The 56,223-nt window shown below is 72.7% G+C and carries 49 protein-coding genes and 4 tRNA genes (1 of these 53 cut by a window edge); 22 read left to right on the top strand and 31 right to left on the bottom strand.

Going from position 1 to position 56,223, the window contains the following annotated elements:
- Window positions 1-120 precede the first annotated feature (120 nt).
- The 3 genes from ACN9MM_RS14660 (at window position 121) to ACN9MM_RS14650 (ending at window position 2,248) form a co-directional block, all read left to right on the top strand.
- Window positions 121-900: an HAD-IIA family hydrolase gene (locus ACN9MM_RS14660; RefSeq protein WP_426364034.1), complete on the top strand. Its 780-nt coding sequence runs from the start codon at window positions 121-123 to the stop codon at window positions 898-900.
- Window positions 901-974: 74 nt separating this feature from the next.
- Complete coding sequence (locus ACN9MM_RS14655; protein WP_426364033.1) at window positions 975-1,580, top strand: hypothetical protein; 606 nt, start codon at window positions 975-977, stop codon at window positions 1,578-1,580.
- On the top strand, window positions 1,577-2,248 hold the full coding sequence (locus tag ACN9MM_RS14650) for a class F sortase (protein WP_426364032.1): 672 nt from the start codon (window positions 1,577-1,579) through the stop codon (window positions 2,246-2,248). The genes ACN9MM_RS14655 and ACN9MM_RS14650 overlap by 4 nt, the downstream gene beginning before the upstream one ends.
- A gap of 313 nt (window positions 2,249-2,561) precedes the next feature.
- Here ACN9MM_RS14650 and ACN9MM_RS14645 read toward each other — a convergent pair.
- Window positions 2,562-2,635, bottom strand: a tRNA-Lys gene (locus tag ACN9MM_RS14645).
- Window positions 2,636-2,819: 184 nt separating this feature from the next.
- Between ACN9MM_RS14645 and ACN9MM_RS14640 the strand changes: the two genes are divergently transcribed.
- From ACN9MM_RS14640 to ACN9MM_RS14615, 6 genes are all read left to right on the top strand, one after another.
- Window positions 2,820-4,175, top strand: a complete 1,356-nt coding sequence (locus ACN9MM_RS14640; RefSeq protein ID WP_426364031.1) for a peptidoglycan-binding protein — start codon at window positions 2,820-2,822, stop codon at window positions 4,173-4,175.
- A gap of 454 nt (window positions 4,176-4,629) precedes the next feature.
- The gene (locus ACN9MM_RS14635) at window positions 4,630-6,195 is read left to right on the top strand and encodes an SPFH domain-containing protein (RefSeq protein ID WP_426364030.1); all 1,566 of its coding nucleotides are present in this window, start codon (window positions 4,630-4,632) and stop codon (window positions 6,193-6,195) included.
- Window positions 6,196-6,323: 128 nt separating this feature from the next.
- Window positions 6,324-6,917, top strand: a complete 594-nt coding sequence (locus ACN9MM_RS14630; RefSeq protein ID WP_426364029.1) for a lytic polysaccharide monooxygenase auxiliary activity family 9 protein — start codon at window positions 6,324-6,326, stop codon at window positions 6,915-6,917.
- A 39-nt stretch (window positions 6,918-6,956) separates the two neighbouring features.
- Window positions 6,957-8,618, top strand: a complete 1,662-nt coding sequence (locus ACN9MM_RS14625; RefSeq protein ID WP_426364028.1) for an AMP-binding protein — start codon at window positions 6,957-6,959, stop codon at window positions 8,616-8,618.
- 158 nt (window positions 8,619-8,776) lie between these two features.
- Window positions 8,777-10,102, top strand: coding sequence for a sensor domain-containing protein (locus ACN9MM_RS14620; RefSeq protein ID WP_426364027.1), 1,326 nt, complete (start codon window positions 8,777-8,779; stop codon window positions 10,100-10,102).
- Window positions 10,033-10,695 carry a response regulator gene (locus tag ACN9MM_RS14615; protein WP_426364026.1) on the top strand — a complete coding sequence of 221 codons (663 nt, stop codon included), beginning with the start codon at window positions 10,033-10,035 and terminating at the stop codon, window positions 10,693-10,695. Before ACN9MM_RS14620 ends, ACN9MM_RS14615 begins: the two co-directional genes overlap by 70 nt.
- Window positions 10,696-10,738: 43 nt before the next feature.
- Here ACN9MM_RS14615 and ACN9MM_RS14610 read toward each other — a convergent pair.
- A tRNA-Lys gene (locus ACN9MM_RS14610) sits at window positions 10,739-10,812 on the bottom strand.
- Between the two features lie 76 nt (window positions 10,813-10,888).
- On the bottom strand, window positions 10,889-11,647 hold the full coding sequence (locus ACN9MM_RS14605) for an IclR family transcriptional regulator (protein ID WP_426364025.1): 759 nt from the start codon (window positions 11,645-11,647) through the stop codon (window positions 10,889-10,891).
- A 328-nt stretch (window positions 11,648-11,975) separates the two neighbouring features.
- Here ACN9MM_RS14605 and ACN9MM_RS14600 point away from each other — a divergent pair, with 328 nt between their 5' ends.
- The gene (locus tag ACN9MM_RS14600) at window positions 11,976-13,061 is read left to right on the top strand and encodes an LLM class flavin-dependent oxidoreductase (protein WP_426364024.1); all 1,086 of its coding nucleotides are present in this window, start codon (window positions 11,976-11,978) and stop codon (window positions 13,059-13,061) included.
- Between the two features lie 246 nt (window positions 13,062-13,307).
- Window positions 13,308-15,008 (top strand): glycosyl hydrolase family 18 protein, encoded by a 1,701-nt coding sequence (locus ACN9MM_RS14595; RefSeq protein ID WP_426364023.1) that lies wholly within the window; start codon window positions 13,308-13,310, stop codon window positions 15,006-15,008.
- A 204-nt stretch (window positions 15,009-15,212) separates the two neighbouring features.
- On the opposite strand, the gene ACN9MM_RS14590 is transcribed toward ACN9MM_RS14595, so the two are convergent.
- Window positions 15,213-17,099, bottom strand: coding sequence for a putative bifunctional diguanylate cyclase/phosphodiesterase (locus ACN9MM_RS14590; RefSeq protein WP_426364022.1), 1,887 nt, complete (start codon window positions 17,097-17,099; stop codon window positions 15,213-15,215).
- A 288-nt stretch (window positions 17,100-17,387) separates the two neighbouring features.
- Here ACN9MM_RS14590 and ACN9MM_RS14585 point away from each other — a divergent pair, with 288 nt between their 5' ends.
- Window positions 17,388-18,704: a M6 family metalloprotease domain-containing protein gene (locus ACN9MM_RS14585; RefSeq protein ID WP_426364021.1), complete on the top strand. Its 1,317-nt coding sequence runs from the start codon at window positions 17,388-17,390 to the stop codon at window positions 18,702-18,704.
- 53 nt (window positions 18,705-18,757) lie between these two features.
- Here ACN9MM_RS14585 and ACN9MM_RS14580 read toward each other — a convergent pair.
- The 4 genes from ACN9MM_RS14580 to ACN9MM_RS14565 form a co-directional block, all read right to left on the bottom strand.
- Window positions 18,758-18,831: transfer RNA gene (locus ACN9MM_RS14580), tRNA-Lys, on the bottom strand.
- Window positions 18,822-19,451: a hypothetical protein gene (locus ACN9MM_RS14575; protein WP_426364020.1), complete on the bottom strand. Its 630-nt coding sequence runs from the start codon at window positions 19,449-19,451 to the stop codon at window positions 18,822-18,824. Before ACN9MM_RS14575 ends, ACN9MM_RS14580 begins: the two co-directional genes overlap by 10 nt.
- Window positions 19,452-19,632: 181 nt before the next feature.
- Window positions 19,633-19,989, bottom strand: coding sequence for a hypothetical protein (locus ACN9MM_RS14570; RefSeq protein ID WP_382855500.1), 357 nt, complete (start codon window positions 19,987-19,989; stop codon window positions 19,633-19,635).
- 140 nt (window positions 19,990-20,129) lie between these two features.
- Entirely contained in the window at window positions 20,130-20,744 is a 615-nt protein-coding gene (locus ACN9MM_RS14565; protein ID WP_426364019.1) for a TetR/AcrR family transcriptional regulator, read from the bottom strand.
- Window positions 20,745-20,817: 73 nt separating this feature from the next.
- On the opposite strand from ACN9MM_RS14565, the gene ACN9MM_RS14560 reads away from it, so the two are divergent.
- Window positions 20,818-21,411: a peroxiredoxin-like family protein gene (locus ACN9MM_RS14560; RefSeq protein WP_426364018.1), complete on the top strand. Its 594-nt coding sequence runs from the start codon at window positions 20,818-20,820 to the stop codon at window positions 21,409-21,411.
- Here the strand turns inward: ACN9MM_RS14560 and ACN9MM_RS14555 are convergent.
- Genes ACN9MM_RS14555 through ACN9MM_RS14540 form a run of 4 tightly spaced genes read right to left on the bottom strand, consistent with a single transcriptional unit; the run spans window position 21,395 to window position 26,217 of the window.
- Window positions 21,395-22,744 (bottom strand): AAA domain-containing protein, encoded by a 1,350-nt coding sequence (locus ACN9MM_RS14555; protein WP_426364017.1) that lies wholly within the window; start codon window positions 22,742-22,744, stop codon window positions 21,395-21,397. The two genes, ACN9MM_RS14560 and ACN9MM_RS14555, sit on opposite strands and share 17 nt — an antisense overlap.
- Complete coding sequence (locus ACN9MM_RS14550; protein WP_426364016.1) at window positions 22,741-24,330, bottom strand: hypothetical protein; 1,590 nt, start codon at window positions 24,328-24,330, stop codon at window positions 22,741-22,743. The genes ACN9MM_RS14555 and ACN9MM_RS14550 overlap by 4 nt, the downstream gene beginning before the upstream one ends.
- Window positions 24,321-25,445 carry a hypothetical protein gene (locus ACN9MM_RS14545; RefSeq protein WP_426364015.1) on the bottom strand — a complete coding sequence of 375 codons (1,125 nt, stop codon included), beginning with the start codon at window positions 25,443-25,445 and terminating at the stop codon, window positions 24,321-24,323. The genes ACN9MM_RS14550 and ACN9MM_RS14545 overlap by 10 nt, the downstream gene beginning before the upstream one ends.
- Entirely contained in the window at window positions 25,378-26,217 is an 840-nt protein-coding gene (locus tag ACN9MM_RS14540) for a phosphatase PAP2 family protein (protein WP_426364014.1), read from the bottom strand. The genes ACN9MM_RS14545 and ACN9MM_RS14540 overlap by 68 nt, the downstream gene beginning before the upstream one ends.
- A 141-nt stretch (window positions 26,218-26,358) precedes the next feature.
- Here ACN9MM_RS14540 and ACN9MM_RS14535 point away from each other — a divergent pair, with 141 nt between their 5' ends.
- Entirely contained in the window at window positions 26,359-26,955 is a 597-nt protein-coding gene (locus ACN9MM_RS14535; RefSeq protein ID WP_426364013.1) for a histidine phosphatase family protein, read from the top strand.
- A gap of 24 nt (window positions 26,956-26,979) precedes the next feature.
- Here ACN9MM_RS14535 and ACN9MM_RS14530 read toward each other — a convergent pair whose 3' ends face one another.
- Complete coding sequence (locus ACN9MM_RS14530; RefSeq protein ID WP_426364012.1) at window positions 26,980-28,269, bottom strand: tetratricopeptide repeat protein; 1,290 nt, start codon at window positions 28,267-28,269, stop codon at window positions 26,980-26,982.
- A 224-nt stretch (window positions 28,270-28,493) separates the two neighbouring features.
- Between ACN9MM_RS14530 and ACN9MM_RS14525 the strand changes: the two genes are divergently transcribed.
- A complete protein-coding gene (locus tag ACN9MM_RS14525; RefSeq protein ID WP_426364011.1) occupies window positions 28,494-28,964 on the top strand; it encodes a hypothetical protein in 471 nt (156 codons plus the stop codon).
- A 33-nt stretch (window positions 28,965-28,997) separates the two neighbouring features.
- Window positions 28,998-29,864, top strand: coding sequence for a spermidine synthase (locus ACN9MM_RS14520; RefSeq protein WP_426364010.1), 867 nt, complete (start codon window positions 28,998-29,000; stop codon window positions 29,862-29,864).
- Between the two features lie 7 nt (window positions 29,865-29,871).
- Here ACN9MM_RS14520 and ACN9MM_RS14515 read toward each other — a convergent pair whose 3' ends face one another.
- Entirely contained in the window at window positions 29,872-30,447 is a 576-nt protein-coding gene (locus ACN9MM_RS14515) for a hypothetical protein (RefSeq protein ID WP_426364009.1), read from the bottom strand.
- Window positions 30,448-30,534: 87 nt separating this feature from the next.
- On the opposite strand from ACN9MM_RS14515, the gene ACN9MM_RS14510 reads away from it, so the two are divergent.
- From ACN9MM_RS14510 to ACN9MM_RS14500, 3 genes are all read left to right on the top strand, one after another.
- The gene (locus tag ACN9MM_RS14510) at window positions 30,535-31,236 is read left to right on the top strand and encodes a response regulator transcription factor (RefSeq protein WP_382855531.1); all 702 of its coding nucleotides are present in this window, start codon (window positions 30,535-30,537) and stop codon (window positions 31,234-31,236) included.
- Complete coding sequence (locus ACN9MM_RS14505) at window positions 31,233-32,606, top strand: ATP-binding protein (protein ID WP_426364008.1); 1,374 nt, start codon at window positions 31,233-31,235, stop codon at window positions 32,604-32,606. Before ACN9MM_RS14510 ends, ACN9MM_RS14505 begins: the two co-directional genes overlap by 4 nt.
- Before the next feature lie 282 nt (window positions 32,607-32,888).
- Window positions 32,889-34,412, top strand: coding sequence for a cellulose binding domain-containing protein (locus tag ACN9MM_RS14500; protein WP_426364007.1), 1,524 nt, complete (start codon window positions 32,889-32,891; stop codon window positions 34,410-34,412).
- Between the two features lie 226 nt (window positions 34,413-34,638).
- On the opposite strand, the gene ACN9MM_RS14495 is transcribed toward ACN9MM_RS14500, so the two are convergent.
- From ACN9MM_RS14495 to ACN9MM_RS14470, 6 genes are all read right to left on the bottom strand, one after another.
- Window positions 34,639-34,711, bottom strand: a tRNA-His gene (locus ACN9MM_RS14495).
- Between the two features lie 116 nt (window positions 34,712-34,827).
- Window positions 34,828-35,430, bottom strand: a complete 603-nt coding sequence (orn, locus tag ACN9MM_RS14490; RefSeq protein ID WP_382855538.1) for an oligoribonuclease — start codon at window positions 35,428-35,430, stop codon at window positions 34,828-34,830.
- A 66-nt stretch (window positions 35,431-35,496) separates the two neighbouring features.
- Window positions 35,497-36,432 carry a hypothetical protein gene (locus tag ACN9MM_RS14485; RefSeq protein WP_426364006.1) on the bottom strand — a complete coding sequence of 312 codons (936 nt, stop codon included), beginning with the start codon at window positions 36,430-36,432 and terminating at the stop codon, window positions 35,497-35,499.
- A gap of 108 nt (window positions 36,433-36,540) precedes the next feature.
- On the bottom strand, window positions 36,541-36,960 hold the full coding sequence (locus ACN9MM_RS14480; RefSeq protein WP_426364005.1) for a peptidase inhibitor family I36 protein: 420 nt from the start codon (window positions 36,958-36,960) through the stop codon (window positions 36,541-36,543).
- Window positions 36,961-37,216: 256 nt separating this feature from the next.
- Window positions 37,217-38,380: a helix-turn-helix domain-containing protein gene (locus ACN9MM_RS14475; RefSeq protein WP_426364004.1), complete on the bottom strand. Its 1,164-nt coding sequence runs from the start codon at window positions 38,378-38,380 to the stop codon at window positions 37,217-37,219.
- A 421-nt stretch (window positions 38,381-38,801) separates the two neighbouring features.
- Window positions 38,802-39,155, bottom strand: a complete 354-nt coding sequence (locus ACN9MM_RS14470; protein WP_426364003.1) for a hypothetical protein — start codon at window positions 39,153-39,155, stop codon at window positions 38,802-38,804.
- A gap of 342 nt (window positions 39,156-39,497) precedes the next feature.
- Between ACN9MM_RS14470 and ACN9MM_RS14465 the strand changes: the two genes are divergently transcribed.
- Complete coding sequence (locus ACN9MM_RS14465) at window positions 39,498-40,019, top strand: universal stress protein (protein WP_329850960.1); 522 nt, start codon at window positions 39,498-39,500, stop codon at window positions 40,017-40,019.
- Between the two features lie 176 nt (window positions 40,020-40,195).
- The gene (locus ACN9MM_RS14460; RefSeq protein WP_383665718.1) at window positions 40,196-40,762 is read left to right on the top strand and encodes a GPR1/FUN34/YaaH family transporter; all 567 of its coding nucleotides are present in this window, start codon (window positions 40,196-40,198) and stop codon (window positions 40,760-40,762) included.
- A 170-nt stretch (window positions 40,763-40,932) separates the two neighbouring features.
- Here ACN9MM_RS14460 and glmS read toward each other — a convergent pair whose 3' ends face one another.
- Both glmS and ACN9MM_RS14450 read right to left on the bottom strand, forming a co-directional pair.
- Complete coding sequence (glmS, locus tag ACN9MM_RS14455; RefSeq protein WP_426364002.1) at window positions 40,933-42,750, bottom strand: glutamine--fructose-6-phosphate transaminase (isomerizing); 1,818 nt, start codon at window positions 42,748-42,750, stop codon at window positions 40,933-40,935.
- A 37-nt stretch (window positions 42,751-42,787) separates the two neighbouring features.
- Entirely contained in the window at window positions 42,788-43,063 is a 276-nt protein-coding gene (locus ACN9MM_RS14450; protein WP_030210307.1) for a hypothetical protein, read from the bottom strand.
- A gap of 193 nt (window positions 43,064-43,256) precedes the next feature.
- Between ACN9MM_RS14450 and ACN9MM_RS14445 the strand changes: the two genes are divergently transcribed.
- A complete protein-coding gene (locus ACN9MM_RS14445) occupies window positions 43,257-44,897 on the top strand; it encodes a beta-N-acetylhexosaminidase (protein WP_426364001.1) in 1,641 nt (546 codons plus the stop codon).
- A gap of 64 nt (window positions 44,898-44,961) precedes the next feature.
- On the opposite strand, the gene ACN9MM_RS14440 is transcribed toward ACN9MM_RS14445, so the two are convergent.
- From ACN9MM_RS14440 to ACN9MM_RS14400, 9 genes are all read right to left on the bottom strand, one after another.
- The gene (locus ACN9MM_RS14440) at window positions 44,962-46,731 is read right to left on the bottom strand and encodes an IucA/IucC family protein (protein ID WP_426364000.1); all 1,770 of its coding nucleotides are present in this window, start codon (window positions 46,729-46,731) and stop codon (window positions 44,962-44,964) included.
- Window positions 46,728-47,267, bottom strand: coding sequence for a GNAT family N-acetyltransferase (locus ACN9MM_RS14435; RefSeq protein WP_426363999.1), 540 nt, complete (start codon window positions 47,265-47,267; stop codon window positions 46,728-46,730). Before ACN9MM_RS14435 ends, ACN9MM_RS14440 begins: the two co-directional genes overlap by 4 nt.
- Window positions 47,264-48,538, bottom strand: coding sequence for a lysine N(6)-hydroxylase/L-ornithine N(5)-oxygenase family protein (locus ACN9MM_RS14430; protein ID WP_426363998.1), 1,275 nt, complete (start codon window positions 48,536-48,538; stop codon window positions 47,264-47,266). Before ACN9MM_RS14430 ends, ACN9MM_RS14435 begins: the two co-directional genes overlap by 4 nt.
- On the bottom strand, window positions 48,525-50,003 hold the full coding sequence (locus ACN9MM_RS14425) for a pyridoxal phosphate-dependent decarboxylase family protein (protein WP_426363997.1): 1,479 nt from the start codon (window positions 50,001-50,003) through the stop codon (window positions 48,525-48,527). The genes ACN9MM_RS14430 and ACN9MM_RS14425 overlap by 14 nt, the downstream gene beginning before the upstream one ends.
- Before the next feature lie 130 nt (window positions 50,004-50,133).
- Window positions 50,134-50,994 carry a siderophore-interacting protein gene (locus tag ACN9MM_RS14420; RefSeq protein WP_426363996.1) on the bottom strand — a complete coding sequence of 287 codons (861 nt, stop codon included), beginning with the start codon at window positions 50,992-50,994 and terminating at the stop codon, window positions 50,134-50,136.
- Window positions 50,995-51,093: 99 nt separating this feature from the next.
- Window positions 51,094-52,254, bottom strand: a complete 1,161-nt coding sequence (locus ACN9MM_RS14415; RefSeq protein ID WP_426363995.1) for an acyl-CoA dehydrogenase family protein — start codon at window positions 52,252-52,254, stop codon at window positions 51,094-51,096.
- Between the two features lie 8 nt (window positions 52,255-52,262).
- Window positions 52,263-53,198, bottom strand: coding sequence for a hydroxymethylglutaryl-CoA lyase (locus ACN9MM_RS14410; protein WP_426363994.1), 936 nt, complete (start codon window positions 53,196-53,198; stop codon window positions 52,263-52,265).
- Window positions 53,195-55,129 (bottom strand): acetyl/propionyl/methylcrotonyl-CoA carboxylase subunit alpha, encoded by a 1,935-nt coding sequence (locus ACN9MM_RS14405; RefSeq protein WP_426363993.1) that lies wholly within the window; start codon window positions 55,127-55,129, stop codon window positions 53,195-53,197. The genes ACN9MM_RS14410 and ACN9MM_RS14405 overlap by 4 nt, the downstream gene beginning before the upstream one ends.
- A 14-nt stretch (window positions 55,130-55,143) precedes the next feature.
- A protein-coding gene (locus ACN9MM_RS14400; RefSeq protein ID WP_426363992.1) for a carboxyl transferase domain-containing protein crosses the window boundary here: on the bottom strand, window positions 55,144-56,223 show its 3' portion. Its footprint extends 528 nt past the window's final position; only the last 1,080 of its 1,608 coding nucleotides appear in the window; its start codon lies beyond the right edge, outside the window; the stop codon is at window positions 55,144-55,146.

Here is a 56,223-nt window from a genome sequence, read left to right as displayed (position 1 = left end):
TACTGGACGATCGACGGGGTCAGGATCACCACATCCTGACTACGCTGGGGGCGTCGCCACAGCGCTGTCGCGGCGCCCCCCAGCACACCGCATGTTATGTACGGCAGGAGTCCCGCACCCATGGCAGAGCGCAAGCCGATCGAATCCTGGCTGACCGACATGGACGGCGTCCTCATCCACGAGGGCGTGCCGATCCCCGGCGCCGACGCGTTCATCAAGAAGCTGCGGGAGACCGGGAAGCCGTTCCTGGTCCTCACCAACAACTCGATCTACACGGCCCGCGACCTGCACGCCCGCCTCGCCCGCATGGGCCTGCAGGTCCCCGTCGAGAACATCTGGACCTCGGCCCTCGCCACCGCCAAGTTCCTCGACGACCAGCGCCCGGGCGGCACCGCGTACGTCATCGGCGAGGCAGGCCTCACCACCGCCCTCCACGACATCGGCTACGTCCTCACCGACCACGACCCGGACTACGTGGTGCTCGGCGAGACCCGTACGTACTCCTTCGAGGCGATGACCAAGGCCGTCCGCCTCATCAACGCCGGCGCCCGCTTCATCTGCACCAACCCCGACGAGACCGGCCCCTCCCTGGAGGGCCCGCTCCCGGCCACCGGCTCCGTCGCCGCCCTCATCACGAAGGCCACCGGCAAGGAGCCGTACTTCGCGGGCAAGCCGAACCCGCTCATGATGCGCACCGGCCTCAACGCGATCGGGGCCCACTCCGAGTCCAGCGCGATGATCGGCGACCGGATGGACACCGACATCCTGGCCGGCCTGGAGGCGGGCATGCAGACCTTCCTGGTCCTGACCGGGCTGACCACGCAGGCGGAGATCGACCGCTTCCCGTTCCGCCCGTCGAAGATCGTCCCGTCGATCGCGGACATCGTCGACCGCGTCTGACGGACCCGCGCGCCGTCCCCTGCGGATGCGGGAAACGCGGATCCGGGTGACCCTGCCAGTATCAGGAGGTCACGATGCGTTCAGGTCTCATTGCTCTCCGTGCCGCAGGGGCGGCCCTGGTGCTCGTACTGGCACCGGCGGCCGGCGGCGCGTACGCCCACGACGGGGTGAAGGCCACCGTCACCCCGTCCACCGCCTCGCCGGGCGCCGACATCGACGTCCGCGTCCAGGGCTGCAAGGGCACGACCGGCGCCGCCACGTCCAAGGCCTTCGTCGCCGACGCGGAGCTGACCGGCCGGGACGGCGGGGGCGGCCCGCTGTTCGGCGACACCATGATCCGGTCCGGCCTCGAAGAGGGGACCTACCGGGTCAGCGTGGTCTGCGACGGCCACGACCACCGCGACGTCGGCACCGTGCAGGTCCGGCACCGCCAGGAGCCCACCCACCGGCCGACGCACCCGCCGACCCCGATCGCCCCGGTCCGCGCAGGCGGCGGCGGCACCGCCGCCTTCGCCGCGCCCGCCGCCCCCGGCGTCGCCCAGACCACCTCCGAGAGCGGCCTCGGCACCCCGTACACCCTGCTCGGGCTCGGCATGGCCGCCGTCGCCGCCGTCGCGGTCGCCTTCCGCAGCTCCCGCCGCCGCACCGCCGAGCCCGGTACCGGTACCGGCGAGGAGTGACCGTGGCGTCCGGCACCCGCCCGGCGGGCACCGGGCGGCTCGTCACCGGCGTGACCTGGGCGCTCCTGCTCTCCGGGCTCTGGCTCTGGGGCCGCGAGGCCACCGACGGGCCCGGCGGCAGCTCCGCGCCGACCACCGGCGACATCGCCGCGGTCGGCCGCCCGCCCGGCGTCGAGCTGCCCCCGGCCCGCGCCCCCCTGCCGTCCCTCGAACCCCGGCGGGTCGACATCCCCTCCCTCGGCATCAGCGCGCCCGTCGTGGCGCGCGGCCTGGACGACACGGGCGCCGTCGACCCGCCGCCCTACGCGATGCCGCACACGGTGGGCTGGTTCGGTTCCGGTGTCCGGCCGGGCGCGGCCGGCGCGGCCCTCCTCGTCGGCCACGTCGACACCGAGACCCGCCCCGCCGTCTTCTACGGCCTGAGCGCGGCCCGCCCCGGGGCGAAGGTCCGCGTCACCCGGACGGACGGATCGGTCGCCGAGTTCACCGTCGACGACGTCCAGGTCTTCCCGCGCGACGGCTTCGACGCCGCCAAGGTCTACGGGGCCCGCGACCCCCACCGCGCCGAGCTGCGCCTGATCACCTGCGGTGGCACGTTCGACCGGGCGGCGGGGACGTACACGGCGAACGTGGTGGTCTCGGCGTACCTGACGGGGACGGGCGCCTGAGGCACGTGGGGGAGGGGCCCGGACCGGGGGGTCGGGCGCGGACCGGGGGGGTCGGGCGCGGACCGGGCCCCGGCCGGCGGGGCGCGTCCCGGCCGCCGCCGGCCGGGCCGGTCCTCGACCGCGGGGCTCACGGGCCGCGGGAGGAGCCCGGTGCCGCCGCGGGAGGTCGGGGTTCCGCACACTGTAGGGGCCCGGCCCCCGCCGGGCCCAGGGGGTGGACCGTAACCGGCCCGCGACACACGGTGGTTGGCGCGGAAAGCCCGGAGAAAGACCAAGACCCCCTCACCATCGGTGAGGGGGTCTTGACTCTGCGTGCGCCGCCAGGGACTCGAACCCCGGACCCGCTGATTAAGAGTCAGCTGCTCTAACCAACTGAGCTAGCGGCGCCTGCTGACAGAGAGAACTCTACCTGACCGGAAGGCGTGCTCCTGACCAATACCGGTCCCCTCCGGCCTGTCGGATGGTCGTATCAGGCCTTCGATCCGTCAAAATGCGATTTGTCCAGACAGTTGAGACACTGACGCCCGAAACAAGGGTCCAAAAGATCTTGACGAGTGTGGAGGGGAATCGCATGAGCGTGCCGGTCTTCGAGGAGTTCGAACCCGCGGCCGACTGCGGCTGCCCGGGGTGCGCCCGGCAGCGGCGCGACCTCGCCCTGGGTCTGCCCGTCCGGGCGGGCGGCCACCCGGCGGCGCACGGAGCCCGCCGCGCGCTGGTCCTGGTGACGGCGGCGGGCGTGGTCCTCGGTGGGGGCGGGACCGGAGTGGCGGCGTCGGTGGACACGGCGGACTTCACGGATTCCGCGGGCTCGGCCGGCCCGGTGGACACCCCCTGGCCCGGGCCCGAGACCCCGCAGGGCGGACGGGGGCCGCTGCACGGCGCCCCGGGCCCCGGCGCGGACCCGGCCCCGGACACCGTCCCGACGACCAGTCAGATCGCGACCGGGACGCTGCGGGAGACCACCCGCGCGGAGATCATCAACCGGGCCAAGCAGTGGGTCTCCGCCCAGGTCCCGTACTCGATGGAGAAGTACTGGTCGGACGGCTACCGCCAGGACTGCTCCGGCTACATCTCCATGGCCTGGAACCTGCGCAGCAACGAGTGGACCGGCAGCCTCGACCGCTTCGCCGAACGGATCGACCGCACCGAGCTCCAGCCCGGCGACATCCTGCTCTTCCACAACCCGGCCAACCCGACCCGCGGCTCGCACGTCACGATCTTCGGCGGCTGGACCGACTACACGCACACCTCCTACACCGCCTACGAGCAGACGAAGCCGCGCACGCGGAAGCAGGCGACGCCCATGGCGTACTGGGAGAACTCCGACCGGTACGTGGCCTACCGCTACAAGGGCGTGGTGAGCGGCGGCACCGGCGGCGGGGCGCAGCCCACGGAGACGGCGCCGTACCCCGGGGCGGGGAAGTTCGGCCCGGGGGCGAACAACGCGGACGTCACCCGGCTCGGGCAGCTCCTCGTCGAGCGCGGCGGCAAGAAGTTCTACAGCAAGGGCCCCGGCCCGAGGTGGGGCGAGGCGGACCGCAGGGCGACCCAGGCGTTCCAGCTCGCGCAGGGCTGGAAGGGCAAGGAGGCGGACGGCCTGCCCGGACCGCAGACGTGGAAGCTCCTCGTGACCGGCGGGGGCAAGGACATCGGCGGTTCGAGTGGTTCCGGCGGTCCGAGCACGAATGCGACGGGGTTTCCCGGGCGTGGCTCCTTCCGTCCGGGCCAATCCAACGCATATGTGGAGAAGCTGGGCAAACAACTGGTGAAGCGGGGCTTCGGCAAGCACTACCTGTCGGGACCCGGTCCGCGCTGGACGGAGGCGGACCGCCGCAACGTCGAGGCGTTCCAGCGGGCACAGGGCTGGCGCGGCGCAGCGGCCGACGGCTACCCGGGCCCGGAGACCTGGCGGCGTTTGTTCCGATGACCCCGAGAGCATGAGGTGGACCCGAATGACGGCATCGACCCCGAACCCCGCGGACTCCGGCGCGGCGGCTTCGCGTGACGCGGCCCGCACGGCCAGACGTCTGACGGACGGCACCCTCCCGCGCACGTCCCCACCGGACCCGGACCAGCTCCGTGAGCGGACACCGGCCCCGGCACCGGACCCGGGCCCGCCGACACCCACGCCCACGCCTACGGCGCCGGACGCGCCGGACGCGCCCGAGGGGCCGGGGTCGGGGTCGGTGCCGGGCGCGCCGGGGGCGGCCCAGGCGGCACCGGCGCGCCCGGCGGGGATCGGGGCGGGCGCGGTGCGGACGGCGCCGGTGTCCGGCGGGCCGGGGCTCGTGGCGGCGGGTTCCGTGTGCGCTGCGGCGCCGGTGAGCCCGGCGGGGCCCGTGAGCCCGGCCGGGCTGGCGGGCGGTGGGACGGAGGCGGGGGTGCCGGAGGCGCCCCCGGTGCGAGCCGCGGCCGCGGTGCCGGAGCCCGCTCCGGCCCCGGACGGTGACGGCCCCGCAGGAAAGGCCGCCGACATGACGGCCGACGTGACCGTCGGCGAGACGGCCGACGTGACCTCCGGCGTGACCTCCGGCGAGACCGCCGGCAAGAAGGGCGACGAGGGCGCCGACAAGACCCTTGCCGACAAGACCCCTCCCGACGAGACCGCCACCCCCACCCCCACCCCCCACGCCCTCGACTTCGGGCGGATCAAGGGCGCGGGGGTCGGGACCGTCGCCCTTCCCGTGGCCGCCGTGGTGCGGGTCGCGCGGCGGAAGAACGTGATCGGGACCGAGACCACCGGTTCCATCCCGGTGCACCTCCTCTTCCGTGACGAGCCGGAGGCCCCCGTACCCGTCGCCAAGGGCGACGACGGGGGGCCCGACACCATCTCCATGGACGCGCCCACCCCGCCGGCGACGGGCCGCAAGCCCGCCATCCCGGCCCCGTCGAAGGTCCAGGCCCCGGCCAGGCCCGACCCCGAGCCGCGGACCGCACCGAAGTCCACGGTGCGGCCCGTGTCTCCGTCCGACCCGCGGTCGAACGCCCAGTCCGGGACCTCGGCCGGGACCCGGTCCGTGTCCCGCCCCGCGCCCACCGCCGATCCCGCTCTCGTCGAGCGGCCCGGGCCGGTGCTGCCCGGGTGGGTGGGCGTGGTCGCCGGGGCGCTGGCGGTCGCCGGGTGCGCGGCGGTCGTGTGGTGGGCCGGGGCGGTGCCCGCCGAGGCGGCGCGGATGCTGCGGCTGCCGACGCGTCCGTACCACGGCATCCATCTCGGACAGTGGGCCCTCCTGGCCCTGGGTGTGGTGCTCGCCCTCTTCTCGCTGGGCGGTCTCGGCCGCGGCCGGGTCGGCTACGCCTGGGTGCTGACGCTGTACGGCGACTACCGGGGCACGGTCCGCCGTACGGGCCTGCTGTGGGTCAGCCCGCTGCTGCTCCGCCGCCGGGTGGACGTCCGGCTGCGGCACTGGCGCAGCGAGCCGCTGTCGGCGGTGGACGCGAAGGGCACCGCGCTCGACGTGACCGTCCTGGTGGTGTGGCGGGTGCGGGACACGGTCCGGGCCGCGCTCGGGGTCGACGGGCACGAGGAGTACCTGCGGGAGCAGGTGGAGGCGGCGATGGCGCGGGTGCTCTCGCAGCTTCCGGCGGACGCGTTCCACGAGGACGCCCCGACGCTGAGGGACGCGGAGGCGGTCGGCGAGGCCCTGACGCGGATGCTGTCGGCGGAGTGCGCCCCGGTCGGCGTGGACGTGTTCTCGGCGCAGCCGACGCGCATCGAGTACGCGCCGGAGGTGGCGGCGGCGATGCGCCGGCGCCGGATCGCGGCGATCGACGCGAAGCACCGGGACAGCGTGCTGACCTCGGTGGTGGACGCGGTGGACGACGTGGTCCACCGGCTGACCAGTCGTGGTCTGGTGGAGCTGGACGACTACGAGCGCAAGGCGCTGGTCAAGGACCTGACGGTGGCGTTCTACACGGGCAGGACGGGTCCCGTGGAGGGTGCGTGACGGGGATGGACATGTTCAACTTCCGTCCATACCTTGGTACTTGGTCCAGACCAAAGTGCAAGTGAAGCAGTACCGTACGCGCGCGCACGGCCCAACGGAACTCCCCCACGTTCTCCTGGAGCGACAGCATGCGCAAAAAGTCAGTCGGGTCGGCGGTGGTGGCGCTCGGCGTCGCCGGCGTCACCTTCCTGGGCGCCGGCACCGCCGGCAGCCACGGCTACACCGATTCGCCGATCAGCCGTCAGAAGCTCTGCGCCAACGGCACCGTGACCAACTGCGGCTCCATACAGTGGGAGCCGCAGTCGGTCGAGGGCCCGAAGGGCTTCCCCGCCGCCGGTCCCGCCGACGGGAAGATCTGCTCGGCCGGGCTCTCGCAGTTCGCGGAGCTCGACGACCCCCGGGGCGGCGCCTGGCCGGCGACGCAGCTCACCGCGGGGCAGAGCTACAGCTTCCGCTGGCAGTTCACGGCCCGGCACCGCACCACCGACTTCAAGTACTACATCACCAAGAACGGCTGGAACCCGGGTCAGAAGCTGACCCGGGCCGCGCTCGACCCCCAGCCGTTCCTCACCGTCCCCTACAACAACCAGCAGCCGCCGGCGACGCTCTCGCACTCCGGGACGATCCCGGCGGGCAAGACGGGCCGGCACGTGATCCTGGCGGTGTGGACGATCGCGGACACCGCGAACGCCTTCTACGCCTGCTCGGACGTCACGTTCTGACGGTTCATTTCTGACTGACCGTCAGTTAGAGTCCGGCCCATGAGGAGCGCGGACACCGTCGCGGAGCTCGTACGGCGCCGATGGGGCGACCACCGGACCGGCCTGAGGGACGAGCACCACACCCTCACCCACCACCAGGTCGCCGCGGGCGCCGCCGCGCGGGCCGCGCTGCTCGTGGACCTGATGCCACCCGTGCCGGGGGGCGAGCCGCACCTCGGCATCCTGCTCGACAACACGCCGGAGTACCCGCTCTGGCTCAGCGCGGCGGCCCTCGCGGGGGCCGCCGTCGCCGGGATCAACCCCACCCGGCGCGGCGCCGAACTCGCCCGGGACATCCGGCACACCGCCTGCCGGGTCCTCGTCACCCAGCGCGCCCACCTGCCGCTCCTCGACGGGCTCGACCTGCCGGGCCTGCGGATCCTGGTCACCGACACCGAGGCGTACCGGGAGCTCCTCGTCCCGTACGCGGACGCCCGACCCGGCGACGCACGGCTCGGGCCCGTAGGCCCCGGCACCCGCTTCCTGCTCTCCTTCACCTCCGGCTCCACCGGCGCGCCGAAGGCGGCGCTGTGCAGCCAGGGGCGGCTCGCGGCCGCCGGCGCCTCGCTCGTCTCCCACTTCTCCGTCGGCCCGGACGACGTCCACTACATCTGCATGCCGATGTTCCACGGCAACGCCGTGATCGCCGACTGGGCGCCCGCGCTCTCCGCCGGGGCCGGTGTGGCGCTGCGGGCCCGCTTCTCGGCCTCTCGCTTCCTGCCGGACGTCCGCCGCTTCGGCGCCACGTACTTCACCTACGTGGGCAGGGCCGTGCAGTACCTCCTGGCGACCCCGCCCGGCCCCGACGACCGCGCGCACCCGCTGCGGCTCGGGTTCGGGACGGAGGCGGGGGCGGTGGACGCGGCCCGCTTCCGGGAACGCTTCGGCGTCCCGCTCGTGGAGGGGTACGGCTCCTCCGAGGGCGGCGCGGCGATCCAGCGGACGCCGGACACGCCGACGGGCGCGATCGGGAGGGCGGCGCCGGGCGACGACCTGGCGGTCGTCTCCTCCGAAACGGGCGGCGAATGCCCCCCGGCCCGCTTCTCGGCCACCGGCCGGCTCCTCAACGCCGACGAGGCGGTCGGCGAGCTCGTCAACCGGGGCCGCTCGCCCTTCGAGGGCTACTGGCGCAACCCGGAGGCGGAGGCCACACGGCTGCGCGGCGGCTGGTACTGGACGGGCGACCTCTTCTACCGGGACGCGGACGGCTTCCTCTACTTCGCGGGCCGTACGGACGACCGGCTGCGGGTCGACAGCGAGAACCTGGCCGCGGCGATGATCGAGAACATCCTGGCGCGCTGGGACCGGGTGGCGGGGGTCGCGGTCTACGCGATACCCGACCCGGCGGCGGGGGACCAGGTGATGGCGGCGCTGGCCCTGCGGGAGGGGGAGACGTTCGACCCGGCGGCCTTCGCGGCGTTCCTGGCGGCGCAGGAGGACCTGGGGACGAAGATGCCGCCGCGCTTCGTGCGGGTGATGGGGGAACTGCCCCTCACGGCCACGAACAAGATCCACCGGGTCTCGCTGCGGCGGGCGGGCTTCCGGTGCGGGGACCCGGTGTGGTGGCGGGCGACGGCGGCGGGCCCGTACGAGCGCCTGACCCCGGACGCGACGAGGAGCCTCCTGGCGGAGTACGACGCCCACGGCCGCGCCCATCCGTAACCGCGCGGCCGCATCCGTAACCGCGCGGCCGGCGCGCCACGTCCGCGGCCTCCGCCCCGCGCGCCCGCAACGGGGCGGGGGGGTAGGGACAGGCATACCCGGGCGACGCCCGGTAGGGCCATGGTCACCCCCGCCCGCCCCGCCTACCGTTGCCCCCCATGGACCCCCGTACCCCCTGGCAGGCCCTCACCCGATCCCGGTTTCCGTTGGGGCCCTGGCCCTGGCGGGCCGTGGGCTATCTCGCGTCCGGAGCGCTCGTCGGGGCCGCCGCCGGGGCCGTGTTCGTGGTGCTGGGGGTGTTCTCGCTGTTCCTCGTCGGGCTGCCGCTGCTCCTGCTCTCCGGTGTCGCCCTCGGGCGGGTCGAGCGGCTCCGGCTGAGGATCGCCGACCTCGACCCCGTCCCCGACCCGCACCGCGTCCCCGCCGCGCCCGGCCTGGCCGCCTGGCTCCGGACCCGGACCCGGGAGCAGGCGACCTGGCGGGAGCTCGCGTACGCCCTGCTGCTCGCCACCGTCCTGTGGCCGCTGGACCTCCTCGCGCTCGCCGTCGGCATCGGCCTGCCCGCCGCGCTCCTCAGTGCCCCGTTCCGGCTGGCGGCGGACGGATACGAGACCAAGGTCGTCAAGGCGTACCTGGTCACCTCCTACCCGGAGGCCTTCGCCGCCGCCCTCCTGGGCGCCGTCCTGCTCGTGGCCCTCGCCTACCCCCTGGCCGCCGTCGCCGGCGCCCGCGCCGCTCTCGCGCGGGCCCTGCTCACCCCCCGGGAGAGCGAGCGGCAGGGCGGCATCGGCGAGGTCATCGCCTCGCGTGCCCGGCTCGTCGACGCCTTCGAGGCCGAGCGGCGCCGTATCGAGCGCGATCTCCACGACGGGGCCCAGCAGCGGCTGGTGGCCCTCACCATGACCCTGGGCCTGGCCCGGCTCGACGCCCCGCCGGGCGGCCCGCTCGCCGAGCAGCTGGCGAAGGCCCACACGGAGGCCGGGCAGGTCCTGACGGAGCTGCGGGAGCTGATCCACGGCATCCATCCGCAGGTCCTCGCCGACTACGGTCTGGGCCCGGCGCTCGCCGACGCCGCCGACCGTTCCGCCGTCCCCGTGGACGTGGATGTGGACAGTGACTCGCACGACACCTCGCTGCCCCGCCTGCCCCCCGCCGTCGAGAGCGCCGCGTACTTCGCCGGCTGCGAGGCCCTCGCCAACATCGGCAAGCACAGCGGCGCGCGCCGGGCGCGGATCACCGCCCGGCACGCGGACGGCGTCCTCCGGCTGGACGTGGAGGACGACGGGCGCGGCGGCGCCGACCCGTCCCGGGGCTCCGGACTCACCGGACTCGCCGACCGGATCGCCGTCCTCGATGGCACACTGACGATCATGAGCCCGCCGGGCGGGCCGACCCTCCTGCGAGTGGAGATCCCGTGTCCCGCACTGTCGACAAGCTCCGCGTCGTCCTCGCCGAGGACAGCGTCCTCCTCCGGGAGGGACTGATCGGGCTCCTGGCGCGTTTCGGCCATGAGGTCGTCGCCGCGGTCGGTGACGCCGAGGCACTGTGCGAGGCGGTCGCCGCCCACGAGCCGGACATCGTGGTGACCGACGTCCGGATGCCACCGGGTTTCCAGGACGAGGGCCTGCGGGCGGCGGTCGCGCTGCGCGCCGAGCGGCCCGCCCTGCCGGTCCTGGTCCTCAGCCAGTACGTGCAGCGCAGCTACGCCGCCGACCTCCTCGACGCGGGGGACGGCACGGGCGTCGGCTATCTCCTGAAGGACCGGGTCGGGCAGGTGGAGGAGTTCGCGGACGCCCTGGCCCGGGTCGCGGACGGCGGCACGGTCGTCGATCCGGAGGTGGTACGGCAGCTGCTGCGCCGGCACCGGGACCCCCTGGGGGCGCTGACTCCGCGCGAGCGCGAGGTCCTGGGCCTGGTCGCGGAGGGCCATTCGAACGGGGCGATCGCCCGCCGGCTCGTCGTGACCGAGGCCGCCGTCGGCAAGCACATCGGCAACATCCTGGCGAAGCTGGACCTGCCTCCGGCCGAGGACACCCACCGCCGGGTCCTGGCGGTCCTCACGTACCTCCGGGCATGACAAGAAGGCCCCCTCACCGGAGTGAGGGGGCCTTCTCTGTCTGTGCGCCGCCAGGGACTCGAACCCCGGACCCGCTGATTAAGAGTCAGCTGCTCTAACCAACTGAGCTAGCGGCGCCTGCTGACAGAGAAAATACTACCTGGTCCCGGGGGGTGCTTCCGACCACCCCGCGGGACCAGGTCCGTCCGCGTCCTCAGATCGCCAGGGAGAGCACCACCGGGGCGGCCCTGCGGTTGAGCGTGTCGGCCGCCGCGCGCAGCCGGTGGGCGTGCTCGATCGGGAGGGAGAGCGCGAGGCAGCCGACGGCCGAGCCCGCCGTGAGCGGGACGGCCGCGCAGACCGTGCCCACCGCGTACTCCTGGAGGTCGAGCACGGGGACGGTCGCCGGCTGGCTGTCGAGCTTGGAGAAGAGGATCTGCTCGCTGGTGATCGTCCGGGAGGTCAGCCGGGCGATCTTGTGCCGCGAGAGGTGGTCCCGGCGGCCGTTCTGGTCGAGCTGGGTGAGCAGGCACTTGCCGACCGCGCTGGCGTGCGCCGCCGAGCGGAAGTCGACCCACTCGTTGACCGCGGGCGTGCGCGGGCTGTCGGCGAACTGGGTGATCTTCACCTCGCCGTCGATGTACCGGCTGATGTAGACCGCCGCGCCGACGGAGTCGCGGAGCTCGGTCAGGGTCTCCTGGAGCTTGGCCTCCAGGGCTTCGCGGCGGGTCAGGCCGGAGCCGAGGAGGACGAGGGAGTCCCCGATCACGTACGCGCCGTCGGCGACCTGCTCGACGTACCCCTCGCGGCGGAGCATGAGGAGCAGTGAGGTCAGGTGGGCGACGGGCAGGCCGGTCTCGCGCGCGATCTGGACGTCTGTCACTCCGCCGCCGTGCCGTGAGACCGTCTCAAGGACGCGGAGGGCGTACTGCACCGAGTGGAACGGCGCGGTGGGCTCGGGCTTCAGGGCCACGGTTTCCCCCTACCAGGTTGTGACCGCAAGCTTTCGTCCCACGATAGCCGCCAAGGACCCTTTACGGGGCGGCTGTTGGCGAGAATGATGCGGAGGATCGGGCCCCTGGGCTGGGGCTCGCCACTCTGGCATATGCCCATGTCATGAGTGGTGAGCAGAGCCTCAGGTCAGGGGCGTGCGCCGGGGTGCCGGGCGTCGGAGTTCGGCCACCGCCGAAGCGGAGAATTTTCCGCCGTGGAGCCGGAGCGGAATAAGCGGAGACACCCTCCTGTTGTTGTCCCGATGTATCTGGATGCATCAGCACGTGTGCCCGAGGAGGGTCCCGAAGGTGACCGACGCTATTCGAGGAGAGGTGCGGGGCACCGCGCCCGTACCGCTGTCCGTACTGGACCTGGTGACCGTCGGCAGCGGGCGGACCGCGACCCAGGCGCTCGCCACCAGCGTCGAGCTGAGCCGGCTGGCCGAGCGGCGCGGCTTCCACCGGCACTGGGTGGCCGAGCACCACTCCATGCCCGGGGTCGCCTCCTCCTCGCCCGCCGTGATCCTCGCCCACCTCGCGGCCCACACCCGCCGCATCCGGCTCGGCTCGGGCGGCGTCATGCTGCCCAACCACGCACCGCTCGTCGTCGCCGAGCAGTTCGGCACCCTGGAGGCCTTCGCCCCGGGCCGGATCGACCTCGGCCTCGGCCGCGCGCCCGGCACCGACGGGGCGACGGCCGCCGCCCTGCGCCGCAGCGACACCCTGAACGAGGGCGCCGACGACTTCCCCGAGCAGCTCGCCGAGCTGACCCGCTTCCTGGACGACGACTTCCCGGACGGGCACCCGTACGCCCGGATCCACGCCGTGCCGGGGCCGGTGCAGGGCCCGAAGGGGCGCCCGCCGGTCTGGCTGCTCGGCTCCTCCGGCTTCAGCGCCCGCCTCGCGGGGCTGCTCGGGCTGCCCTTCGCCTTCGCCCATCACTTCTCGGCCAGGAACACGATCCCGGCGCTCGACCTCTACCGGGACTCCTTCCGCCCCTCGGGGGTCCTCGACGCCCCGTACGCGATGATCGGCGTCTCGGCCTTCGCCGCCGAGGACGCGGCGCAGGCCCGCCGCCAGGTCCTCGCCGGCGCGCTCGCGATGCTGCGGCTGCGCACCGGACGCCCCGGTCTGGTGCCCACGCCCGAGGAGGCGGAGGCGTACGGATTCAGCCCCGCCGAGCGGGAGTTCGTGGACGGCTGGCTCGCGAACATCGTGTACGGCACGCCGGACGAGGTCCGTACCGGCCTGGACGACCTGCGGAAGCGGACGGGCGCGGACGAGCTGATGATCACGGCCAACGGGCACGGCGGCGCGGAGCGGGTGCGGAGCTACGAGCTGATCGCCGACGCGTACGACCTTCCGGAGCTCCCGGACCACCTGCCGGAGGCGTGAGCCGCGAGATTTCGGGGGCGGGTTGGTTCACTCCAGAACGAACCACCGCCCTGCCCTAAGTGAACCTTAAACCGCTCGTCACCGATGGTGGCGGGCGGTTCCGTTTTGTGCTGTACGGCTCTGACAAGGCCTTTCTTCGTCGAATTGGTCTAGTCCTCAATCTGGTTCAGACCATTGACGTGCTGTTCATGCGGCGGATATCACTGCTCCAACTTCCGTACCGCCACCCCCTCCCGGAGGCAGCACGTGCACCCCCGTAAGCCTTTGATCGCCGCGCTTCTCAGCACGGCCCTCGCCGCCGGCGCCCTCGCCGCGACCGTCGGTCTCGGCTCCGCCCAGGCCGCCGACACGTCGACCACTGCCTCTGCGGGCAACGTGCGCATCGCGTACTACGACCAGTGGAGCGTCTACGGCAACGCGTTCTACCCCAAGCACCTCGACACCCGGGGCATCGCGGGCCAGCTGGACGTCATCAACTACTCTTTCGGCAACATCCACCCCACCAACCTCACCTGTTTCGAGGCCAATAAGGCCGCGGGTGACGACAACAACCCCAACGCGGGTGACGGTGCGGGCGACTCGTACGCCGACTACCAGAAGTCCTTCAGCGCGGCCGACTCCGTCGACGGCGTCGCCGACAAGTGGGACCAGCCGATCGTGGGCGTCTTCAACCAGTTCAAGGAACTGAAGGCGAAGTACCCCCACCTGAAGATCAACATCTCGCTCGGCGGCTGGACCTACTCCAAGTACTTCAGCGACGCGGCGAAGACGGACGCCAGCCGCAAGAAGTTCGTCTCCTCCTGCATCGACCAGTACATCAAGGGCAACCTGCCGGTCGAGGGCGGCTACGGCGGCGCGGGCACGGCGGCCGGCATCTTCGACGGCATCGACATCGACTGGGAGTACCCCGGCTCCAACGGCGGTCACCTGGGCAACCACTACGCCCCCGAGGACAAGCAGAACTTCACGCTGCTCCTCGCCGAGTTCCGCAAGCAGCTCGACGAGTACGGCGCGGCCAACGGCGGCAAGAAGTACCTGCTGACCTCGGCCCTCCCGGCCGGCCAGGACAAGATCAAGTACATCGAGACCGACAAGATCGGTCAGTACCTCGACTACGCCAACATCATGACGTACGACATGCACGGCGCCTGGGACGGCGACGGGCCGACGTACCACCAGTCGCCGCTGTACTCCGGCTCGAACGACCCGACCGACGTCATCGCGCCGGGCACCGAGAAGTACAGCATCGACGCCGCCATCGACTCATGGATCGACGGCAACCCCACCTACGGCATCACCGGCGGCTTCCCCGCCAACAAGCTCACCCTGGGCTACGAGTTCTACTACCGCGGCTGGAAGGGCGTCCCCGCCGGGACCACCAACGGCCTCGCGCAGACCGCGACCGGCGGCTCCAACGTCCGCCCGCTGAGCCAGCAGGCCGGCATCGCGCACTACAAGGAGCTCGGCGGCATCGTCGACAACCCGGCGACCACCTTCTGGGACGACCAGGCGAAGTCCTCGTACTTCTACAAGGACGGCGAGTTCTTCACCGGTCTGAACCAGAAGTCCATCCAGGCCCGCGTCGACTACGCCAAGCAGCGCGGACTGGCCGGCGCGATGATGTACTCGCTCCTCGGCCTGGACGACAACGCCACCCTGCTGAAGCAGATCAACACCGCGCTCGGCAGCACCACCACCCCGCCCACCACGACGCCGCCGACCACCCCGCCGACGACGCCCCCGACCACCCCGCCCACCACGCCGCCGACCACCCCGCCCACCTCGGGCTGCGGCTCGGTCCCGGCGTACGTGGCCGGCACGATCTACAACGCGGGCAACGAGGTCTCCCACAACGGCCACAAGTGGAAGGCCAAGTGGTGGACGCAGAACGAGGCTCCCGGCACCACCGGCGAGTGGGGCGTCTGGCAGGACCTCGGCGCCTGCTGAGGCACTGACCTCCCCCCGGCCCGACCCGCACCACCCCTCATGACCACTGCCCCCGCCCGGAATGTCCCTCCGGCCGGGGGCAGTTCCATGCCCGGAGCCCCGCACGGCCCGGTCGGACGAGCCGCTCGGGCCGGCATGCCGCTCACACCGGTGAGCCGCTCACACCGGCATGCGCTCACACCGGTGAGCCGCTCGGTGAGCCGCTCACACCGGCAGCGGCTCCGTGCCGATCAGTTCGGCGATGCGGTCCGGGGCCACCGCCCGTGAGTACAGCCAGCCCTGCCCGGTGTCGCAGCCGATGCGGCGCAGCCGGCTGGCCTGCCCGGCCGTCTCGACGCACTCGGCGGTCACGGTGAGGCCGAGCCGGTGCGCGAGGTGCACGAGCGCCTCGACGATCAGCTCGTCCGCCGGGTTGGCGTGCTCCTCGTCCTGGAAGCCGCGGACGAAGGAGCCGTCCAGCTTGAGCACGGAGACCGGCAGCCGGCTCAGATAGGCGAGGTTCGAGTAGCCGGTGCCGAAGTCATCGATCGCGATCCGCACCCCCATGTCGCTCAGCGCCTGGAGCGCCTGGAGCGGCCGGCCGTTCGAGCCCATCACGGCGGACTCGGTCAGCTCCAGCTGGAGCAGGTGCGGCGCGAGGCCGGTCTCGGCGAGGATGCCCGCCACGTCGGCGACCAGGTCGGAGTCCCAGACCTGGCGGACCGCCACGTTGACGCTCACGAAGATCGGGCGCTCGCGCGGATGGTCCTTCTGCCACTGCCGGGCCTGCCGGCAGGCGGTGTTCAGCACCCAGCGGCCCAGCTCGACGATGGAGCCGTCCTCCTCGGCGATGCCGATGAACCGATTCGGCGCGAGCGAGCCGAACTGCGGGTGGTTCCAGCGCACCAGCGCCTCCACCCCGCGCACCGCCCCGTCGGTCAGGTCCACGAGCGGCTGGTACTCCAGGGCGAACTCCCCGCGCTCCACGGCGGGCCGCAGGGTGGAGGAGAGCGACTGCCGGGTCATCCGGTGGGCGTTGCGCTCGGGATCGAAGAGCGTCCAGCGGGCCTTGCCGTCCGCCTTCGCCCAGTACAGCGTGGTGTCGGCGGCCTGCATGAGGGCGGTCGCCGTCGTCCCGCGCCCCGCACGCTCGACGACGCCGATCGACGCGGAGACCGAGAGCCGTTGGCCGCCGAGGTCGAAGGGGCGCTGGAGCGCGTCGAGCACCGAGCGGGCCAGATCGGCCAGTTGTTCCGTGCCGGTGGAGTCCTCGACGAGGATCGCGAACTCGTCGCCGCCGAGCCGCGCCACGAGGTGGCCGCCGTTGCGGGTGTAGCCGTCGCTGTCCGCGCACTCCGTCAGACGGGTGGCGACGGCGGCCAGGAGCCGGTCGCCGACCCGGTGGCCGAGGGTGTCGTTGACCGCCTTGAAACCGTCGAGGTCCAGGTAGCAGAGACCGATCCGCCCTGTTCTGCCATAGCCGTACGACTCGTATGACTCGTGTGACTCGTGCGATTCATGTGACGGGCCCACCGGTGCGGCGCCCGCGGCGGTGTCCTGCTCTGCGCCCTCCAGGGCGCCCGAGAGGCGCTCGAAGAACAGCGCCCGGTTGGGCAGCCGGGTCACCGGGTCGTGCATCTGGAGGTGGCGCAGCCGGGCGTGGAGCTCGCGCCGGTCGCTGATGTCCGCGATCGAGAGCAGCACGCGCCGGCTGTCGGGCACGGGGGCGACCGTGACCTCGGCCCACAGGGAGCGGCCGTCGGAGTGCTTGAGGCGGCGGGTGCAGCGGAAGCGGGAGCGGCGGCCGCCGAGCACCTCGCGGTACGCGTGCCAGGTGCGCCCGTCGGAGGCGAGGTCGACGAGGTCGGCCGCGGCCTGCTCGCGGAGCGCCGAGGGCTCGGTGCCGAGCAGGGAGCCCAGGGAGTCGTTGGCGACCACGACGATGCCGTCCTCGTCGACGACGGCCATGGCGAGCTGGGCGACCCGGAAGGCGGCGCGGTAGTCGCGGAGTTCGGCCGCGCGACGCACGAGGTGACGCTCCGTGAGTGCGGGCTCGGCCGCGTGTGTCTCCGCCGGCTCTGGGTGCACCGGTCCTTCGGGGGTTCCGCTCACCGCTCGCTCCCGTGTGCAGTCGGGCCGGTCACATGTGGTCGGGACGGTCGGCCAAGGAAGAGTGAGCCGATCATAGAGCCAGCCGGGGGAGCGTTCCAGCTCCGAGGCGGCAGGGAAGCGGTCCGGGGGCTGTGGGGCCGCCCGCCGGGACGGCGCGCCCGATCGTTTCTGCACGGGTCTGACACGGGTCGTCGGAGCCATGACCGAATGTGACTTTCCGTGAGCTGAAGCGTGCTCGTGTCGCGTCGACCCCGTGGTGCGTCCTCACCCGACCGGGGCAGCGGAAACATGCGAAACCCCGCGAACCGTCACAAGGTGGGTGGGGTGTCCCGCATTCCCGATCCGGAGGTCCACGTGAGGGCTCAGCAGCCACCCGGGGGAGTGGAACGCCCACGGCTGCGTGCCGGTGCGGCGGCCTTCACCTCGCTCGCCGCCCTGGCCGCCACCGGGCTCGTCGCGGGTCCCGCCGTCGGCGCGTCCTCGGCGGGTCCCTGCGTCCTGCCCCGTACCGCCGCGCACCACTCGCTCGGCCTCGACACCTGGAACAGCTCCTATCCGCGCCCGAACCAGACCCTCGACGCGGTGATGATCTTCCTGTCCTTCCCGGACTCCGAGCCGCTCACCACACCGGCCGAACTCGCCGCCGACCACTTCCCCGCCACCAGCGAGTTCTTCGACCGCGCCTCCTACGGACGCTTCGCCTTGCGCCCGCACCCCAGGACCGTCTGGACCCCGATGCCGCACGACTCCAGCGCGTACGGGATACGGCGGGACTGGGACGCCGGGAAGCGGGCCGCCTACCTCCGGGACGCGATCGCCGCCGCCGACAAGGACGTCGACTTCTCGCGGTACGACATCGTCTACCTGGTCGCCGACCCCGACGCGCCCGGCGTGGACTCCGACGCGACGAAGGTCGTCAACCTGGAACGCCCACTGGAGGCCGACGGCACCGAGATCAAGCGCGTCGTCACCGTCTTCGAGCGGCATCCGCCGGACCGCAACGTCCTCGCCCACGAGACCGGCCACGTCTTCGACCTGCCCGACCTCTACCGCCGCCCGGTGGACGGCAAGGGCGACTGGGACACCCACGTGGGCGACTGGGACGTCATGGGCAGCCAGTTCGGGCTCTCCCCGGACCTCTTCGGCTGGCACAAGTGGAAGCTCGGCTGGCTCTCCCGGGCCCAGGTGACCTGCGTCCAGGGCTCCGGGCCCCGGCTCGTCAGCCTGGAGCCGTCGGACGCACCGCCCCCGGCGGGCGGCACCCTCGGCACCCGGCTCGCCGTCGTCCGCACCGGCCCCGACAGCGTCCTCGCGATCGAGGCCCGCAGCACCGCCGGGAACGACGCCGACGCCTGCACCGAGGGCGTGCTCGTCTACCGGGTCCGCAACGGCGCGGCGTCCGGGGAGGGGCCGGTCGAGGTCGTGGACGCGCACCCGGACACCGAGGCCTGCGCGGAGCGCTCCGTGTACCCGCCGCTCGCGGACGCCCCCGTCGAGGAGGGCGAGACCCTCACCGTGCCGGGGTCGGGCGTACGGGTGGAGGTCACCGACCGGACGGCCGCGGGCGTCTGGACCGTGAAGATCACCCCGCCCGGCAGGGGGTGACCGGAGGCACGAAGAAGGCCCCCTCACCGAGGTGAGGGGGCCTTCTCTGTCTGTGCGCCGCCAGGGACTCGAACCCCGGACCCGCTGATTAAGAGTCAGCTGCTCTAACCAACTGAGCTAGCGGCGCCTGCTGACGTCGTAGACATTAGCATCCGGATCGGCGGGAGGAAAAATCGATACCCGCACGTCGGCGGCGGAGGCCGCCCGGACGGCCCGCACGCAGGCCCAGAGCACGACCTCGGGCCCGGGCAGCCACGGGTGCCGGGTGTCCGGGGCCACCAGCCAGCGGGGCCCGGCGGAGCCGGACGGCACGAGCGGCGGCACGGTCACCGCGTCCCCGCGCCCGTGACAGAGGGGCCGGGGGACCGAGTCCCCCCACTCCTCCCAGTCCAGCAGCGCCGGCAGCCGCTGGGCCGTCCCGGGCGCGGCGAACAGCATCATCCGGCCCCGGTGCATCGCCACGGGCCCCGAACCGGGACCCTCATCCCACAGCCGGTCCAGCATCCGGCGCCCGAAGACCGGGTCCACGTTGACGACGTCGAAGACCGTCCCGCAGGGCAGCGCCGCCGGAGTGGCCGGCCGGGACTCCCAGCGGGTGAGCGCGGCACCGTCGCGGCCCCCGGCGGCCGAGGCGAGCCAGGCGGCCCCGTCGGCGGTCACCCGGGCCGTCTGGTGGCGTCCCTCGTCGCCCTCCCGGAGGAACCGGAAGATGTCGTGCGGGGTCTCGTCGCGCAGCCAGGTCGTCATGGATCCAGGTGTACCGGGAGTGACGATCCGATGGCCGAGGGTTCCCGGAATCCCGGACAGGAGGGGTGGGCGAGGAGTATCGTGCCCCCTCGGCATATGCCAGGGGGGCTTTTTCGGCCAGACGTACGACCGGCCGGACGTGCGACCGGCCAGGCATAAGCCCCCGTCGGGGCGGTACGGCTCAGTCCTCCGCCGGACGGCCGTTCGTACGGATCAGGTCCCGGCCGAACTCGATCATCTTCACGGCATAGTCCTCGGTCCACTGCGCCCGCTCGGCGACGTCCGCCGCCGTCAGCCGGTCGAACCGGCGCGGATCCGCCAGCTGCGCGGCCGCGATCGCCTGGAACTCCGTGGCCCGGTCCGTCGCCGCCCGGAACGCGAGCGTCAGCTCCGTCGCCCGGGACAGCAGCTCGCGGGGATCCTCCATCGACTCCAGGTCGAAGAAGTGCTCCGGGTCGGCGGTCGCCTCGGCAGGCTCGAAGATCAGCGGTGCCGGCCGAAGCCGCCGCTGTGCGCTCCGCTCCGCGGGTTCCGCCATCGTCCTTCTCCTCCTCGCACAGGCACGGCCCGGAATCCCGGGCCGTCTTCCATTGTCCCGCGCCCCGCAAGAGCGCGAACCCCTCCCCGCGCGCCCCCGTGTTCCCGCGAGGGGCGAAGGCCCGCCCCAGGGGGCACGGGTCAGGTCTCCAGGCCGCGCAGGAGCATGCGCAGCCCGCCGAGGAACTCCTCGTCGGGGTCGACCCCCGCGGCGGTCCGCGCGGTCTCCGTGAGCCGGGGGAAGCGGTCCCCGGGCAGTGCGGCGATCGCCGACGTGCCCGGTCCGGCCAGGGGTCCCAGGTGTTCGAGCTGGATCGCCCCGGTGACGTACGCGTGCAGCGCACGCAGCGCGACGACCCGCCGGGTGCCGTCGATCCCCGCCTCGGTGAGGATGCCGAGAACGGTCTCCGACCAGCGCAGCCCGCCGGGAGACCGGTGCCGGTGGGCGAGGGTCAGCGCGATGGCCTCGGGGTGGCGGGCCACCGCGGTGCGCAGCCGCTCGGCCATGGTCTCGATCCGGTCCCGCCAGGGGGCGTCCGGGGAGGGTGGTGAGCTGTCGACGGCCTCCAGGACGCGGTCGACCACGAGGCCTTCCAGCTCGTCGCGGTCGGCGACGTAGCGGTAGAGCCCCATGGGGCTCATGGCGAGCTCCTTGGCGACGGTGCGCATGGAGAGCGCGGCGAGCCCCTCGCGGTCGATGACGGCGAGGGCCGCGGCGGCGAGCCGACCGGGATCGAGGGAGCGGGGTCGTGGCATGACGGTTGACAGCGTACGCCCTACGCCTACGCTGGTTGAGAGTACGCCGTACGCCTACGAGGGCTGGTGTCCCATGCGCATGTCCCCGTCCCCGCCCCGTACGCGGTTGGCACCCGGTCATCGTGTCCCGGCCCGCACACTCACCCCGGTCACCGGCCCGCCGCTGACCCTGCCGGATCCCGAACGGACCACCCACGTTCAGTTCCGCCGCTTTGCGGGCTGCCCCGTCTGCAACCTGCACCTTCGATCGGTCCAGACGCGCCACGAGGAGATCGAGCGGGCCGGGATCCGCGAGGTGGTCTTCTTCCACTCGCCCGCCGAGGAACTCCGCGCGCACGTGGCCCCTCTGCCGTTCGCCGTCGTCGCAGACCCCGACAAGCTGCTCTACGCCGAGTTCGGCGTGGAGAGCCACCGCCGCGCGCTGCTGGACCCGCGCGGCTGGCCCGCGATCGTCCGGTCCCTGCTCCGGGGCACCTGGGAGCTGCTCCGTGGACGGGGCAGGCTGCCGGCTGCCACCCAGCCGGCCGGGCGCCTGGGGCTCCCCGCCGACTTCCTGATCACCCGGGACGGGCGCGTCGCCGCCGCGAAGTACGGCGAGCACGTCTCCGACCAGTGGTCGGTCGACGAACTCCTCGCGCATGCGGCGGAACTCAGGGCGCCCAGCTGACCCGGTGCTCCTCCAGGTGGGACAGGACCGCGTGGTTCGCCTCCCAGCCGTCCGGGAACGACACCGCGACCCCCAGGCGCACCGGATCCGTCGACGGGTGCTCGTCGAGGAGCTCCGCCACGCCCGCGCGGCACACCACCACGCACGCGTGCCGGTGCCGGGAGGCCAGGACGCACAGCCGGCCCGTCTCCAGGTGGAAGGCGGTCGCGTCCGGACGCCCCGACAGCGGATGGAGGACGACCGTCACGTCGTACTCGCGGCCCTGGAGCCGGTTCGCCGTGTCCACCGTCACGCCCGCCACGCCCAGCTCCGCGAGCGCCGCCCGGACGGCCGCCGCCTGGTCGCGGTGGGCGGTGCCGACCGCGATCCGGTCCGGGGTGAGCGGCACCGGGGTCTCGGAGCGCTCCGAGACCGCAGCGCCGCCCCGGTCCAGGAGCCGGCGGACGACCAGGGCGATCGCGCCGACCGCCTCGGGGTCGGTGCGCGGGGTGTGCCGGGCAGGGAGTTCGAGCAGGCCCCAGCCGGACTCGGCCGCCTCGTCCAGGACCCGGTCGGTACCCGAACCGTCCGAGGCCACCCCGAAGGACAGCTTCCGGTCCCCGTGCCCGGTGCCGCTGCGGAACGGCGTGTACGGGTAGAAGGCGTCCGACACCAGCGGCGCCGCGGAGGCGGGCAGCCGCCAGGAGACCGGCAGCCGGTGCTGCGGCAGCTCCGGGTTGTGCGCGAGCAGCGTGGACACGGCGCTCGCCGACGGGTCGTACGTGAGCCCCGCCCACTGGTCCGCGCCCACCACCGAGAACGGGTCCAGCTGCCCGGGGTCGCCCACGAACAGCGCCCGCTCGAAGAGGCCCGCCACGGCGAGCAGCGCGTCCGAGCGCATCTGGTACGCCTCGTCGACGATGGCGTGCGCCCACGGCTCGACGTTCTTCACGTGGCCCCACTTGGCCGCCGTCGACAGCACGACCGGCAGCCCGGTCAGCTCGCCCGCCTTCGCCGACTTCCGTACGTTGGCCAGGTCGTCGAGCGCCTTGTCGTACGGGTCGGAGTCGTTCGAGTGCAGCCGGCCGACCTCCAGGTCGGGTTCCTTCTCGGCGAGGCGCAGCACCAGGTCGTCCACCTGCGCGTTCGTCTGGGCGACCACCATCAGGGGCCGTCCGGCGGCGGCCAGTTCGAGGGCGGCCCGCACCACGAGCGTCGACTTGCCGGCACCCGGAGGCGAGTCGACGACGACGCCCCGCGCGGTGCCGTGCAGGGTGTCCGCCAGGATGGCGGAGGTCGCGCGGGCGGCCTCGGCGCCGGGGTCGAAGACGGCGGACGGGTCGAACAGGGTCACAGCACGTCCTCGGGGGTCACGGCGTCGGGCAGTTCCACGGCGTCCGTCCGGGGCGGGCCGCCGTGCGTCCAGGGCGTCTCCTCCGGGTCCGGCAGCTTCGGCCCCACCCGCTGGTCGTGCTCGAAGAGCGTCCAGGCGATCCGCTCGCCCTTCTCCGGCACCGAACCCTCCGCGGGCTCCTTGGAGCGTCCCATCCGGTCCAGGATCCGCAGCAGCGCCGAGCCGTCCTCCTCGTACCGCACGAACTCGGCCGTCTGCGGCTTGCCGTCGAGCGAGCGGTACACCTTCACCCTCTCGCCGAGGTGCGGCCGGTCGTCCGTGCGGACCGTGACGAGCGGGCGCGGCGCGGGCCGCTTCGACTCCGTCCACGCCATGGTCACCTCGACGACCTCCGCCGTGAACGCCTCGCCCGCGAGCCGCCGCCCCGCCAGGACCAGCGGATCGTCGAGGGCCTCCTGCGCCTCCAGCTGGCCCTGCGCCTGCTCGCGGGCGGCGAGCTTCTGCGCCGCCGTCACCGCGTCGTCCCGGCGCGGCTGCGGCGGCTCACCGGCCGCGACCCGGTCCCGGTGGCCGGTGAAGGACCAGCGGTCCCGGGTCCAGCGGTCCTCGACCCTGGCGCCCTCCGGCAGCTCCCGCAGCAGGCCGATCGCCCGCCAGACCGCGTCCCAGGTCGGCTTCAGCTGGGAGACGACGAGACGGCGCAGCTCCCGCTCGGCCGCGTGCAGCTCGGCGAGGCCCGTGTCGGCGCTCTCGCCGTCCTCGGCCGCACCCAGCGCCTGCCGGGCCCTGTCGTAGCGCTCGATCGCGGGCGCGAGGAGCTTGTTGTCGAAGGCCGGGTCGGTGGCCGGCCCGGCCGGCGGGCACAGCAGCTGCCCCCGGGCGTCCCGGCCGACCTCGGCCCGCAGCGCCCCCTCCGGTCCCGGCTCACCGTCGTTCGGGGCGATCCAGGCGAGCAGCGCGCCCAGGTGCTGGTCCTCCAGGGAGGACTGGCCGGTCGCCCAGTGCCGGTTGAGGAGGTCCGTCGCCGCGAGGAGCAGCGAGGAGCCGGGCACCCGGGCCCGCTCGCCGAAGTGCGTCAGCCAGCGCCCGAGCAGCGGGACGCGCGGCGGCGCGGGGAACGGCGTCTCCGGGTCCTGCTCGGCCGTCCGACGGAACCGCGTGGACCGCCCGAGCAGCCGGACGTACTCGATGCCCGCGCGGCTCGGCACGATCAGCTGCGGCGCGTCGGCGCACAGCTCGACCGCGACCTTCACCTTCTTGCCGGTCTCCGGGTCGACCTCGTTCCGCTCGGCCGCCTCGACGGCGTCCGTGAACGAGTCGACGTACGGCAGGATCTCCTCCGCCAGGTCGGCGAGGAACGCGAACCGCAGGTCACGGTCCCGGGGCTGCGGCACCACCAGGAGCCGCGGCTCCTCGGCGTCGGTGCCGACGAGGGCGCCCAGCGGGGCGCCCGCCTCACCGGCGGTCGTCAACGGCACCAGGACGAGCGGCCGCTCCGACACACGCCGGTGCCGGACGGTCGCGAGCGGCTGCGCCCGGCCCGACTCGACGGCCTCCATCCGGGCGAGCGTGGAGATCAGCGACATGCCGTCACCCCCGCGAGGGCCTCTTCGCGCAGCGCCCGCGCCCGGCGCAGGGCCGCCACCGCCGGGTCGTCCGGGTCGCCCTCCTCGCCGCGCGCCGCCGCCAGGACCGCGCCGACCGTCGTCAGGCCGCCCAGCTCGCCCCGTACCGAACGGCCCAGGGTCTCCACCGCGCCCGCGTCCCGGGAGCGCGAGCGGCAGTGGAACGCCAGCTCGCAGGCGGCCAGGCACTCCGGCGCGTACTGATGGGGCACGCACTCGACGGCCGCCGTCAGCTCCTCCGCCGACCGCTCCACCACGTCGAAGCTGATGCCCTCCGGCAGTGCCCGCGCGATCTCGTCGACACGGGTCAGCCGGGCCAGCTGCCGCCGGGTCACCGACCGCTGCTTGCGCACGTCGACGACGGAGGCCGCCGGCACGTTCGAGAAGTCCTTCGGGCAGACGAGGACCACCGACTGCGCGACCCGCGCGCCCTCCGTGAGCGCCGCCACCCGCTCCAGGGCCAGGACGTACACGGCGGCCTGGCGGGCCGCGGCGCCCACCTTCGCCGCGTCGGCCGAGCCGTCGATCATCGGGAACGACTTGATCTCCACCACCGTCCACCCGCCGTCGGGGTGCACGACCACCGCGTCCGGCTCCAGGTACACCGGGGAGCCGCCGACCTCCAGGGCGAGCAGCGGATGGTCGAGCAGCGCCCACGTCCCGGCCGCGGTCGCCTCCCGCAGCGCGAGCGCGGTGCGCGCCACGCGCCCCTCGGGACCGGCCGCCGCGAGGTCCGGCACGGACACCTCGTCCGGTTCCTCGACGCCGATCAGCCGCAGCAGCTCGCGGCCGCCGTCCGCCTTGACCTTGCCCTCGAAGGAGTTGCCACGGACTATCGCGAACTGCGACTGCCCGAACGGGGCCGGCGAGCCGAGCCGCGCGGCGAGCGCCGACTTGTCGACCCCGGCGCCGTCGAGGAGGGCCCGCCGCTTGCAGCCCGGGTTCGCCGCGAGCGCCGCGAGGGCACGGGCGTCCATCGGACGCGGCACCACGGCCGGTCCGCGCAGCTCAGCGAGCAGACGCCGTGGAGTCGTCTGCGGTGGTACGGACAGACCGCTGTCCGGGGATGCGCTCACCCGTGGAAGTCTCGCATCCGCCACTGACAACCGGGGGAGCTTCCGCCCTTCCACGGATCCCGTCGGCGAGCCGCAGCGCGTACGGCGTCAGGAGCAGACCGGCGCCCATCACGGCGGCCCCGGCGACCGCGTCCAGCAGATAGTGGTTGGCGGTGCCCATCACGACCAGCGCGGTGACCAGGGGATACGCCACCCCGAGCGCCTTCGTGAGCGGCGTCCGCCCGTACCGCCACAGCATCACCCCGCACCACAGCGCCCAGCCGACGTGCAGGCTGGGCATCGCCGCGTACTGGTTCGTCAGACCGCCGAGCCCGCGCGGCGCGCTGGCCTCGCCGCCCCACCAGCCGTACGAGGCGAAGTGCGCCATCGTGTCCGTGAAGCCGTGCGCCGCGTCGAGCAGCCGGGGCGGACAGGTCGGCAGGAGCGTGAAGCCGACGAGCCCGAGCAGCGTGGAGAGCATCAGCCAGGTCCGGGCGGCCCGGTAGTGCGCGGGACGGCGGCGGAAGAGCCACACCAGGACGGCCGGGGTCACCAGGTAGTGCAGCGAGGCGTACGCGAAGTCCGCGGGGACCCCGAGCGCGGCGACGTCCGTGAACAGCCGGTTCAGCGGGTGCTCGGCGTCGATCCCGAGGCGCTCCTCGAACCGCAGGATCGCGAGCCCGTGCGCCACGGCGGAGGCCTCGCCGCCCTTCACCAGGAGCCGCCCGCCGGAGTAGGCCGCGTACACGACGGCGATCAGGGACAGCTCCGCCCACCAGCGTGGCCTGCGCATGAAAGTCCCCCCGGTCGGTGATCGGCCCGGGGGAGGGGACGCCGGACGGCCCCCGCGGGTTGCCCGGAGGCCACCGTGAATTCACGTGGGCGATGATGGGAGAGGCACGTCAGCACCGTGAACCCCTGGAGCGTCCTTCCCATGGCACCGCGCATCCTGCTCGCCCGGCACGGCCAGACCGAGTGGTCACTTCTCGGCCGGCACACCGGCAGGACCGACATACCGCTGCTCGACGAGGGGCGGCGCGGCGCGAAGCTGCTCGGCGAGCGCCTGCACCGCGGTCCCTGGCAGGGGCTGCCCGGCGTGGAGGTGCGCACCAGCCCGCTGGTCCGGGCGAGCGAGACCTGCGAGCTGGCCGGCCTCGGCGACCGGGCCGAGCCCTGGGACGCGCTGATGGAGTGGGACTACGGGGCGTACGAGGGCCTCACCCCGGCCGAGATCCAGAAGATCCAGCCGGGCTGGTTGATCTGGCGCGACGGCGTCCCCGAGGGGGAGACCCTGGCCCAGCTGTCGGACCGCGCCGACGAGATCGTCGAGTGGGCCCGCTCCGCCGACCGCGACGTCCTGGTCTTCGCGCACGGCCACATCCTGCGCTCGATCGGCGCGCGCTGGCTGGGCGAGGACGTCTCCTTCGCCTCCCGCATCCGCCTCGACCCGACGAGCCTCTCGGTCCTCGGCTGGGCGTACGGCGCCCCGGCGGTCGAACGCTGGAACGACACGGGCCACCTGGAGCAGTAGGCCGAGGGCCAGGGGGCAGGCCGGTCAGTACGTGCCGGTCAGGGCCCTGCTCGTCTCCGCGAGCAGGCCGCGGATCCGGGCCGAGGCGATGCCGTCGAGGGACTCCGCGACGCGCCGCGCCTCCGCCGCCGCCTCGTCCGGGCGGCCCGCGTGCGCCAGGGCCTTGGCGAGGTGGGCCCGGTAGAGCGCGAGGTTCCGGGCGAAGTGCGGGTTCTGCAGGACCACGGCCCGGTGGGCGTGGCGGGCCGCCCGGCCCCATTCGCCGAGCGCCGCCCAGCACCCGGCCTCCAGGGCCTCCCGCTCCGGCTCGCCGAAGAAGGACATCCACTCGGGGTCGCCCTCGGCCGGGCCCCGGTCGAACCAGCCGTGCGCGCGGCCCAGCGCCTGCTCGCAGGCGGACCGGTCGCCGAGCCCCGCCCACGCGCCCGCCTCCCGCAGCGCGAGCAGCGAGAGCAGCCGGGCCGAGTCCAGCGGCTGCGCGGCACGCAGGCCGGCCTGCGCCGCCCGCACCGCCTCGCGGAAGCGGCCGGTGTCCCGGGCCAGGAACGAGGTGTTGCAGAAGGCGTGCGCCTCCAGGGCCGCGTTCCCCGCCACGCGCGCGGTGGCCAGCGCCTCCGCGTAGTGCGAGCGCGCGTCCTCGTGCCGGCCCGAGTCGTGGGCCAGCCAGCCGACGGAGAGGGAGAGCTCGCCCGCGCCCGCGTGCAGCCGGTCCTCGGTGGAGCGGCGGGACATGGTGCCGGTGTCGAGGAGCGCGTACGCGGTACGCAGCGGCTGGGCGGCGACCTTGTAGAGCCCGTCGGCGCCGTGCCGGTCGTCGAGCAGCCGGATCCGCCGCACGGCGTCCTCGACGGCCCGCACCTCGGCCTCGCCGATCCGGTGGGTGCCGCGGGGGGAGGGGATCGCGACGGCGGGGCCGCCGAGTCCCAGCGAGGCGGCCGCCAGGGTGGCGGAGCCGCTCGTCATGAATGCGCGACGCAGCACGTCGCTCTCCTCATCGTTCCGGGTGGTGATGGCGGCGGGAGGCGCTGCCCCGGCCGGGACGGCCTGCCGCCGGCCGCGGACCGTCTCCCGCGCGGAGAACCCCAGGTCGGAGAGGCCCAGACCGGGGAACATGTGCAGGAAGACCCGCTCGTACGCGTAGTTGGGGCAGCGGATCTCGCCCGCCTCCACGCGCCCGATGTAGCGGGCGTCGCACGCGACCTGTTCGCCGATCTCCCGCGCCGCCCGGCGGACCGCCGCGGCGAACTCCGCCGGCGACTGCTGTCCGCGGAGCCGGCGGAAGGCGAGATTGGGAACTGCCCGTGACATCGCCATGGCCGAGCCCTCTCCTGGTGCTGCCGGATGTCCGGCGGCAAGAACGTACCTGCTGTGACCGGATGCACACGCAGAGTTTGGCTACAAATCGGATATCTCGCCTGCGATCTGCCATGAACTGCCATCCTTTGCGGCGGCATCCCGCCGTAGCCGTTGACGCGCACGGGCGTTGAACCGTAAGGGAGAGACGGAACGTGTCTCCTCTGGAGCGAGGAGGGGTCCCCATGTCGGAGATCGGTTCGCAGTCGGCCACGCGTCACGTGCCCGCCCCGGAGGCCCCGCGCCCCGCGACCACCCCGGACGCCGACGGGTCCAGGCCCCCCGCCGGAGCCTGGGACCTGGTGACCGTCCCGGTCCGCCAGGGCCTGGAGGCCGTCGACATCCTGCGCCGCGCCGCCGCCCCCGCCGTCGGCCCCGTCGTCCACGACGGCACCTGCGACACCCTCGGCTTCCTGGTGCCGCCGGGCACCGCCGCCGCCTGGGACATGCCGGGCAGCGCCTGTACGCGGACCTCGGGGCGCGGCCTCCGTCTCCCCGAGCTGCCCGAGCTCCCCGAACCGGCCGGTGACGCGCCCCGCCCGGCCGGCTGGCTGCTGCCCCCGGGCGACACCGACCCCGTCACCGACCCCGTCGTGCTGCGCGAGGCGCTCGGCGAGGCAGCCCGGCTCATCGAGGCGGCCGACGGCTGCCACTGAGCTGCCGTCCCGGCTTGCACCGATAATGGGGCCGTGGCCAGGAACAAACAGCGGGACCGGGCGGCGGCGGCGGTCCCCGTCGTCGAGACCGTCGACGGCGGTCTCGCCGAACTCATACCCGACCGGGAGCGCCCGCGCGGCTGGACGCTGCTCATCGACGGCGCCCCGCAGTCGCACGTCGACCTCGACGACCCTGCCCGCCTCACCTTCGAGTACCAGCGGCGCCTGGGCCACATCGCCGACCTCGCCGCCCCGCCGAACCGGCCGCTCCAGGTCGTGCACCTCGGCGGCGGCGCCTTCACCCTCGCCCGGTACGTCGCCGCGACCCGGCCCCGCTCCACCCAGCAGATCGTCGAGCTCGACGGGCTCCTCGTCCAGCTCGTCCGCCGGGAACTGCCCCTCGACGCGGGGGCCCGCATCCGGGTCCGCTCCACCGACGCCCGCGCCGGACTCGCCAAGGTCCAGGACGGCTGGGCCGACCTCGTCATCGCCGACGTGTTCAGCGGGGCCCGCACCCCCGCCCACCTCACCAGCACCGAGTTCCTCGCCGAGGTGCGACGGGTGCTGCGGCCCGGCGGCCTCTACGCGGCGAACCTCGCCGACGGCCCGCCGCTGACCCATCTGCGCGGCCAGATCGCGACCGCCGCCGCCGTCTTCCCCGAACTGGCGCTCACCGCCGACCCGACGGTCCTGCGCGGCCGCCGCTTCGGCAACGCGGTGCTGCTCGCCTCGGACCGCGAGCTGCCGGTGGCCGAGCTGACCCGCCGGGTCGCCACCGACCCGCACCCCGGGCGCGTGGAACACGGCCGGGCGCTCGCCGACTTCGCCGGGGGAGCGGTACCGGTCACCGACGCGAGCGCCAAGCCCTCACCCGTACCACCGGCGTCCGTCTTCCGCTGACAAGGCCTCAGGCCTGCCGGTCCTCGATCTCCACGCGGGGCGCGCTGTCGTGCCAGAGGCAGAAGACCGACAGTTCGCGGCCGTCCTTGGTGAAGGTGACCCGGATCCAGGTCGTCTGCTTCCACACCTGCATCTGCCAGCCGGACGCGGGCGTCGCCGAGACCAGTTCGGCCGAGGTCTCGCCCAGGTCGAAGGTGACCCGGCCGCCGTCCACGGGATAGCTCTTCACGCCCGAGCCGAAGCCCGGGTCCGAAGGGGGCGCGGCCGGCGCCTCCGTCGTGGGGTCCGGGCGTCGCGAGGGCGTCGCGGACGGGGCCGCCGGGGTCGTACGGGCCTCGCTCGGCGTCGACTTCGGGGTGGCGGGCGCGGACGGCGGAGGCGTCGTGGGGCTCCGCGTGGAGGAGGTCTGCGGTTCGCCACCGGCCGTGGCCGGGGCCTCGGCGGGGCCGGCCGGGAGCGGCAGCGCGCGCGGCGGGTCGTACACCGTGCCGGACAGCACCGTGTGCACTCCCCACCAGGACAGGGTGACCGCCGCGCCGGTGGCGAGCGACCAGGCCAGGGCGTGAACGAGTCCTCTTCGCACCGGGACATAGTGCACCACCGGGCGAATGCCCGTACGGGAGGGTGCACATTGCCCGGTGCTTCACCCGGATGGCGTACGGTGCGCCCCATGGCAAGTGTGCTCGTGGTCGAGGACGACCAGTTCGTGCGCTCCGCCCTCATCCGGCAGCTGTCCGAGGCCTCCCACACCGTACGGAGCGTCGGCACGGCTCTGGAGGCGTTGCGCGAGGTCGCCCATTTCCGCTTCGACGTAGTGATCCTGGACCTCGGTCTGCCCGATCTCGACGGGTCCGAGGCGCTCAAGATGCTGCGCGGGATCACCGACGTCCCGGTGATCATCGCGACCGCCCGGGACGACGAGGCGGAGATCGTACGGCTCCTCCACGCGGGGGCGGACGACTACCTCGTGAAGCCCTTCTCGGTCGACCACCTCTCGGCCCGGATGGCCGCCGTCCTGCGTCGCTCGCGGGCCGCCGCCGGAGAGGCGCCGCCCTCCCGGGCCCTCCAGGTCGGCGGGCTCACCGTCGACCCGCTGCGCCGTCAGGCGGAGCTCGACGGGGCGCCGTTGGACCTGACCCGGCGCGAGTTCGACCTGCTCGCCTTCCTCGCGGGGCGGCCCGGTGTCGTGGTCCCGCGCAAGGAGCTGCTCGCCGAGGTCTGGCAGCAGTCGTACGGGGACGACCAGACCATCGACGTACATTTGTCATGGCTGCGGCGGAAGCTGGGCGAAACGGCCGCACGGCCCCGCTATCTGCACACCCTGCGCGGGGTCGGCGTGAAGCTGGAGCCGCCCCGGGAGCCGCAGCCGTGAGATGGGCGCTCGTCAAGGTGTCGCTGGCCGTCACCGCCATGGTCGTCTTCGCCTTCGCCGTGCCCCTCGGGCTCGTCGTCAAGGAGATGGCCCGCGACCGGGCCTTCTCCAACGCCGAACGCCGGGCCGCCGGGCTCGCCCCCGTCCTCGCGATCACCACCGACCGCGACGAGCTCGACAAGGCCGTCGCCACCACCGAGGACGGCGCCGCCGGCCGGCTCGCCATCCACGTCCCCGCCGACGGACCCGGCGGGACCGCCCTGGAGATCGGCACCCGGCGGGCCGACCCGGCGGAGCTCGCCGCGACCCGCAGACTCGGCCGCGCCTCCATCGCCGAGGTGCCCGGCGGCTTCGCCCTGCTCCAGCCCACCGCGCTCAGCAACGCCCAGGTCGCCGTCGTCGAACTCTTCGTCCCCGAGGGCGAGGTCAGCAACGGCGTCGCCACCGCCTGGCTCGTTCTCGCGGGCGTCGGCATCGCCCTGATCGTCGGCTCCCTCGCCGTCGCCGACCGCCTCGGCGTCCGCATGGTCCAGCCCGCCCAGCGGCTCGCGGGCGCCGCCCACGACCTCGGTGAGGGGAAGCTCGGCGCCCGCGTCCCCGAGGAGGGGCCGCCCGAACTCAAGTCGGCCGCCGTCGCCTTCAACTCGATGGCCGACCAGGTCGTGCAGCTCCTCGCCAACGAACGCGAACTGGCCGCCGACCTCTCCCACCGGCTCCGCACCCCGCTGACCGTGCTCCGGCTCAACGCGGCCTCCCTCGGCTCGGGACCGGCCGCCGAGCAGACCCGCGCCGCCGTCGAACAGCTGGAGCGCGAGGTCGACATCATCATCCGCACGGCCCGCGACGCGAAGCCGCAGACCCAGGCGACCGGACCCGGTGCGGGCTGCGACGCCGCCGAGGTGGTCCGCGAGCGGATGGAGTTCTGGTCGGCGCTCGCCGAGGACGAGGGCCGCCGGGTGCGGGTCGCGGGCGTCGAGCGCCCGGTCCGCATCCCCGTCGCCCGCCCCGAACTCGTCGCCGCCCTCGACGCCCTGCTCGGCAACGTCTTCCGGCACACCCCCGAGGCCACGGCCTTCTCCATCGACGTCCACAACGGCGAGGACGCCGTCATCGTCCTCGTCTCCGACGCGGGCCCCGGCATCGCCGACCCCGCCGCCGCGCTCGCGCGGGGCGCGGGCAGCGGACGCGACGGCTCCACCGGCCTGGGCCTCGACATCGTGCGCCGCATGGCCGAGTCGACGGGCGGCGACGTCCGCATCGGCCACTCGGTCCTCGGCGGTACCGAGGTACGGATCTGGATCAGCCTCGACGGAGGCGGAGCCGGTACGGGCGGGGGCGGAGCCCGGCGCGGCCGCCGCCGCAAGGCGTGAGGCGTGAGCCATGAGGCGCAAGGCGTGAACCGTCAGGCGTGAGGTGCAAGGCGTGAACCGTGAGGCGTGAGGTGCAAGGCGTGAACCGTGAGGCGTGAGGTGCAGGGCGTGACGCGTCAGGCACCCTCCTCCCCGCCCAACCTTTCCTGGTTCCGATGCCTTCCTTAAGCGGACCGTAAGAATCCCAACCCCGGTCCCCGAAAGGCGGTTTGTCCGGTTCCAGGTCGCTAGCGTGCTGCCGCACCCCACCCCCACACCCCGGCACACAGAGGCAGGCACGCGATGGGCAGCAGTTCGCACCGGCGCAGGACGAGCATCCGCACCAAGGTCATCGGCGCGGCCGTCGCGGCGGCCGTCGTCGGCGGCGCGGCCGTCGTGCTCACCGGCACCGCCCAGGCCGCCGCCGTCGGCGCCGCCTACACCCGGACCAGCTCCTGGACCGGCGGCTACACCGGTCAGTACGTCATCACCAACGAGACGTCCGCCGCCCAGTCCGACTGGACCCTGGAGTTCGACCTCCCGGCCGGTACCACCCTCGGCTCCCTCTGGAACGGCGAGCACACCGTCTCCGGCGGCCACGTCACCGTGAAGCCCGCGAGCTGGAACAAGCAGCTGGCGCCCGGCCAGTCCGTCACCGTCGGCTTCGTCACCTCCGCCGCCGGCCAGGCGGGCGACCCCGCCAACTGCCGCATCGACAAGGCGGCCTGTTCCGCCGGAGGCACCGCCCCCACCCCCAGCGGCCGCCCCACCGACCCGCCCACCGCGACGGCCTCCCCGAAGCCGACGGCCACGGCGACCACCTCCCCGAAGCCCACCGCGACCGCCACCGCGAGTCCGAAGCCCACCTCGAGCGCCACCTCCACCGGGGCCCCCACCCCGACCCCCACCGCGACCGCGACGGGCGCCCCGGCCCCGGCCGCCATGTTCGCCCCGTACGTCGACACCTCGCTCTACCCGGCGTACGACCTGCTCGCGACCGCCGACGCCACCGGCGTGAAGGAGTTCAACCTCGCCTTCATCACCTCCGGCGGCTCCTGCACCCCGCTGTGGGGCGGCGTCACCGACCTGGCGAACGACAAGGTCGCGGCCCAGATCGGTGCCCTGCGCGCCAAGGGCGGCGACGTCCGGGTCTCCTTCGGCGGCGCCGCCGGCCACGAGCTGGCCCTGAACTGCTCCACCTCCTCGGCGCTCGCCGCCGCGTACGGCAAGGCCGTCGACCAGTACAAGCTCACCAAGGTCGACTTCGACATCGAGGGCGCGGCCCTGCCCGACACCGCCGCCAACACCCGCCGCTCCCAGGCGATCGCCCAGCTCCAGAAGTCCCACCCGGGCCTGAACGTCTCCTTCACCCTGCCGGTCATGCCCGAGGGCCTCACCCAGCCGGGCGTGGACCTGCTCGCCGACGCCAGGAGGAACGGGGTCCGCGTCGACGCCGTCAACATCATGGCGATGGACTACGGGCCCGCGTACAGCGCCGACATGGGCACGTACGCGATCCAGGCCGCCACGGCCACGCAGGCCCAGGTCAAGGGCGTCCTCGGCCTCTCCGACGCGGCCGCCTGGAAGGCCGTCGCCGTCACCCCGATGATCGGCGTCAACGACGTCAGCAGCGAGGTCTTCAAGGTCGACGACGCCACCCAGCTCGTGGACTTCGCGAAGTCCAAGGGCCTCGGATGGCTCTCGATGTGGTCCGCGACCCGCGACAGGCAGTGCGCGGCCGGCGCCGTGACCTACGCCGACCCCACCTGCTCCTCGATCCTCCAGCAGCCGCTGGCCTTCACGAAGGCCTTCGGCGCCTACCGGTAAGCCACCGCGCCCCCCACACCGCGCGCCCCGGCCGGACCACCCCACCCCCACCACCGGCCGGGGCGCGCCTCCTTTTCTCCTTCAGGCTCCCGTGGCCCCGGCAGTCCGGGTGACGGCGTACGAAGGCGAAGGAGCGCTCCCGGATCCGGGGAGCGCTCCCATGGGCGTCCACGACGCGGAAACGACTCAGGCCCCGGTTCATTCGAACCGGGGCCTGAGCCTTCAGGGTGAGTAACGGGACTCGAACCCGCGACATCCTGGACCACAACCAGGTGCTCTACCAGCTGAGCTATACCCACCATGACCGGCGGTTTTCCCGAAGGTTTCCCCGACCGGCCGAGAAGAAGTCTACAGGGTTCTGAGGGGTGCTCGCGCACGCATTGTTCGGCGGGCGCGAGCGGACCCGTTCGAGCGGCTATTCGGCGGGTACGACGTGGCGGGCGGCGATCCGCTTCGCCGTCTCCGAGTCGGGGCCGGGCTGCGGGACGAAGATCGCCTCACGGTAGTAGCGCAGCTCGGCGATGGACTCGCGGATGTCCGCGAGCGCCCGGTGGTTGCCGTTCTTCTCCGGACTGTTGAAGTACGCCCTCGGGTACCAGCGGCGGGCCAGCTCCTTGACCGAGGAGACATCGACGATCCGGTAGTGCAGGTGGCTCTCCAGGGCGGGCATGTCGCGGGCGAGGAACCCGCGGTCCGTGGAGACCGAGTTCCCGCACAGCGGTGCCTTGCCCGGCTCCTTGACGTGCTCGCGGATGTACGCGAGGACCTGGGCCTCCGCGTCGGCGAGCGTGGTGCCGCCGGCGAGCGCGTCGAGCAGCCCCGAGGCCGTGTGCATCTGGCGCACGATCTCGGGCATGGTCTCCAGGGCCGTGTCCGGCGGGCGGATCACGATGTCCACCCCTTCGCCGAGCACGTTCAGTTCCGAGTCGGTGACCAGTGCGGCCACCTCGATGAGTGCGTCGTCCGTCAGCGAGAGCCCGGTCATCTCGCAGTCGATCCACACCATGCGATCGTTCATGCGTCCTACCCTAAGACGTGATCAGCGTCCCGCCCCAGAGGGCGGGCCGGACCGCGCCCCCCGGGCTCAGCCGCCCAGGACCTCCGCGGCGGTCCTCAGCTGCCCCTCGATGTCCTTCCGCACCTGGCCGAGCTCCTCGGCGTGGGCCTCGATCGCCTGCTTCTGGTAGGCGACGTCGACGGCGTACCAGACGCCCGTGACGTTGTTCCGGATCTTGCACCTGGCGTCCGCGGTGGCGACGGTCCGCTCCTCCGGGGACACCGTCTCGCTCATCCACCTCTTGTCGTCGGAGGCCTCGATCGGGGTTCGGTAGCGGTACCCGCTCTCCGCCATGCACCGGGACCACTTGGCGAAGGCCTCCAGGACCCGCCGGTCCTGGAGCGACTTTCCGAAGCTGTCGAGATTCACGTCGTCGGCCACCTGGGAGTCCCCGTAATGGCCGAGCTTCTCCCGCGCCTCCCCGATACAGCCGCCCTCGGGCACCGTACGGCCCTTGATGTTCTGGCCGCCCTTTCCGCTCTTCTGCGTGGGATCGGGGGTTCCGGTGAGGATCATGCGCTCGTTCGCGCTGATCTTCCTGATCTCCTTCTTCGCCGTCCTCGTTCCGGAGTCGGAGGCCGGGGGTGCGGGCATTCTGTACCCGTAGACGGCGGTCTTCGCCGGATCCAGCTTGCCGTACCGGTACTGGGAGATGGTCTGGCCCGAGGGGTCCGCCGCGAGCATCGGATCGTCGTACCCGAATCCGAAACGCTCCATGCATTGCGCCCGCAGCGCGTATTCGGCCCGCCCGAGCCTGTTCCACTGCGCCTCGGAGAGCAGATAGGCCTCCACGGGTACGGGATCGGTCACCGCCGTGGTGATGGTCGGTATCCCGGCCGCAACGGGAATTTCCGACTCCTCCCCGGCCGTGCCGGCGGAAGGACTGCCGCAGCCGGCGAGCAGGACGGCCGCGAGCGCGACGGGAAGCGCGGCCGAAAGGGCGCGGGGGAGTGAGGTGCCCATGGGCGTCGTTCCTTAGAGGGGGTGTTCCGGAGCGGGACGGAGCGGGAGGGGCGCTCCTTCGTGCGTCGCCGCACGGGGCGCCCCTCCTGTGCCGGGGTGGCGGGACGGTCAGCCCGTTCCGTAGTCGATGAACTTGCCGGAGGCGTTGTTGTTCTTCATCGTCGCGTTGAGGTTCGCTTTTCCGTCCGCCGCGATGGTCTGGTACGCGTAGTTGCCGTTGTAGTTCGAGTTGTAATAGATCCGAATGCGGCTGACTCTGTCCCAGTTGTCCACGGAGGCGGCATTGTTCTTGACCACCACTCCGTTGCCGGTGCTGCCGGCGAGGCTGCTCTCGAAGTAGCGCCCTGAATAGTCCGGAGTGTCGTACTCCTGCTTGAACATCGCCCCCTTGTAGTCGGAGTTGTAGTACAGGCAGGCATGGAAGTCGGCGCACCCGATGACGGCCTGGGCCGGGGCCGCGAGAGCGAGGGACGATCCGACGACGGCAAGTGCGAGGCCCCCGGAAGCGAAGAGACGCCTGACGTTCATCACATTTCCTTTCGACGCATGATCCCGGGGAAAGTAGCAGGCGCCATGTCGGAAAAAGTGACGCATCATCACCACTGTCGGGCGCACTCCGCAAGGTGATCATTCCAATACACCGGAGAGGGTTGCGTTCCTGCCCGTCGGGTAGGGGACGGGGTTCCGGAGGGAAAAGTTCCGTGCAGGCCGAAGGGCCCCCGGGGAGGTGTCCCCGAGGGCCCTTCGTTCCTGCGTCGCGCCGCTTGTGGCGGCGGCGGTCCTGTTACGGCGCGGTGCGCTGGCCCGGCAGGGCCGGGCGGCCCGGCGCGTACGCGTCCGACTGCGGCTTGCCCGGCTCCAGGGGCCTGCGGAGCCCCGCCGGGCCCTGCGCCGGCACCGCGGCCGCTTCGAGCACCGCCGTACCGGTCTCGCCCTGCGGACGCCGGGCGCGGTACGCCGCGCGGTAGGCGGCCGGCGAGGAGCCGAGCTGGCGCCGGAAGTGGCCGCGCAGCGCCACCGGGGACCGGAAGCCGCACCGGCCCGCGACCTCGTCGACCGAGTAGTCGGAGGTCTCGAGCAGCCGCTGCGCCTGCAGCACCCGCTGGGTGATCAGCCACTGGAGCGGGGCCGAGCCCGTCAGCGAGCGGAACCGGCGGTCGAAGGTCCGCCGTGACATGTAGGCGCGCGCGGCGAGGGTCTCCACGTCGAACTGCTCGTGGAGGTGCTCCAGCGCCCAGGCGACGACCTCGGCCAGCGGGTCGGCGCCGATCTCCTCGGGTAAAGACCTGTCGAGGTAGCGCTCCTGACCGCCGCTGCGCCGCGGCGGGACGACCAGCCGGCGCGCCAGGGCGCCCGCGGCCTCCGTGCCGTGGTCGGTCCGCACGATGTGCAGACACAGATCGATTCCGGCCGCGGTGCCGGCGGAGGTCAGCACGTCCCCGTCGTCGACGAAGAGCTCCCGGGGGTCCACGTGGACCGACGGGTAGCGCTTGGCGAGCGTCGGCGCGTACATCCAGTGCGTCGTCGCCGGTCGGCCGTCGAGCAGTCCGGCCGCGGCCAGGACGAACGCCCCGGTGCACAGCCCGACGATCCTGGCCCCCTCCTCGTGTGCGCGGCGCAGCGCTTCGAGCGCCTCCGGCGGCGGCGGCGAGGTGATCGACCGCCAGGCCGGGACGACGACGGTGCCCGCCCGGCCGATGGCCTCCAGGCCGTACGGCGCGGTGAGTTCGAGCCCGCCGGTGGTCCGCAGCGGGCCCTCTTCGCCGGCGCAGACGAGCAGCCGGTAGCGGGGCACTCCGGCGTCCTGCCGGTCGATGCCGAACACGGAGAGCGGGATGGAGCTCTCGAAGATGGGGCCGCCGCTGAACAGCAGCACCGCGACGACTTCGCGACGGCGGCGCCCGGACAGCTTCCGTGCGACCTCCGGTGCGGCGGAGTCCTGGCTCATGACGCTAAGCCCCCCTCGGTGTTCGCGTCTCCCTGGTCGTGTCGCTCCTGCACGTTTCCCCTCGGTTTTGCACGAGACCCCAGTCTTCGGTACCCATGATCGAATCTACTGTGTCCCGTGGCGCCGGCGTGACAAGTTCTCCATCCGGTGGATTGTCGACAAGGCAACTTGGCGTGAAGCGATCGATCGCGAGATCTTGCCTCCGACGGCCCCCGTGGGGAGGCGCGGTGTGGCGAACGCCCCCGTACGCGGGGGGTGTGGGCCCTCGGGACGGGGCTTCCGGGGCCTTCGGTGCCGGGGTTGGCCAACCGTTCCGCCAAGGACTCGCCGATGGCTGGAAGTTGGCTGAAAACATATGGGGTCGGGTGTACGAACCTGTCAACTCGAAGAGGGGCGGGGCCGGCCCGGGACCCCTCTGCGGCTAGTTCCGGCGCCGCGGCCGCACCGTCTCCGCGCGCAGTCCGCGCTCCGAGCGGCGCAGCAGCAGCCGACAGGCCGCCGTCACGGAGACGAGTCCGAGCGCGGTCCCGGCGGCCCCGCCGAGCGAGGTGCCGTAGGCGACGAGGACCACGGGGACCAGGACGCAGCAGAAGGCCGCCCAGCGGACGACGTCGCCGGCCTCGTCCGCCGCCCTCGTGCCCGCCCCCGTCCCAGGCTCCGGGGCCGCGCCCGCGGCCGGGGGGAGGGCGGGCGCCCGGCGGCGGCCGCGGGGCGCGCCGAGCGCGGTGACGGGGACGGTGGGGGTCTGGCCGGCGGCGGTCGATGGTGCGGGCACGGGCGGTCTCCCTGCGACGGTGGGCTGGACCTGTGGCAACGAGGAACGGAACGTTCCGGTCACTCTGGGCGACGTCCGTTTAGCCCCCGTACGGACGCCTGTAGGGCACATCCGGCATTGCCAGATCCCGAACCCCTCGTGCATGCTCCCTGGAACGCCGCGCGCGAGCGGCGGGCACGCCGGGTGTGGCACGGCGGGCTCTGGGCAGGAGAGGAGTGTCGCCGTACCCTTGGGGGTATGGGCTTGGGAAGATGATTCCCGGACACAGCTCCGCCGCCACCCGTCGTTCGCCCCCCCTTTTCCCCGTCCCTTCCCACGAGGACCCTCTTCGCCGAGACACCGATGGCCGGTCACGAATTCCCCGAACCCGCGGACCGCAAGCGCGTCGCCGATTCCACGGTCGACCCCCTCGCGGTAGAACAGCCACGTCATGCCTGCGACCCGGCCTTCCGGCACGGGGTGGTCGTCGGCTTCGACGGTTCCATGTCCAGTGAGCGCGCCCTCGCGTACGCCATCGGCATGGCCCGCCGCTCCGGATCGGGCCTGATCATCGTGCACGTGGCCAATCGGCTGCCCACCACGGTGTGGGCCGGCTGCGAGCCCCCGGTCTTCGTCGACGTGCCGGACCACCGCACCGAGGTCCTCGGTCTGGAGCTGGCCTGCGCCGAGCACCTCGCCGAGGTGCCGTGGATCCTCGTCGAGCGCGGCGGGGACATCTGCCACGAGCTGGAGGAGGTCGGCCGGGAGTACTCGGCCGACGCGATCGTGGTCGGCTCCACGCACGGGATCGTCGGCCGGATCTTCGGCTCGGTCGCCGGCCGGCTCGCGCGCCGTGCCCAGCGGCCCGTGATCGTCATCCCGTAACTCCCCCCGGACGCGGCCCCCTTCTCGTACGTCCCGTCAGGTCTCCGGTTCAACTGCCGTCATCAAGCCATAAATTCAGCCTTCCTCAGGTGAATTGTGCGCTTGTGAAGGGTACATAAAGGTCACCGGAACAGCAGCTCACGCAGGTACAACTGCACACCTGAAGGGAGCCCGCCGTGAACAACGAAGTCGCCGCGGGAAACACCACTTCCACGCTCGGACACCTGGCACTCGGACTGACCCTGCTGGCCTTCGGCCTGGGCGGAACCGGTGTCATCGACAACGTCGCGGCAGCGGATGCCGCGGGTCTCGCCACCTGGGTCGGCGGCGTGACCCTCTTCCTCGTCGGACTGCTCGCCCTGCGCGCGGGCGACAAGGGCGAAGGCACCGCGTATGCGGCGCTCGGCGCCTTCTGGTTCACCTGGGGCAGCGGCGCCGGCGGGCACGCCTCGGCCGACGCCATGGGGCTCTTCCTGCTCCTGTGGGCGCTCCTCGCGCTCACGCTGACCATGGCGGCCGCGGGCAGCGGGCTCTTCGGCCAGGGCGTGTACGGGCTCCTGTTCGTCGCGCTGCTGCTGCTCGGCATCGGCGCCCTCGCCGACAACGGCGGCCTCGGGAAGGCGGGCGGCTGGGTCGCCGCCGTCGCGGGTCTGGTCGCCTGGTACGGCGCCACGGCCGCGGTCGCCGGCTGGCCGACGGCCCTGCGCCGCGCGGCGGGCGGCAGCGCCCCGGCCGCGGGCTGATCCACCTGAAAGAACAGCGGTCCCCGTGCACGGGAGGTGTGCACGGGGACCGCTGGGTGTCCGGCCGAGGCTCCGGGGGACAGGCCCGGAGGAGCGCGGCGCCCGGGGGACAGGCCCGGACGCGCGCCTCGGCCGCGACGGCTGGAGAGGCCTACCAGGCCGGGTGGTGCCTACTCGACGGTGACGGACTTCGCCAGGTTGCGCGGCTTGTCGATGTCACGGCCCATGGCGAGCGCCGTGTGGTAGGCGAGGAGCTGGAGCGGGATGCCCATGAGGATCGGGTCCAGCTCGTCCTCGTTCTTCGGGACGACGATGGTGTGGTCGGCCTTCGCCTGCGGCTGGTGCGCGACGGCGAGGATGCGGCCGCTGCGGGCCTTGATCTCCTCCAGGGCGGCGCGGTTCTTCTCGAGCAGGTCGTCGTCGGGGACGATCGCGACCGTCGGCAGGGCCGGCTCGATGAGGGCGAGCGGGCCGTGCTTCAGCTCGGACGCCGGGTACGCCTCGGCGTGGATGTAGGAGATCTCCTTCAGCTTGAGGGAGGCCTCCAGGGCGACGGGGTAGCCGCGCACACGGCCGATGAACATCATCGACTGGGCGCCGGCGTACTCCGCGGCGATCTTCTTGATCTCGTCCTCGGTCTTGAGGATCTCCTCGATCTGCGCGGGCAGCTTGCGCAGGCCCTCGATGATCCGCTTGCCGTCGGTGACGGACAGGTCGCGGATGCGGCCCAGGTGCAGGGCGAGCAGCGCGAAGGCCGTGACCGTGTTGGTGAAGCACTTGGTGGAGACGACGCAGACCTCGGGGCCGGCGTGGACGTACACGCCGCCGTCGGCCTCGCGGGCGATGGCCGAGCCGACGACGTTGACGACGCCGAGGACGCGGGCGCCCTTCCGCTTGAGCTCCTGGACGGCGGCGAGCACGTCGTAGGTCTCACCGGACTGGGAGACGGCGATGTAGAGGGTGTCGGGGTCCACGACCGGGTTGCGGTAGCGGAACTCCGAGGCCGGCTCGGCGTCGGCGGGGATGCGGGCCATGGACTCGATGAGCCCGGCGCCGATGAGGCCGGCGTGGTACGAGGTGCCGCAGCCGAGGATCTTGATGCGGCGGATGGTGCGGGCCTCGCGCGGGTCCAGGTTCAGGCCGCCCAGGTGCACGGTGGAGAAGCGGTCGTCGATCCGGCCGCGCAGCACGCGGTCGACCGCGTCGGGCTGCTCGGAGATCTCCTTGTGCATGAACGTGTCGTGGCCGCCCATGTCGTAGGAGGCGGCCTCCCACTCGACGGTCTCGGGGGTGGCCGTGGTGGAGGCGCCCGAGGTCGTGTAGGTGCGGAAGTCGTCGGCCTTGAGGGTGGCCATCTCGCCGTCGTCGAGGGTGACGACCTGGCGGGTGTGGGCGATCAGGGCGGCGACGTCGGAGGCGACGAGCATCTCCTTCTCGCCGATGCCGAGGATGACCGGGGAGCCGTTGCGGGCCACCACGATGCGGTCGTTGAAGTCGGCGTGCATCACGGCGATGCCGTAGGTGCCCTCGATGGCCTTGAGCGCCTCGCGGACCTTCTCCTCCAGCGTCTCGGCCTGGGAGCGGGCGATGAGGTGGGTGATGACCTCGGTGTCCGTCTCGGAGGCGAAGACGACGCCCTCGGCCTCCAGCTTGGCGCGGAGCTCCTGGGCGTTGTCCACGATGCCGTTGTGGACGACCGCGACCTTGTTCTCGGGGTCGAGGTGCGGGTGGGAGTTGATGTCGCTCGGGGCGCCGTGCGTGGCCCAGCGGGTGTGGGCGATGCCGGTGGTGCCGGTGAAGCGCTTGGGGACCTTGGCCTCCAGGTCGCGGACGCGGCCCTTGGCCTTCACCATCTTCAGACCGGAGGCCTTCGGGCTGGTGATGACCATGCCGGCCGAGTCGTAGCCGCGGTACTCGAGGCGGGCCAGGCCCTCCAGGAGCAGCGGGGCGACGTCGCGCTTACCGATGTAACCGACGATTCCGCACATAAAGGTGAAACCCCTCCAGGTTGGTGATGAGTGCTGCTCAGCCGTAGACGATGCGGCGCAGCTGCCGGAGCGAGAGCTCCGGTGGCGCCACCGCCCGGTGCGGCAGCTCCGCCGCGATCCGTTCGAAGATCTCGGCGTTCACCGCGCCGCCGGACTGCAGCTCGCGGTGGCGGCGGCGGACGAACTCCTCGGTCGTCTCGTCGAAGTACGCCAGCACGTCGAGCACCACCCGGGCGGCCTCACCGCGCTGGAGCGCGGTGCTGCGGACCAGGTGGTCGATGAGGTCGTCGTGCGACGGGCGGCGTTCGAGCACCCGTGAATACTGAGGGGTCATGTACGCCCTTCGCAAGAATCCTGCCCGATTTCGGGCAGGGAGGTCATGATCGATACGATGGATCGGCCAGTTGGTCCAGACCTTGACCCCGAGTAGGGCGAGCGGTACGCATGGTGGCCAAAGGGATATACAGAACGACGGACGTGTCGATCACCCGAAGGGGACCCCGCCTGTGAGACAGCGTCGAACGATTCCGCGCCTGATCGGATCCCTGCTCCTGTTCGCGACCGCCGGAGTCGGCTGCGGCGAGGCCGCCGCCGACGGCGACAGCGTCGATGCCAAGACGCCCGGCAGGGCCGCCGCCGAGCCCGAGGTCCGCCCGCTCGGCCGGATCGTGCCCGTACCCGCCTCCGTCGCCCCCGGGGGCGAGCCCTACACCCTCACCGCCGCCACCCGCATCGGCATCGACGAGGACTCCGTCGAGTCCCGGGCCATCGGCCGCTACCTCGCCGGACTCCTCCGCCCCGCCACCGGCTTCCCGCTGCCCGTCGTCGACGACGCGGCCGCCGGGCGCGGCATCCGGCTCCGCCTCGACCCCGACGACACCGGCCTCGGCGACGAGGGCTACCGGCTCAGCTCCGGACCCGACGGCCTCACCCTCACCGCCCGCGAACCCGCCGGCCTCTTCCGCGGCGTCCAGACCCTGCGCCAGCAGCTGCCCTCCGCCGTGGAGCGCAAGAGCGTCCAGCCCGGACCCTGGAAGATCGCCGGCGGCACCGTCGTCGACACCCCGCGCTACGCCTACCGGGGCGCCATGCTCGACGTCGCCCGCCACTTCTTCTCCGTCGACGAGGTGAAGCGGTACATCGACCAGCTCGCCCTCTACAAGGTGAACACCCTCCACCTGCACCTCTCCGACGACCAGGGCTGGCGCATCGCGATCGACTCCTGGCCCCGGCTCACCACCCACGGCGGCTCCACCGAGGTCGGCGGCGGCCCCGGCGGCTTCTACACGAAGGCGCAGTACCGGGAGATCGTCGAGTACGCCGCCTCCCGCTACCAGGAGGTGATCCCCGAGATCGACATGCCCGGCCACACCAACGCCGCGCTCGCCTCCTACGCCGACCTGACCTGCGACGGCGCCGCCCCGCCGCTCTACACCGGCACCAAGGTCGGCTTCAGCTCCCTGTGCGTGCCCAAGGCCGTCACGTACGACTTCGTCGACGACGTCGTCCGGGAGATCGCCGCCCTCACCCCCGGCCGCTACCTCCACATCGGCGGCGACGAGGCCCACTCCACCAGCCACGCGGACTACGTCACCTTCATGGACAAGGTGCAGCCGGTCGTCGCCAGGTACGGCAAGACCGTCGTCGGCTGGCACCAGCTGACCGGCGCCACCCCCGCGAAGGGCGCCCTCGTCCAGTACTGGGGCCTGGACCGCACCCCCGCCGAGGAGAAGGAGCGGGTCGCGGCCGCCGCCCGCAACGGCACGGGCCTGATCCTCTCGCCCGCCGACCGCACCTACCTCGACATGAAGTACACGAAGGACACCCCGCTCGGCCTGGCCTGGGCCGGATACGTCGAGGTACGGCGTTCCTACGACTGGAACCCGGCCACCTACCTCGCCGGCGCCCCGGAGAGCGCCGTCAGGGGCGTCGAGGCCCCGCTGTGGACCGAGACCCTCGCCTCCGCCGCGGACCTCGACGTCATGGCCTTCCCGCGCCTGCCGGGCGTGGCGGAACTGGGCTGGTCGCCGGAGTCGGCCCGCGACTGGGACACGTACAAGGTCCGCCTCGCCGAGCAGGCCCCGCGCTTCGACGCGCTGGGCATCAGCTGGTACCGCTCGCCCGAGGTGCCCTGGCCGGCGGAGTAGGGCATGACGACGGGCCCCGGCGGAGGACCGTACTCCGCCGGGGCCCGTGTCGGTTCCGGGAGGGTCAGGCGAACCGGGCGATCGGGTTCACCAGGTCGCCGACCAGCTGGAGGGCCGCCGACGGGTCCGCCAGGTCGACCATCTGGCGGTTGTTGCGGAGCTGGAGGCGGTTCAGGGCCGACAGCGCGAAGGTCTCCGCGAACATGTCGTACTGCGCGAAGCGGTCCGACAGCTCCGGCTTCGACCGCTGGTAGTCGCGGACGCACTCCGCCACCGCGCGCCAGAAGTCGTCCTCCGGGAGGACACCCTCCGCCGCCAGGGTCGCGCCCAGGAAGCGGAAGAAGCAGTCGAAGACGTCCGTGAAGACCGAGAGGAGCTTCATGTCCTCCGGGACCTCGGCGCGGACGCGCTCCACCGCCGGCGGCAGGACCGCCGCCGGGTCCATCACGCAGATCTCCTCGGCGATGTCCTTGAAGACCGCCCGGTCGACCGCGCCCCGCTCGTCCAGGACCAGGATCACGTTCTCGCCGTGCGGCATGTAGACCAGGTCGTACGCGTAGAAGCAGTGCAGGACCGGGAGGAGGTACGCGTCCAGGTACCGGCGCAGCCACACCCCCGGCTCCAGGCCCGACTCCTTGATCAGCGCGCCCGCGAAGGACGCGCCCGCGTGGTCCAGGTGGAGCAGCGAGGCCATCGTCGCCAGGCGCTCGCCCTCCGCGAGGGACGGCACCGGGGACTCGCGCCAGAGCGCGGCCAGCATCTTGCGGTAGGGGGAGTAGCGGTCGGTGGCGGCCTCGTACTCCAGGTGCCGGTAGCCGACCGCCGCCCGCTCGCGGATGATCGAGAAGCGGGCCGCCTTCAGGGTCCGGTCCGACTCGATCAGGCCGTGCAGCCAGTCGTTGATCGCCGGGGTGGCCTCCATGTACGCGGCCGACAGGCCCCGCATGAAGCCCATGTTGAGGACCGAGAGGGCCGTCTTGACGTAGTGCTTCGCCGGATCCGAGGCGTTGAAGAAGGTACGGATCGACTGCTGCGCCAGGTAGCCGTCGTCGCCCTCGCCCAGGTACACCAGGCGCTGCTGCGCGACCTCGGCGGCGAAGGTGACGGACAGCTTGTTCCACCACTGCCAGGGGTGGGCCGGCATGAGGAGGTAGTCGGCCAGGTCCAGGCCCTGGGCGGCGAGGGTCGCGGCGAAGCCGTCCACCGCCGCGTCGCCCAGCTCGGCGCGGACGAACGCCTCGTACTCGATGCCCGCGCCCGCCGTGAACGTGGCCCGGTCGCGGTGCGCGGCCAGCCAGACGAGCCGGATCTCGCTCGCCGCCTCGGGGGCGTACGCCCGGTACTCGTCGACGCCGAAGCCGAGCCGGCCGTTGTTGGCGACGAAGCAGGGGTGGCCCTCGGTCATCCCGGTCTCGATCGCCTGGAAGCCGGCGCGGGCCAGCTCGGCGGAGGGGACGGGCGGCTTGGTCGCCTTGTAGGCCGTACCGGCCAGGGTGGACGAGATCTCCTCCAGGTAGACCGGCAGGATCTCGTCGCTCAGACCGAGGGAGCCGCGCAGCTCGGTGATGAACTGGAGCGCGTCGAGCGGGAGCTGCTCGTCGCCCCGGTGGCGGCTGATCGAGTCCGGGTAGACCTGCCAGTGGTCGAGCGCGAAGCGGTCGGCGGTGAAGCGGTACTCGGTGGTGCCGTCGTCGCTGAGGACCTGGTAGCGGCTCTCGCCCAGCTCCTTGGGGTCGATCAGCCGCTCGTGGGCGAACTCGGCGAGGCCCTTGCGGATCAGGGCGCGGCCGGCGGCGGCCCAGCGCTCGGGGGTGAGGTGTGCGACGGGGTTCATATCGCGGCTCCGACGGCGGTCTCGAACTGGGCGCGGGTGCAGAAGCTCAGCAGGGCCTTCTTCTCCGGCTTCTGGATCTCGCGCTCGGCCACGAAGCCGACGGCCTCGTTGAGCGCGTGCACGGCCTTGTTGCGGACGTCGGGCTCGACGACCACGCGGGCGGTCGCCGGGTCGGCGAACAGCTCCGCCATGACCGCGGTGATCACCGTACGGGTGAAGCCGTGCACGGGGGTGTCGGTGGGCGCGACGAGGAAGTGCATGCCGACGTCTCCGGGGAGCGGCTCGTAGAGCCCGACCAGTTCCAGCTCCGACGGGTCGTACCGCTCCATCAGGAAGGCGGGCTCGCCGTCGACGAGGCCGATGAAGGCGTCGTGGTGCGGGTGGGCGGCGATCGCCATGTACTCGCGCTCGACGTCCTGGAGTTTCGCGTCCTGCATCATCCAGAAGGCGGCCTTGGGGTGGGTGACCCAGGGGTGGATCAGCTCGGCGTCCCGAGTGGGGTCGAGCGGGCGTATCTGCACGGTCTGGACGGTCATATGGCGAACTCCTGGAACGCGATGGACTTCTCTACGGGGTAGTACTCGGAGCCCAGCATCTCCCCGATGATGTACGCGTTGCGGTACGGGCCCATGCCCAGGTCGGGCGAGGTGATCGAGTGCGTGTGCACGCCGGCGTTCTGCAGGAAGATCCCGCGGCCCGTCGTGTCGACCGCGTAGTTGCGGGCCACGTCGAAGCGGCCCTGGCCGTCGAAGCGGAGGCGGTCGCGGACCGGCTCCAGGAAGGCGGGGACGGCGTACCTGTATCCGGTGGCGAGGATCAGGCCCTCGGTCTCGACCGTGAAGTCCTTCTCCTGCTCCTCCTGGCGGAAGCCGAGCGTGTACGTGCCCGTCGCGGCGTCGTACGCGGCGGTGTCCAGGGCCGAGTTGGTCAGGAGGCGGGTGGGGACGGGGCCGCCCAGGTTCTTCTGGTAGAGCAGGTCGAAGATGGCGTCGATGAGCTCGCCGTCGATGCCCTTGAAGAGGCCCTTCTGCTGCGTCTCCAGGCGGTAGCGGGTCTTCTCGGGCAGCGCGTGGAAGTAGTCCACGTACTCCGGGGAGGTCATCTCCAGGGTGAGTTTGGTGTATTCGAGGGGGAAGAAGCGGGGGGAGCGGGTCACCCAGTTCAGCTGGTACCCGTGGACGTCGATCTCGCCCAGCAGGTCGTAGTAGATCTCGGCGGCGCTCTGGCCGCTGCCGACCAGGGTGATCGACTTCTTCTTCTGGAGCTCCTCCTTGTGCGGGAGGTAGCGCGAGTTGTGGATCAGGTCGCCGCCGAGGTCCGCGCAGGTCTCGGGGACGTACGGCGGGGTGCCGGTGCCGAGGACGATCCGCCGCGAGCGGAACGTTTCGCCCGCCTCGGTGGTGACCGCGTAGAGCTCGGCGGCCTCGTCGTAGGCGACCGACGCCACGGTGGTGGAGAAGCGGATCGAGGTGAGCTTCCCGGCGGCCCAGCGGCAGTAGTCGTTGTACTCGGTCCGCAGCGGGTAGAAGTTCTCCCGGATGTAGAACGAGTAGAGGCGGCCCTTCTCCTTCAGGTAGCTGAGGAAGGAGTACGGCGAGGTCGGGTCCGCGAGGGTGACCAGGTCCGACATGAACGGGGTCTGGAGGTGGGCGCCTTCGAGGAACATCCCCGAGTGCCACTCGAAGTCCGGCTTGGACTCCAGGAAGACGCCGTTCAGCTCGGTGATCGGCTCGGTCAGGCAGGCGAGTCCGAGGTTGAACGGACCGAGCCCGATGCCGATGAAGTCGTGGATCTCAGGCGTGGACAAGGTTCTCTCCCAGGTACTGCTCGGCGTGGCCGGCTATCAGATCGAGGACGGCGGCGATGTCGGCCGCGGTGGTCTCGGGGTTGAGCAAGGTGAACTTGAGGTACTGGCGGCCGCCGACCTTGGTGCCGGCGACGACGGCCTCGCCGGAGGCGAACAGGGCCTTGCGGGCGTGGAGGTTGGCCCGGTCGACGTCCTCGGGGGAGGCGGCGGCCTCCGGGACGTACCGGTAGACGAGCGTGGAGAGCTGCGGCTCGACCACGACGTCGTAGCGCGGGTCGGCGGCGAGCAGCTCGAAGCCCTCCCGGGCCAGGTCGCAGACTTCGTCGAAGAGCTCCCCGACACCGTCGGCGCCCATCACGCGCAGGGTCATCCAGAGCTTGAGCGCGTCGAAGCGGCGGGTGGTCTGGAGGGACTTGTCGACCTGGTTGGGAATCTGCTCGGCGAGCGTCGTGGGGGTCCCCCCTGCTCCAGCGAAGCCGAGAGCTTGGGGGAGAGGGTTGAGGTAGTCCGCGTGGTAGGTCGCGTGGCGCAGGGTGGCGCCGTCGCGGACCAGGACGGCGGAGGAACTCACCGGCTGGAAGAAGGACTTGTGGTAGTCGACGGTGACCGAGTCGGCCAGTTCGATGCCGTCCAGGAGGTGGCGGCGGGTCGTGGAGGCGAGCAGTCCGCAGCCGTAGGCGGCGTCGACGTGCATCCAGGCGCCGTACTCGGCGGCGAGGGCGGCGATCTCGGGCAGCGGGTCGATGGAGCCGAAGTCGGTGGTGCCGGCGGTGGCGACGATCGCCATCGGGATCAGGCCCTCGGCGCGGCAGGCCTCCAGCTCGGCGGCGAGGACGACGGACTGCATGCGCTTGACGGCGTCGACGGGGACGGAGACGACGGCGTCGCGGCCGAGGCCGAGCAGCTGGGCCGACTTCTGGACGCTGAAGTGGCTGCACTCGGAGGAGAAGATCCGCAGCTTGGACAGGTCGGCGGTGCCGGCCTCCTCGCGGGCGAGGAGCAGTGCCTGGAGGTTGGACTGGGTGCCGCCGCTGGTGAAGACGCCGTCGGCGAGCGGGCCGAGGCCGATGCGGCCGGTGGTCCAGTCGATCAGTTTCCGCTCGATGAGGGTGCCGCCGGCGCTCTGGTCCCAGGTGTCGAGGGAGGAGTTGACCGCCGAGAGGACGGCCTCGCCGAGGACGGCGGGGATGACCACCGGGCAGTTGAGGTGCCCGAGGTAGCGGGGGTGGTGGAAGTAGACGGCGTCACGGAGGTAGACGCTCTCCAGCTCGTCGAGGGCGGCGGAGGAGTCGCCGAGGGGCTGGTCGAGATCGACGGCGTCGACGACAGGGGCCAGCTCGGCGGGCGTCACGCCCGTGAACGGGCCGCGTGTCATGGCGAGTTTCCTCGCCACCCGCTCCACTCCTTCGGTGACGGAGCGCCGGTAGCTCTCCGCCGTCGTGTCGTTGAGCAGGTGGGAACGCATGTGTGGGGGCCCTTCCGGGAGCGGACTCGGTCGGTCGTGACTTAGGTTAGCCTAACCTAAGTTCACGACACAACGGCCCCCCAACCCGCGAGGGTCGGGGGGCCGTTGGTCCTGTGGGGTACCGGGTGGGCTACTCCGCTTCCTGCGTCTCGTCCGGGACCTCGCGCAGCGCGTCCTCGGAGAGGCCCTTGCGCCAGTAGCCGACGAACGTGACCCGGCGGCGGTCGAGCCCCCGCTCCCGCACGAAGTGGCGGCGCAGCGCCTTCACGGAGCCCGACTCGCCCGCGATCCAGACGTACGGGGCCTCGCCGGGCAGTTCGGCGCCGGACACCGCCTCCACGGCGGACGGCGCCCCCTCCTCCCGCACGAGCCAGGTGACCGTGGCGTCCGCCTCGGTCGTGAGCTCCGTCCGGTCGTCGGAGTAGGGCACCTCCAGGAACACCCGGGCGCGGGTCTCGGCCGGCAGCCACTCCAGGATCGCGGAGGCGGCGGGCAGGGCCGTCTCGTCGGCCCAGATCAGTACGGAGTCGGCGTCCGCGGGCAGTTGGAAGCGGACGCCCGTGTTCGCGGCGACCGCCGGGCCCAGGACGACCACCCGGTCGCCGGGCTCGGCGCGGCTCGCCCAGCGGCAGGCGGGGCCGCCGTCCTCGTGGAGGGCGAAGTCGATGTCCACGGCGTTCTCGGTGTGCTCCGACTCCGTGCGCTGCTCGCGGACGGTGTACGAGCGCATCACGGCCCGCTCGTCGGCGGGCATCGCGCGCCAGGCGCCCAGGACGGCGTACATGTCCGGGTCGTCCAGCGGCGGCAGGACCGGCGCCTCCTGGCCGGGGTGCGGCAGGAAGAGGGAGAGCGACTGGTCACGGCCCCCGGCGGCGAAGTTCTTCAGGTCGTCCCCGGTGAAGGTGATCCGGACCAGGGACGGGCCGAGCCGCCGGGTCCGGTCGACCTGGAGGGAGAAGAACTGGAAGGGGGCGGTCTCGGCGTGGGTCATGAGAACGTAGGTTAGCCTAACCTCATCAAACCTCACAGGGGTACGGGGAAGCCCGCCGCCCCGAGGGGACGACGGGCTCGCTCCGTCACACGGTCCGGGTCAGGCCGGGAGTCCCAACTCCCGGGCGATCAGCATCCGCTGTACCTCGCTGGTGCCCTCGCCGATCTCCAGGATCTTCGAGTCGCGCCACATCCGGGCCACCGGGTACTCGTTCATGAAGCCGTAGCCGCCGTGGATCTGCGTCGCCTCGCGGGCGTTGTCCACCGCCACCGTCGAGGAGTACAGCTTCGCGATCGCCGCCTCCTTCTTGAACGGCTCGCCCAGGACGAGGCGCGAGGCCGCATCCCGCCAGCCGATCCGCGCCATGTGCGCCTTCATCTCCATGTCGGCGATCTTGAACTGGACGGCCTGGTAGGTGCTGATCGGCGAGCCGAAGGCGTGACGTTCCTTCGCGTACTTCACCGACTCGTCCACACAGCCCTGCGCGAGGCCCGTCGCGAGCGCCGCGATCGCGACCCGGCCCTCGTCCAGGATCCGCAGGAACTGCGCGTACCCGCGGCCCTCCTCGCCGAGCAGGTTCTCCACCGGGACGCGGACGTCGTCGAAGGAGAGCTCACGGGTGTCCGAGGCGTTCCAGCCGACCTTCGAGTACGGCGCCGCGACCGTGAAGCCCTGTGTGCCCGACGGCACGATGATCGAGGAGATCAGCGGACGCCCGTCGGGCTTGCGGCCGGTGACCGCCGTGACCGTCACCAGACCCGTGATGTCCGTACCGGAGTTGGTGATGAAGCACTTCGAACCGTTGATGACCCACTGGTCGCCGTCGCGGACGGCGGTCGTGCGGGTGCCGCCGGCGTCACTGCCCGCCCCCGGCTCGGTCAGACCGAAGGCACCGAGCATCTCGCCGGCGCACAGCCGCGGCAGCCACTCCCGCTTCTGCTCCTCCGTACCGAAACGGAAGACCGGCATCGCGCCCAGCGAGACGCCCGCCTCCAGGGTGATGGCCACGGAGGAGTCGACCCGGGCCAGCTCCTCCAGGGCGATCCCGAGCGCCAGGTAGTCGCCGCCCATGCCGCCGTACTCCTCGGGGAACGGCAGCCCGAACAGGCCCATGCGGCCCATCTCGCGGACGATCTCGTACGGGAACTCGTGCCGCTCGTAGAAGTCGCCGATCTTCGGCGCGACCACGTCGTGCGCGAACGCCTCGACGGTGCGGCGGAGTTCCTCGTGCTCTGCGGAGAGCCGGTGGTCGAGGGACATGTCTTTCGTCACTCCTTGTGGGAGAGGGCGCGGACGGTACGGGAGGGGCTGGGCCGGCCCAGCTGTTCGGCCATCCACACGCTCGTGGCGGTGAGGGCGGCCAGATCGACCCCGGTCTCGATGCCGAGGCCGTCGAGCATCCACACGAGGTCCTCGGTGGCGAGATTGCCCGTCGCGCTCTTCGCGTACGGGCAGCCGCCGAGGCCGCCGGCGGAGGCGTCGACGGTGGTCACCCCGTGGCGCAGCGCCGCCAGGGTGTTGGACAGGGCCTGGCCGTAGGTGTCGTGGAAGTGCACGGCGAGACGGGAGGTGGGGACGCCGGCGTCGGCCAGGGCGGTCAGGAGCGCCTGGACGTGGCCCGGGGTCGCGACCCCGATGGTGTCCCCGAGGCTCAGCTCGTCGCAGCCCATGTCGGCGAGCGCCCTCGTGACCCGGACGACCTGCTCGACCGGAACGGCGCCCTCCCAGGGGTCGCCGAAGCACATCGAGAGGTAGCCGCGGACCTTCAGCCCGGCCTCTATGGCCCGGGTGACGGTCGGCGCGAACATCGCGAGCGCCTCGTCGACGGTCCGGTTCAGATTGGCCTTCGCGAAGGACTCGGTCGCCGAGGCGAACACGGCGACCTCGCGGGCCCCGAGGGCGAGGGCACGGTCGAGACCCCGCTCGTTCGGCACCAGCACCGGCAGCCGGACGGGGAGGTCGCGGACGCGCGGGAACAGCTCCTCCGCGTCGGCGAGCTGTGGCACCCACTTCGGGTGCACGAAGCTCGTCGCCTCGATCGTCGTCAGTCCCGCGGCGGCGAGCCGCCGCACGAACTCGGCCTTCACGTCGGTCGGGACGGCCGTCTTCTCGTTCTGCAACCCGTCCCGGGCGCCGACCTCGTGGATCCGGACCCGGGCCGGCAGCGCGGGGTCGGCGACGGTCATGGGCAGGCCGGCGGTCATGCGTCCTCCTCGTCGCGGGGCGTCACCACGGCCAGGATCTGGTCCATGGCGACGGTGGTGCCGGGGGTGACGTCCAGTTCGGTGACGGTGCCGGCGTGCGGGGCGGAGATGACGTGCTCCATCTTCATCGCCTCGACCACGAGCAGGCTCTGCCCGGCCTCCACCTCGTCCCCGACGGCCACCTTCACGACCGTCACCGTCCCGGGCATGGGCGCGGCGAGCGTGTCGGCCCCGCCGTGCCGGGCGCCGGACAGGGCGGCCTCGACGGGGTCGTGGTCCAGGACGTGCCAGGAGTCCCCGTCCCGCCCGAGCCAGCCCCCCGTGCGGTGGAACGTGTGGGTGACGCCGTCCACGGTGACCGTCACCGTGGTGTCCGTGACCCGGGAGCGCGCGGGAGCGGGGACCGTGACGGGCTCGGACCCCGCGACCCGGAACGGGAAGGCGAGCGGTCGCGGAGTGCCGCCGAGGCGCCAGCCGCTCGGCACCGAGAACGGGTCCGTCCAGCCGTCCCGGGGCACAGGGGCCAGCTCCGCGCCCCGTACGGCCGCGGCCGCCGCGTACACCTCGTCCGGTACGCCCTGTGGGACCAAGCTCTCCGCGTCCCGCTCCACCAGACCCGTGTCCAGGGCGCCGGACACGACGTCCGGGTGGGCGAGGAGGCGGCGGAGGAAGCCGGCGTTCGTGGGGACGCCCAGGGTGACCAGGTCGGAGAGGGCCGCGCGCAGCTTCCGCAGGGCCGTCGGCCGGTCGGCCGCGTGGACGATGACCTTCGACAGCATCGGGTCGTAGAGGGAGGAGACCTCGCTGCCTTCGAGCAGGCCGGAGTCCGTCCGTACGCCGTCGCCGTGCGGCTCGCTCAGCGCGAGGACCGTGCCGCCCGAGGGCAGGAAGCCGCGCGAGGGGTCCTCGGCGCAGATGCGCGCCTCGATCGCCCAGCCGTCGAGCCGGACGTCCTCCTGGCGGAAGCCGAGCGGCTCACCGGCGGCGACGCGCAGCTGCCACTCCACCAGGTCGAGGCCCGTGATCAGTTCGGTCACCGGGTGCTCGACCTGGAGACGGGTGTTCATCTCCATGAAGTAGTACGCGGACGGGTCGCCGCCCGGGACGATGAACTCGACCGTGCCCGCGCCGACATAGCCGCAGGACCGGGCGGCCTCCACGGCCGCCGCGCCCATCGCCGCGCGGGTCTCCTCGTCGAGGAGGACGCTGGGCGCCTCCTCGATGATCTTCTGGTGGCGCCGCTGGAGCGAGCACTCGCGCTCGCCCAGGTGCACCACGTTCCCGTGGGCGTCCGCGAGGACCTGGATCTCGATGTGCCGGGGCCGGTCGATCCACCGCTCCACGAGCAGCGTGTCGTCGCCGAAGGACGCCCGCGCCTCCCGGCGGGCCGCCGCGATCTCCTCGTCCAGGACCGCCAGGTCCCGCACCAGACGCATGCCCTTGCCGCCGCCGCCCGCGCTGGGCTTCAGCAGGACGGGCGCGCCCAGCTCGCGGGCCGCCGCCTCCAGTTCGGGGTCGGCCGCGCCGGGGACCACCGGCACGCCCGCGGCCCGCACGGTGTCCTTCGCCCGGATCTTGTCGCCCATGAGGGCGATCGCCTCGGCGGAGGGCCCGATGAAGACGAGCCCCGCCTCGGCGCAGGCGCGCGCGAAGCCCGCGTTCTCCGCCAGGAACCCGTAGCCGGGGTGGACGGCCTGCGCCCCGGTCCGCCGGGCCGCGTCGAGCAGCGCCGGCACGGACAGGTACGACTCGGCGGCCGGCGGCGGACCGATCCGGACCGCGGTGTCCGCCTCCCGCACGTGCCGCGCGTCGGCGTCCGCGTCGCTGTAGACGGCCACCGAGCGCACGCCCATCTCCCGCAGGGTGCGGATGACGCGGACGGCGATCTCGCCGCGGTTGGCGACGAGCACTGTGTCGAACATGCTCTGCATCTCCTGGGGGCCCCTCACATCCGGAAGACGCCGAACTGGGGGTCACCCAGGGGCGCGTTGGCACAGGCGGTCAGGGCGAGGCCGAGGACCTGCCGGGTCTCCGTCGGGTCGATGACCCCGTCGTCCCACAGCCGGGCGGTCGCGTAGTAGGCGCTGCCCTGCGTCTCGTACTGCTCGCGGATCGGGGCCTTGAAGGCCTCCTCGTCCGCCGCGCTCCACTCGTCGCCGAGCTGGTCGCGCTTGACGGTGGCGAGGACGGACGCGGCCTGCTCGCCGCCCATGACCGAGATCTTGGCGTTGGGCCACATCCACAGGAAGCGGGGGGAGTACGCCCGGCCGCACATCGAGTAGTTGCCCGCGCCGTACGAACCGCCGACGACCACGGTCAGCTTGGGCACGCGGGTGGTGGCCACGGCCGTCACCATCTTGGCGCCGTGCTTGGCGATGCCGCCGTGCTCGTACGCCTTGCCGACCATGAAGCCGGTGATGTTCTGCAGGAAGACGAGCGGGATCCCGCGCTGGTCGCACAGCTCGATGAAGTGCGCGCCCTTCTGCGCGGACTCGGCGAACAGGATGCCGTTGTTGGCGACGATGCCCACCGGGTGGCCGTGGATCCGGGCGAAGCCGGTGACGAGTGTCTGCCCGTACTCCGACTTGAACTCCTGGAAGCGGGACCCGTCCACCACCCGGGCGATCACCTCGCGCACGTCGTACGGGGTGCGGGAGTCCACCGGCACCGCGCCGTACAGGCCGTACGGGTCGACCTTCGGCTCCTCGGCCGGCTCGACCGACCAGGGCACCGGGCCGCGCTCGGGGAGGGTCGCCACGATGTTCCGCACGATCCGCAGGGCGTGCGCGTCGTCCTCGGCGAGATGGTCGGTGACGCCGGAGATCCGGGAGTGGACCTCGCCGCCGCCGAGCTCCTCGGCCGTCACGACCTCGCCGGTCGCCGCCTTCACCAGCGGCGGACCGCCGAGGAAGATCGTGCCCTGGTTCCGTACGATCACGGCCTCGTCGCTCATCGCGGGGACGTACGCCCCGCCGGCCGTGCAGGAGCCCATGACCGCGGCGATCTGCGGGATCCCGGCGCCGGA

Origin of the sequence: Streptomyces sp. E-08 (assembly GCF_049913095.1) — a bacterium.
Taxonomy (GTDB): Bacteria; Actinomycetota; Actinomycetes; order Streptomycetales; family Streptomycetaceae; genus Streptomyces.
Note: the sequence above shows the minus strand (reverse complement) of the source record. Positions and strands in the feature narration are given on the sequence as shown.

What these genes read in the sequence shown, in the direction of transcription:
- ACN9MM_RS14410 (WP_426363994.1), bottom strand. Translation starts at nt 53,198, where the DNA reads ATGACCGCCGGCCTGCCCATGACCGTCGCCGACCCCGCGCTGCCGGCC.
- ACN9MM_RS14660 (WP_426364034.1), top strand. Translation starts at nt 121, where the DNA reads ATGGCAGAGCGCAAGCCGATCGAATCCTGGCTGACCGACATGGACGGC.
- orn (WP_382855538.1), bottom strand. Translation starts at nt 35,430, where the DNA reads ATGAACGATCGCATGGTGTGGATCGACTGCGAGATGACCGGGCTCTCG.
- ACN9MM_RS14475 (WP_426364004.1), bottom strand. Translation starts at nt 38,380, where the DNA reads ATGAGCCAGGACTCCGCCGCACCGGAGGTCGCACGGAAGCTGTCCGGG.
- ACN9MM_RS14625 (WP_426364028.1), top strand. Translation starts at nt 6,957, where the DNA reads ATGAGGAGCGCGGACACCGTCGCGGAGCTCGTACGGCGCCGATGGGGC.
- ACN9MM_RS14485 (WP_426364006.1), bottom strand. Translation starts at nt 36,432, where the DNA reads ATGGGCACCTCACTCCCCCGCGCCCTTTCGGCCGCGCTTCCCGTCGCG.
- ACN9MM_RS14570 (WP_382855500.1), bottom strand. Translation starts at nt 19,989, where the DNA reads ATGGCGGAACCCGCGGAGCGGAGCGCACAGCGGCGGCTTCGGCCGGCA.
- ACN9MM_RS14560 (WP_426364018.1), top strand. Translation starts at nt 20,818, where the DNA reads ATGCGCATGTCCCCGTCCCCGCCCCGTACGCGGTTGGCACCCGGTCAT.
- ACN9MM_RS14525 (WP_426364011.1), top strand. Translation starts at nt 28,494, where the DNA reads ATGTCGGAGATCGGTTCGCAGTCGGCCACGCGTCACGTGCCCGCCCCG.
- ACN9MM_RS14530 (WP_426364012.1), bottom strand. Translation starts at nt 28,269, where the DNA reads ATGGCGATGTCACGGGCAGTTCCCAATCTCGCCTTCCGCCGGCTCCGC.
- ACN9MM_RS14640 (WP_426364031.1), top strand. Translation starts at nt 2,820, where the DNA reads ATGAGCGTGCCGGTCTTCGAGGAGTTCGAACCCGCGGCCGACTGCGGC.
- ACN9MM_RS14480 (WP_426364005.1), bottom strand. Translation starts at nt 36,960, where the DNA reads ATGAACGTCAGGCGTCTCTTCGCTTCCGGGGGCCTCGCACTTGCCGTC.
- glmS (WP_426364002.1), bottom strand. Translation starts at nt 42,750, where the DNA reads ATGTGCGGAATCGTCGGTTACATCGGTAAGCGCGACGTCGCCCCGCTG.
- ACN9MM_RS14565 (WP_426364019.1), bottom strand. Translation starts at nt 20,744, where the DNA reads ATGCCACGACCCCGCTCCCTCGATCCCGGTCGGCTCGCCGCCGCGGCC.
- ACN9MM_RS14415 (WP_426363995.1), bottom strand. Translation starts at nt 52,254, where the DNA reads ATGTCCCTCGACCACCGGCTCTCCGCAGAGCACGAGGAACTCCGCCGC.
- ACN9MM_RS14620 (WP_426364027.1), top strand. Translation starts at nt 8,777, where the DNA reads ATGGACCCCCGTACCCCCTGGCAGGCCCTCACCCGATCCCGGTTTCCG.
- ACN9MM_RS14435 (WP_426363999.1), bottom strand. Translation starts at nt 47,267, where the DNA reads ATGACCGTCCAGACCGTGCAGATACGCCCGCTCGACCCCACTCGGGAC.
- ACN9MM_RS14465 (WP_329850960.1), top strand. Translation starts at nt 39,498, where the DNA reads ATGGCCGGTCACGAATTCCCCGAACCCGCGGACCGCAAGCGCGTCGCC.
- ACN9MM_RS14500 (WP_426364007.1), top strand. Translation starts at nt 32,889, where the DNA reads ATGGGCAGCAGTTCGCACCGGCGCAGGACGAGCATCCGCACCAAGGTC.
- ACN9MM_RS14425 (WP_426363997.1), bottom strand. Translation starts at nt 50,003, where the DNA reads ATGCGTTCCCACCTGCTCAACGACACGACGGCGGAGAGCTACCGGCGC.
- ACN9MM_RS14630 (WP_426364029.1), top strand. Translation starts at nt 6,324, where the DNA reads ATGCGCAAAAAGTCAGTCGGGTCGGCGGTGGTGGCGCTCGGCGTCGCC.
- ACN9MM_RS14420 (WP_426363996.1), bottom strand. Translation starts at nt 50,994, where the DNA reads ATGACCCACGCCGAGACCGCCCCCTTCCAGTTCTTCTCCCTCCAGGTC.
- ACN9MM_RS14575 (WP_426364020.1), bottom strand. Translation starts at nt 19,451, where the DNA reads ATGACGACCTGGCTGCGCGACGAGACCCCGCACGACATCTTCCGGTTC.
- ACN9MM_RS14655 (WP_426364033.1), top strand. Translation starts at nt 975, where the DNA reads ATGCGTTCAGGTCTCATTGCTCTCCGTGCCGCAGGGGCGGCCCTGGTG.
- ACN9MM_RS14540 (WP_426364014.1), bottom strand. Translation starts at nt 26,217, where the DNA reads ATGCGCAGGCCACGCTGGTGGGCGGAGCTGTCCCTGATCGCCGTCGTG.
- ACN9MM_RS14550 (WP_426364016.1), bottom strand. Translation starts at nt 24,330, where the DNA reads ATGTCGCTGATCTCCACGCTCGCCCGGATGGAGGCCGTCGAGTCGGGC.
- ACN9MM_RS14440 (WP_426364000.1), bottom strand. Translation starts at nt 46,731, where the DNA reads ATGAACCCCGTCGCACACCTCACCCCCGAGCGCTGGGCCGCCGCCGGC.
- ACN9MM_RS14405 (WP_426363993.1), bottom strand. Translation starts at nt 55,129, where the DNA reads ATGCAGAGCATGTTCGACACAGTGCTCGTCGCCAACCGCGGCGAGATC.
- ACN9MM_RS14585 (WP_426364021.1), top strand. Translation starts at nt 17,388, where the DNA reads ATGCGAAACCCCGCGAACCGTCACAAGGTGGGTGGGGTGTCCCGCATT.
- ACN9MM_RS14535 (WP_426364013.1), top strand. Translation starts at nt 26,359, where the DNA reads ATGGCACCGCGCATCCTGCTCGCCCGGCACGGCCAGACCGAGTGGTCA.
- ACN9MM_RS14510 (WP_382855531.1), top strand. Translation starts at nt 30,535, where the DNA reads ATGGCAAGTGTGCTCGTGGTCGAGGACGACCAGTTCGTGCGCTCCGCC.